This window comes from Morganella sp. EGD-HP17, assembly GCF_000512315.2.
Classification (GTDB): Bacteria; Pseudomonadota; Gammaproteobacteria; order Enterobacterales; family Enterobacteriaceae; genus Morganella; species Morganella morganii.
On the sequence record NZ_AZRH01000015.1, the window covers coordinates 1 to 57,671 of the forward strand.

Sequence of the window (57,671 nt, forward strand, 5' to 3'; positions counted from 1 at the left end):
AATATTCCCAATACCCGCCATGATAGTCATCACAAAACTGCCCCATAGTGGTAAATATGACCACTTCAAAGATAGTCCAGCCTTTGACTCGACCAAAGTGATTGAGCCAAAAATCAAGGCGTTGTTCATCAGGGACTAATGCCATTGTGATAGTGCATTCAGTGGTGTTTGTCATAAATTAAATATCCAATAAAAAGAAATAAAAAAGCGCCAATCCTTAACAGGATTGGCGCTGAGAGTAATAATTAATGGGGTAATGTAAGAAGTTAAAAGAACAGGCTCCACAGGGATTTAGCGACGGATACGATACTGTTTTTAACGGTGTTAACCGTACTTCTTATCAATGGCGGCAAGGGAATGATATCGATTAAGGTATCCACAATATCACTGACACATTGACCAAAATCGTTACGTGCGGTGTTCTCCGCCGATTGCGTCCGGTAAGGGCTGTTCAGTTGCCTAGCTACCCCGCTACTGGCTTGCACCGGTAGCGCCTGTATGAGCTGCTCTGCTAATTCAGTCAGTTGATAGTTTTCGACCGCAGAAACTGTTATCACAGGATGATGCGGTTTAAAGGCGGTTATGACGGCTTGTTGCTTTAATATTAAGTTAGCCTCTTGCTCATGGGATGGCTGGTGGCACAGCTCATCCCACTGACGACAGGGCTCTATTTTGTCGGCTTGGCTCAGCACAAAGAGAAATCGCTTAGATTGGTAACCACATTGCTCCGTGAGAAAGCGATAACACTGTTCATCAGAAGACCATGCCCTATCATCGGCTTTGAGTACCCAGATAATTAAATCCAGTTTTGGCAATAAGTTACGGTAGAGCTGGTGGTATTCTCTATCTCGCTTAAGGCTTTCCCCCACGCCGGGTAAATCCACAAAGGTGAGAGTATGGTTATTCATCGTCATACTGAAGCGCTGAACCTGTCGTGTGCAGCCTGAAACATCACTCACAGGCGATAGTGACGATTGAAATAGTGCGTTGATAAGACTGGATTTACCAGCTCCCGTTTTCCCCATCAAGCCGATGGTAGGGGAGTAACTGATTAGCTGGTTGAGTTGATTAAAAAATTGATTTTTAAATGAAAATGGAAAGGCAGAAATTACCCTCCCTAATTCAGATTGGTGGTTCATATTACTTCCTTGAAAGAATGGTTGTGGCTATTCAAGTTAATAATATATATTTGAGATTATTTTAGATTTTTAACATGGTCATATTCTTCATTAATCAAATCAGTTAGCAGTTCATTTATTTGACATCGTTTATTTTTCACCAAAAAATCGAGCTTTTCTTTAACGGTAATATCAAGATAGCAATTAATCGCTTTCTTATTTGTTCGTTCTCTTCTTAACAGTCGTTGTCGCCAAGCACGATTCAGATTATTTATCAGCATTTTTTTTTCGAAGTGATGGCTATTCCAGAGCTTTAATACGCTGTATATCGCTAAGTATTTTTCCTCTGGGTTTATCGGATTAAAGTATTGGAGTGAGTCAATTCCCATTCGTCCTGCATCGAAATGCTCAGATTTGTGATAATCCACCAGATATTGCCAAGCCCATTCTATCCCTTCAGTTGATGTTTCATTGAGCCATTTAAACGGCTTAACCCCGTCACTGAGCTGGAGCCATTGGCGCTTTAAAAAATCGTTGTACTCCGATTTGGGTGGGTCAAACTCATCAAAATACAGAAAATCCAGGTAGATGACGATGAGGCTGAATCGTTCTTCATGCGAGGTGGGGAAGGTGGTATTGATAATTTGGTGGTTAAAGGCGGTGTCATGAATGTTTTGCAAGACTAAAAAGGGATCACTGCCTAAGTGCAGCAGACCCCAAATTAATGCACAGGCTTCCTTGTCTTTTTTTAGCCACTCAATGAGGGATATTGATAAAATATTCTTATGGTATAGTCGCTCGGCTTTTTCACTTTCTGCTTGCCGTTTTTCGCTCGATTCAATGGCGCTGAAGTAGTGATTGATCTCTTGTTTTAATAGGTTTTTGCTGTGAAAAATATCGGGTAGCTTCTGGGTTAGTTTAGGAAACCCATAATAATTTTGCGATTGTACCATGATAAAGCGAACATAAAATCGCAACATGCGAATGTCTGCATTTTTGTCTATCCAATTAATCACCTTGACCATAATTTCTCCATATAAAACTTAGCTAAAAACTAAGTCACAAAATGAGAGTATATCATAACAGATAAAGAAAAATAAAATGTGATATTACGTCATTCTGAAGATAAATAAAAAATAAAACAAGTGTTAATGAATGCCAACTTGACGCTAAAAATTGCCAATTTATTTGCTTTGTTAGGCAATAGACTGACTAAATTACCGTTATCGCTAGTCTATAAACATCGATTTTGAGGTGATGCGCGCTTGCCGTGTGGAGTCAAAATGGTAGAAAAGTTAAATGTCAGGACGGTTTTTTGGGGAAAAATCAGGGAAGAAAAAGGGCTAATCTCCGAGTAAAAATGGCGGCTAAAATGGACTGAAGGTGTGATAACTCGCGGGTGCTTCTCACTCTTTTTGTGACAATATACGTTGGTATAGTATTATGGGGTATCAACATCCTCATCGACTTAACCCAATAGAACTACTCCTCTCATCGTCACTCGATAGATATCATTCTTGATAGGAAAAATCAGCGTGCTCTATCGGTATCATTCATCAATATTGTTAATCATGACACTGTCACGTTTTGTGATGGGAAAAATGTGAATCGTCTCTTTTTTACAACGAATGCCTTGGGTATGACATTACACAGACTTGAGGATCACACCATGTCCCGTTATACCTACAACGAAGATTATCTTTGCAAGATAGACCGTACTCTCCGCCGTGCACTATCCATCACCCATCGACTCACGGCAATCCGGGTTGATTTACGTTTTCCGGCTTCCGACGTACCACATCGTGAAGACTCTGCGGCTATCACGCGTTTTTTCGGTTCACTCAAAGCCAAAATTCAGGCGGATTTAAAACGCAAAAATAAGGCGTGGAAACGTAATCATACTTGCCCGTTATTCTATGTGTGGGTTCGTGAGTTTGGGGAGATTAATCACAAAAAGCACTATCACGTTTTACTGCTTGTCAATAAGGACGTCTATTGCGGGCTAGGTGATTTCAGGAAAACAGACAATACGCTTTGTGCTCTCGTGCAACAAGCGTGGTGTAGTGCTATTGATGTCGATTACCCTGCTGAGCGCTATTTAGTGCATTTTCCGGATAATGGGTGCGCCTGGTTAGACAGTAACGCGCCTCACAATGACATTGCGGTGGAGAAGCTTAACCAACGTTGTCGTTACTTAGCTAAAACGTACTCGAAAGATTACAGTGATGGTGAGCGTTCTTTTGGGTGTAGTCGCTAATAAAAAACATGAGGGGGATATCTTTTGGAAGAGAGATATCCCTAAACACTTATCGATATCCCTTCTGCCTTTTAACGTTAAAGACAGGAGTTCAATAATGACTACTCAAGCTATTCCCTTACTAGATGACCAATTCGTTGATATGAAGTTTATAACCCGCCTAACCGGTTTGACGGATAAATGGTTTTACAAATTAATCCAAGAGGGGGAGTTTCCCAAACCTATCAAACTGGGGCGTAGCTCTCGCTGGTTAAAGAGTGAAGTGGAGCAATGGCTGCAAGCGCGTCTTGTGGCTTCTCGGTATTAACCCTTTTTGAAGTCAATATATTCAATTTAAACCCGATTTGTTCTACGAATTAATTTATGGAGTACTGAGAGTATGAAAAAGCTGCCCGCTCGCTATCAAGAGTTACTGAGTTATTATCAACGTTGGTTAAATGGGTATACGAAGTTGTCCATTTGCCAGGGGATGTGTCATTCACTCATTCAAAACAGTCACTATTTGATGGTGTCGTACATTCGTTTTTCGAGTCATGAAGCCTGCCAGGTGGCGGTTATTCCTGCTCGTCTCTATCGACTGGTGTATGGTAACGCCTACCCTGACAAACTCACCGAAGAAGAGGATTTAAACCTGAGTTTTCATATTGATGAACGGCTGTTACGCTACCACCCTATGCTGGAAGGGATACTGCTCAGTGAATGTGCGCGTCTTAAACAGCACTCCTTTGCTAACAAGTTAATCAGTTTATTTCAGCAATTTAATGATCCGGAAATACGCCCGAAATTGGTCTGGTTATGTTGGTATGATTTGCTGTTAGGGTCACCATTAGACGATTGGAACCATACACTTAAGTTGAAATCCAAAGAACAACTTGTGGAATGGGTGATTGATAGGCAAGCCGAAAATGGGGGATTAACAACTATTATGGATGAATATGTATTGTTCAGCCGATAAGCACGGCAAAGTAATATGGAGGATCAAAAGGATTAATATCGTTAACGCGTGCTACTCACTGTGTTGATATTCCTTCTCATGACAAACCTCATATCTGATAACGCTATGCTTTCACTTCAGACACTTTTGTAATTGCCTTGCGGATGGCAATCAATCAGGCAAACTGATGCCACTGCTATATGTACAACCGTCCTCAGTAGCTTAAGTCATGCTGTTGTCGAGGGTAATGAATCCACGGACATGAAAATCCTCCTAAGTTGCATAATACCCACCTTTTATCTGTTGTTAACAGGGTACGTATAACTCTATATGTGAGTATTCATATCTATTTAAAATAAATAGATAAAAAATATTGCTGTGTTACTTAACCCTACCTATAATTCAAACTATTTATTTAAGATAAGTTACTTATATTGTTTGATGTGAAAGCGAGTTTTTCGTTGTCTTTGATGGTCTCTGAGGACGGATTTGCTTTGGAATAATTTACCGTTTTACCTTATGAGCCTTGGTTTACGGCTAAGGGCGGTAGCGTACCAAATCGTTAGAAATGCTTTACTTTCACGTTTCATTAAATGCCAAATATCGCCACCGTATTTTTAGGAAAAAAGTCACAACGCCAATTGCCTTTGCTTAAATAAAAGGATCATCGAATGAAAATTTATCGCCCATTATGGAATGAAGGGGCATTGCTCTCCCCACAACAATTTCAACAACAAGCTCAGTGGGAAGCCTTCACAAACCAAGGTGTTTCAGGTTTCTCTTCTCCTTTTACCTGGGGGGTGGAAAAAGTTGAGCTGGATGAATCGCTTTTATCGTCAGGTCGCTTGCAAGTTCACCAATTACGGGTGTGGTTGCCAGATGGGACATTAGTGGATACCCAGGTCAGTGATGTCGCTCCTGAGCCGCGAGAGTTGAATTCAACCGCATTATCACAAACAGACAGTCTTGTGCTGGTTCTGGCTTTACCGCTCCTTCAATCAGGGATTGTAAATGTGCAAAAAAAAGGGGCCTTTTCAGAGCGTGCATTACGGTATCAGGAAGAGTGGGTGAATGTACCGGATGTATTTGGTCAGGATGATGAATCCATGGCGGTTGCCAGATTCAATATTACGGTCCGTTTTCAACATGAAAATAATGATGCGTGGCAAACGTGTCCCATTGCGCGCCTAATTCGTGATGGTCAGGGAGGGTGGATAATAGATAGAAAGTTTATTCCTCCAATGACACAATTTTCAGCCAGTCGAGAGTTACAAGAGCGACTCGCTCTGCTGAATCGGCAAATCCGTTCGCGCTGCCAACGATTGATGGCAATGCGTCGTGAAAGCAATGAGCGTTTAGCCGATTTTGCCGTCGCCGATGTTTCCTTATTTTGGTTGTTAAACGCCTTAAACTCCCATGCTAATGTTCTCATCGGTTATGAACGCTACCCACAACGTCACCCTGAAATCATTTGGGCTGAGTTGACCCGTTTGGCGGGGAGTTTATTAACCTTTTCGTTAGAGCATGACCTTGCGACCATTCCTGCCTATATCCATGACGATCTGGAAAATACGTTCCCACCTTTATTTGATTTGCTCAGTACCTTGTTAGAAACCAGCTTGCCTTCTCGTGTGATTGCGCTTGATATGACGCATCCCGATCCGCAAACCTGGCGAGCTTCATTGCATGACCTCAGGCTTAGAGAGGAAGCCGATTTTTATCTGTCTGTCCGTTCAGATAAAACAGCGTGGGAAATTGCTGAAAAGTTCCCGACGCTGTGTAAAATTGGCGCGCCTGATACCGTTAACACACTTTACAGTAAGGCATTAAATGGTATTCCACTCACACCCGTTGACCGGGTTCCTGCGGCGCTCCCTGTGCGCATGGAAAACCAATACTTTGCGCTGGATATGGAGGCTCCGGAGATGCGTGAAATGTTGGAAGAAGGCGTTTGCATGCTATATGTGCCCTCTTTATTTGGTTTCTTAGAGTTAGAACTGTTTGCGGTATTACGCTCATGAGCCAATACATTGATATTGACAAGCTTATGGCAAAAACCTGGTTGATGGTAACTGAGCTAAAATATGGTCGGTATGACCCGGATTCAGGGGCTCTTTATGATACGTGCTGTCAACAAATTGATGCTGTAAAAAATGCATTGGGCCAAACAAAACTCGCTCCCGAGAATATTGAGCACATTATCTATGCACAATGTGCATTATTGGATAAAACCGCGATGGAACTCTTGGCTCGGGGTGATGAAGAAGGTGACGCATTCTATGCTTGGCGAGTTGCCCCCTTACAAGCTCGCTATTTTTCATCGTTGGATGCAGGGGACGCATTATGGGATCGTATCCGGTCAGTGCTGGGGCAGGCTCACCCAGATTATACTGTACTAACCTGCTTTCACCGCGTCTTGGTACTCGGTTTTAACGTCCATACAGCAACCATGGAACCGCTGAGTCCCGAGCGGAAATCATTGATAGATAAACTTTCTGCACAGATTTCTCTACCTGAATCTGCTTTTCCATTAGTCATCCATCATCAGCAAAAATCTAGTCTGAAATTGATACGCTCTTTCAGCTTCTGGACCGCGTTGTTGCTTATTGGTATTACCGCCATTACTTGGGGCGGTCAAACGTGGCTCAATCAATTGTTGTCAGCAGTGTAATCGCCTCGTCTTTACTTTCACTTCTTGTCCATTTCTGAGGGAATAGAATATGCCTAATTCAGTCATCAATGCATTAACACAAACTGTGAAGAACGCTGTGTCGCATGCCCGTTTTCATTTAACGGTACAAGACTGCACTGATTTTTTAGATGTACTCAGTTTCGAATCTGAAGAAGCCCTCAGTCAACCTTGGCGATATGAAGTGACAGTCACGTGCACCAATGCACATCTGACTCCCGAGCAGATGCTACTGAAGTCGGGCGCATTTACCTATCAAACCCCGTTATTACCTGGTCTTCCTAATCAATCGATACGAACAGTGTATGGGGTTATCAGTAAATTCAAACACCTGAAAACGTCAGCGGATGAAACTCGGTATAGCTTGATATTAGTGCCACGTATTGCCTTACTTCAGTACACCAAATGCAGTGAAGTGTATTTAAATCAATCGGTGACAGAAGTGGTTGAAAAGGTACTGCGCCGTCATGGTTTGGAAGGGGCAGACTTTGAGTTTCAACTTTCCCGTGAATACCCGGTCAGAGAATTGATTACACAGTGGCGGGAAACGGATTTAGTCTTTATTCAACGACTTCTTGCCGAAGTCGGTATTTATTGGCGCATGGAAATGGACACTCAATTAGAATTGGATAAAGTGATTTTCCATGACACACAAGAACACTACCAGTTTGGCATGTCACTCCCTTATCGCCATGAATCAGGTCTGAGTGATAATGGGCAAGACAGTGTCTGGGGATTGCAGGTTTCGCATCAGGTGGTCAGTGAGGGGGTGGCAACCCGTGATTATAACTACCGTCAGGCATTAACGCCTCAGGATAGTACTGAAATTATTTCAGGTTTTGAGGGAGTCACTACAGGGGAAGTGTACCACTACGCAGAGCCTTTCTTGAATGTCGGTGATATTGATACCCCAGAAAGTGGCGCTTTTTTTGCTCAGCTACGCCATGAACGTATTCTTAATGCCCAATCGTGGGTATCAGGGCATTCAACCAGCCCAATGCTAGCACCTGGACAAGTTTTAGAAATGACAGGGGTCTTTCCTCAGTTGGCGAAAGACGGTGTGTTAATCACCCATGTTCGCCATCGGGGCGCTCGGGATTCTAGCCTTCAGGTACAGTTTACCGGGCAACTCTACCGTGAAGCCTTATGTTTCAGACCGCCTTTACTCCCTCGACCTGTCATTGCAGGGACGTTACCCGCACGAGTGGAAAGCAGTGAAAAAGGCGATACCTATGCGTGGCTCGATGAATTCGGACGCTACCGTGTTAAGTTGGATTTTGATAGAGAGTCGTCTGAGGCGGGCTTTGCTTATTTATGGCTACGTTTAGCCAAGCCCTACGCTGGAGATACTTACGGCTGGCATGCTCCATTATTGGATGGGACTGAAGTGTCGGTGCAATTTGACGGTGGTGACCTTGACCGACCCTATATCGCCTATGCACAACATGACTCCGAACATCCTGACCACGTGACGCGAGACAACCATACTCGCAATATCTTACGAACACCGGCCAATAACAAGTTGCGCATGGAAGATAAACGTCAGGAAGAGCATATCAAGCTGGCGACGGAGTATGGCAAAACTCAACTCAATCTAGGTCATTTGGTTAACGCACAACGAGAACAACGCGGAGCAGGGTTTGAGTTGAGGACGGATGAGCATGGCGCTATTCGTGCGGGTAAAGGGTTGTTTATCAGTGCAGATGAACAATCAAAAGCACAAGGGGAAGTGCTGGACATGACCCAAGCGGTGCAGCAAATCCAGCAAGCGAACCAACAGATGCAAACGCTGTCTCAAACAGCGGAAAAAGCCAGTGCACTCGCCGCCGATGTTCAATCACAAATTGACCTCTTAGATTCTCGCTTACAGCAGTTACAATCCGCTGTGTTACTAGCCAGTGCGCCGCAAGGGATCGCATTAACGTCCGGTGAACACCTTCAAATGAGCAGCCAAGGCAATACCATGGTGAATGCAGGGCAGCATCTTGATATGAGTGCCATGCAGAACTTATCGGTCGCCGTTGAAAAAGCATTAGGCCTATTTGCACATAAAGATGAAGTGAAAGTGATTGCGAATCAAGGCGCGATCGAAATCAGTGCGCAACACAATACGATGGATTTCTTTGCCCAGCAGCAAATCACTATCACCAGCAGCGAAGATGAAATTGTGATATCGACACCGCAAACCCTGACCCTTAACGGTGGTGGCTCATACCTAAAGCTGAGTGGGCAAGGTGTTGAACACGGTTCTTCAGGGGATTACATCATCAAAGCTGCAAATTATGTGGTGCCTGGCTCGGGGGCTGATATCGCGTGTGAAACGTTGCAGTTTGATGTGACGGATATTGAAGCGCATAAATTAGTGACGAAGTATCCATTGCATGATTAAAAGGATGACATTAATGAAAGTTTTGACATTATTAATCTGTTTATTTTTTTCTTCTCTTTCGTTGGCTTTAGATAAAGGAAGTGCAACACCTGAAACAACGGTATTGAATTTCTATACTGAGTATCTTTTGGAAAATAATGAAGATATTCAAGCAGAGTTGAAAAAAAATGAAAAAGCGATGTTAATGTATGTATCTCCCAATTTAATCAATGAGCTCAAAAAGGAATATTTGAACGCGGATTATTTTGTTGATGCTCAATCTTTTTGTCCGGATTGGATAAGTAATATCAAAGTTAATAACGTTAAGGTTAATAATAAAAAAGCGACTTTAAGACTTGAGTTAGGGGCTGTACCAAACATTTCTAGATATACCATAGCGTTAAAATACAACAATGAGAAATGGAAGATAACTTCAGTAAAACCCGATAACAATAATAGCCCTTATTGCAATGCGTTGAGGAGCATCAAATGATCAATATGGATGTTACAATAAAAAAAATAAATCAAAATGCTATTGAAATTCAAAAAAGCTTTGCTTTCGGTAAAGGTGAATGTGCTAAGTATGTCAAACTTGCTCTTATCCATGGCGGAGCTTCAATAGAAAACTCAGCAATACGCTCAGCTAAAGACTACGGTCCATGGTTAATTGAAAATGGATTTACACCTGTTCCCGGTGCTCAAGCACAAAAAGAGGGGATTAGTTATTCGATTTTGGGTCAGAAAAAAGGCGATGTTGTTATTATTGAACGACTCAAAAAACCAAATAAACCTGAAAGTATTCATGGGCACATTGCGTTATTTGATGGAAAACATTGGGTTTCTGACTTTGTGCAACAAAGAGGCTTTTATCCAAACCAAGAGTATCGAGATGAGAGTACTCCATTTGTTTTATACCGTTACGCTGGTAATCAACCCGCAGACGAAAAAAAAGAAGAAAAAAGCAGTGCCAAGCTAATTAAAATTGTGTATCCCATCCCTAAGAACGAACGTGGTCAAGAATTCTCAAACCTTGATGAAATAATGGCACATGTGAGCGGGGAATCAACAGGAAATTACTTGCTGGGTCGTAATGGAATGTGGCATAGCGGTATCCATATTACCAATGCGACTACGCCCTGGTGTGCCTTAAGTGGAAGCTCCATCACAGAGAAGGCCGGTTTTCCTATTCCCTATAAAGGGAAGCAGGCTATTCGCTGCATGGCGGATGGTGAAATCATTGCCTACCGAATGAATCAAGATTATTTACCCTTGAATTGGAAAACAGGAAGCTTAAATTTATCCGGTTCATTTGTATTGGTGCGGCACTATATCCAACCAGGTGAAACACAAAAGAGCGGGCTGCATTTTTATACGCTGTATATGCATCTGGCACCGTATTCTGCTTATCAAGTGAATCCCACATGGATTGTGCAAGATAAGCTACCGACTTACGCCCCCGAATGGAAAGCGGTTGCAGGGACTCAGGCCTATAAAGACCAACATAAATTAGATGCGCTCCCGAAAGGCTCTATCATCGCTTGGGATAAAAAGGATAGCCAACGTCAACTCAAGGCGGCGAATGGACGCCAGTATGGGCTGGTGACGATTGAAAAGTTAGCCGGCACATCAAAATTAAACGTCGGAGACCAATGTTGGACTCTGGTGGATAACAATAATATTTTGCCTGAAATAGAGCCGAGTTGGTGGAAACAGTTAGCCAGCCCCGCTAAAGAGATGATGCAATTTGATAAGGTGGTCAGTTTAACGACACCCATAACCATAAAGGCTGGTGAGAGTATCGGCCATATGGGGTTCTATCAAGCCCCTAAAGAGCAGGGCATTGATTCACGTTATCAAGTGCATATTGAGTGTATAAGTGCCGACGATAATTTACCGCAATTTTTGCAGAACCCTGACAAAGTCGGCCACGATAAGCCCCAATATTTAAAATGTTTACCCGGTTTAATGCTATGGAATAAACAAGGTGATGATTTTATAAAAACAGAACGGATTGTTGAGTGGGAAAAAACCTTTAAGCTCAGTGAAATAAAAGTTGAAAAAGATAAAAATAGCAATGAATTTTATTTACTGCCTGAATACTTGGGGGCAATACCTAAAATAGCATTAAGTGAGCTCAACGAAATTAATAAACAAAAAGCACAAGAGTCTACTTTGGGTACTTTAGGTAAGAAAAAAAATGAGCTCGGGGCAATAGGGCATCAAGACCAACTAATTAAAGACAATATCGCCCAATACTCAAAGTTTCTTTCCCAATACGACCTTGCAGAGCTAGGGTTTAACGCATTAGTTGCCAATGCCAATGCATTTGACCACTTAAATGGTTATGTACAACCGCAGGTGGAATTTATCAGTGCAGTTTATGAAAATATTAAAGCGGAGATAACGGGCTCTTCTGTGCCACAAAAAGGGATTATCGCCCATAATTATCAGAGATTAATTAATAAGATTAAATCGGACAAAAAGGAAACCTACTCACCTGAGGAATACCGTCGCGCTTTTCATAACCCAATGTTTTCCCATATCGTGAATAAAACCATTGTTAAACACCCGAGTGATTGGTATTACAAAAAAAGTGACAGTGTTTGGCAAAGTTTTCTAAACATATTGAGTGAAGAAGCGCCTTTATGGCGTTCTTACAGCGAAGAGTTTCTTGATAGTATGGTTTGGATGCAGGATGTGGCCAGCGAAAAATTAGGTCCGAATGTGTGGCATATGCATCCATTGGTGTTTTTGTCTCAATTTTTAATGGGTAGGATTGGATGGGCTAATAGTAAATTTGCGCACTTATTAGCAGCAGTTGAATCAAAAAATGATTACAGTGCTTACAACCAAACGAAGCCGAAATTAAAATCATTTTATAAAACTAATTTAACTAAATTGACAATTTCTGAGTTAATTAAAAAACAAAAAGAAAGAGATATATTTGCTGCTGGGAGATATCAGATAATACCGAATACATTGAATGATGCCATTAAAAAGCTAAAAGTAGATACTTCTTCATTATTTGATGAGGCCATGCAAGATTATATATTTGAAGAGTATTTAATAAAAATAAAGAGACCTTCAATTATTAAGTATTTAGAAGGAGATGGAAATGTGGAAGATGCTATCTATGATTGGGCTAAAGAATTTGCATCCGCAGGTGTTAGAATAGGTAAACCTATAAGTAGGGGAAGAAAAGCTAGATTTGAAGGTGAATCATACTATTCTGGTGATGGGTTAAATAGGGCACATATAATGCCTGATGAAATGGTTAAAGCTCTAGAGGAATCAAAAAATGGTCGCTAAATATGGCTTACTTCTAATATTATTTCTTGCATTTACAACAAGTGCTAATGTTGATTATGAAAATTTTGCAGTAAAAAATGTTTATTCCCAACCTAATCATAAATTAGTAGAACCTTCAAGTGGCAATGAACTCTTAGACTCTATTAGAACTAAAGAGTCTTTTTTGCCCGCTAATTTCTCGGGGCATTATCGAATATATACATTTGGTTGTGGCGGTGGAGCACTTTGTGGTGAGGTTTTGGATATTAGTTCGGGTTTAGTTGTAGCAATGCTTCCTGATGAGTATTTAGTAACGAATCACATCGATGATTTAAAAATAGAATTCAATGTAAATAGCTCTTTAATATATATCGAAGGAAATTTAGCTAATGATAATGAAAAAATAAAATCATATTATTCATTCTCTAATGATGGATTCTCTATAGTTGAGTAAAATCTTGTTTTGTAATTCATAACGCAATTAAGTATAACTAACATCAACACAAACCGATTAACTAAAAAACATGCTAATATAGTGAGTTAGAAGTGTACAAAAAGTAGATTAGGTAGTAGTTACTAGCTATATAAAAAATTAATTGATGCTACTAAGGTTCAAAACTTATTATGAAAATAAAACTCACACTATTAGTCGCTTTGATTATATTTCCCACTAAAATTTTAGCTGATGAGAGTTTATGCCAAAAATTTGATTCTATATCGGATAAAGAAAAAGTTTTAATTGACAGCTCTCAATCTGGTTATAAAATTATTGGTAAGGGAAAAACCTATTTTTATACTGCTCCTGATTTTGACTGTAAAATAAATAAATTATTCTTAATCGAAGGTGATCTTGCGAACGCTTATTTTGACTATAGTGACTTTACTTTTCTAATGTACCTAGATAAAAAAGGTAAAACTATCGAAGGTTGGATAGAGTCAAATCGGTTGACTCCTACAGGAACAGGGCCTTCTGATTAAAAGAGATAACCTATTCTATGAAATTCAATTAGACTTAATAGTGATGAGGACTAATATTACCTGCCTAGTTGAAAATCAGGTGATGATAATTATGAAATTTAAAAAATCCTTTCTTATGATATTGCTACCTTTAAGCGCTTTTGCAAGTAATGAAGTTTTCTTTCAATGTGCCACTAAGACGGAACAATTAACTTAGAGTTAATTGGTAAAGACTTAAAGTTAACAATGAAAAAAACAACTCCATTTTTATTGAATGCTCTTCAAAATTATTGGAGGGGGGTACTCATATAATCATTATTCTCGGTTTAATACAGAGTATTATAGGATTACTTACTCAATTAATAATGTGGATTATGCAATATATAAAAATTACGAAGATGGTCAATATAATAGCGGGTTACAAGTGACAGATTTAAATGTTAATAAAGAATATAATTATGATTGCAATAAAATACATATCGATAAATTAGATGAGTTGTTAAATATTCTAGAATGTGACAAGGGAAGTGCGTTAGGGTGCATGCATTAACTCATTTATATTTAAGAGTGTAATAAATTGAATTGCCAATGCCAAGATTTACGTTAATAAAAATTAAAATCACTTGATGAAAGATAAATTATTCCCAAGGGGTTATTGAAATAAACTAATTAAGTATGAAGATGGAAAATCATTAACTTATCGTTAAAAAATCCATCCAGATTCTTTATATATTAATTTTTCCACCACACGCTTTTGCTGGTAATAATGTTGAAACAAGGTAACTTTAATCAAATAATGCAACATTTTCATCCTATTGCCGACAGTTAGACTAAGGAAAGGAATATGACGGCACTTTAGAATATACCTGTTATTTTCCTAGCCAAACCTTATCACAAGCTTATAACACATAAATAAGCATCGATGATTATCGACATGCTGGACTTAAAAATAAATTATCCACTAAAATCTAAGCTATCTAATCAAGGGTAAATCAAAGGCGATGAAACCTTCGATTATCAATGGATAACTGACAAGGACAAGAAAGTTAAAATAGTTGCGGAAAAAGAAATGGAGTCATCAACCTATTTATTTGAAGAAATGAAGACACAAACGCACTTATTACTTATTGAAGAAATAGGCTATTAACCAGCTGAAATCTTAAAGGACTAAAACCATGCAACAAATTATTCGTAAAGGAGATAAAACCACTCATGGAGGCACCGTGCTAACAGGCTCTGACACCATGAAATTTGGCGGTATCGGTGTGGCACGCAAAGGCGATCAGGTTTCTTGCCCAAAAAAAGGGCACGGTCCTACTACCATCATTGAAGGCAATCCTAACTACCTCGATAACGGTATCCCTGTCGCTTTTCAGGGGCATAAATGCGGTTGTGGCTGTACTTTAATCAGCTCTTTTTCTCCCGCCAAGGTAGGTTGATATGCCGGTTTGGCTCAATACCATTCCGCCTGTTGCCGCGAAAGTGCCTCGTCCTAATTTACGCCGCTGGTTAGTGGCATTGTTGATTATCCTATTTATAGGTTTTGCGCTGACCTTATGGTTTTGGACAAAAGACAGAACGGGGTTTATTTTTTGGTTTACCGCGGTGGGGTTACCTATTTGTGGCTGGGGGCTAGCATTCGGTGCGCGGCGGATGGCGTATAAAATGCAGCAGGTTGCTGCAAGCACGTGGAATAGCGAACGCGAAGCACTGATTAAATCTGAAATCAAACGGGGTCAACGATTTGCCTATTTATTGGACGCTTATATTGAGACTCCAGCGGGGCAAGGTGCAAATCGTAGCCTTGATGCGATCAACAAATCGGTTCCTTTTGTGGCGTTGCAACCTTCTCGTTCAGGCAGCCAGCTTCTTCGTTATGCGCCTTTAGCGGCGTTTGACCAGCCAGACTCGATGTTGATGCTCACCGACTGTCTTAATAACATTGCGGTAAAAATTAAACCGATATTACAAAAAATCCCCGATGATATCCCTTGTTACTGCGTGTTGGAAATCGACCGTGACCTCCAACCACAGGCAGAGCAAATCCTACTGGATACCTTAAAAAAACAAAGCCCACATGTTTTTCGCCTTATATCGGGGCAGAGCTTGGAGGCCATTGATGCATGGTTAGATACCCGTTGGGATGTTCCTTCCCTATTGTTGATTGTATCTATTGGCTATAACTCGAAGCCTGTGGATGATGATGGCGAGGCCATCAGCAGTATTCTACTGAGCAATCGACCATCTCGCGATATCCCTTGTGCAACTCGCTTTCATCGCCCAGAAAAAAGTCACTCTGACAATCTGTCACACTGTTTATCACAAGCCATACTTTGGGGGAATATCTCCTCTGAAACGATAACCGCAGCGTGGGTTGCCGGGCAAGATGTTGACGAAGGCGGGGGATGGAGCCAAGCCTGCGAACAAAACCAGCTGCACTTTAGCATGACTAAGGCCAATAAAATGATTGATCCCATTTTAGGCGGTACAGGGAAAACCGCCCCTTGGATAGCCACGGCCTTGGCCGAGGCCAGTATGAGTCAAGAGAATACGCCCGACGCACAGCTTATTGCAGTTCAACCTCAACGAGAAAATGTCGACATTTGGATAACGGTGATTTCACGCCACACAGAAAGTAAGGAAAGCGTAACGCATGTCTAAGGTGAAAGTAAAAACAGTGATGGGTGCTACCGCCGTCGTGTTGATTTTTTTAGTGATTATTGTGGCTTTCTTATTTTACGCCTTTCCCGAATCGATGGCATCATCACTCGGATTAGGCCCGTATGAGGGCGACCGCATTTTAACCGTGAGCTGTTTGGTGGCTATCTTTGTTTTGCTGTTGGGCTGGATCACGGAGAAGCTATTTGATGTTTCTGGAAAATCTGGCCTGTATGTTCAATGGGGTAAAAATAAACAACAGCAACTATCACAAAATGCCTCTGTGCTTGAGTTCGGTGATGAGCAGGGCGAGGCGGTCATTGATGCCAGAATGGTACAAGAACATCTTCGATTACGCTATGGGCGCTTTTGGCGACGTAAGGTCAAATTATTGCTAGTGCAGGGGCAAGATGCGGAAATTGAACGAGCGACATCGGGATTAAAACAGGAAGGCTGGCAAGAAAAGGGGGGGGTTCTGTTATTTTACGGCGGTGCGCCGGAGCAAAATTTACCCGACGAATACCTTGCCGCCATTCAAGCCGTGAGCCCCACGCGACCATTAGATGGCTGCGTTCTTGTGTTTGACTTAGCATCACTGCCCACGCAAATTGAGCGCGATAACGTTCTGCGCTGCCATCAGCGGCTGTATGCATCTCTGGGCTGGCGTATCCCTGTTTGGTTATGGTTAATTGAAAAGCCGTTGTGGAAAGAAGAAAGCCATTCTATACCGCCAATTGGGGCTATTTTTCAGTCAGGTGCAACGCCGGAACACGCTATTGCGGACTTAACTCGTTTAGCCACACCTTTGCGTGAAGTCGGAATGTCTGCATTATTGCAATCGCCCCAACAAGGTTGGCTATTACGTGTCAGTGAACTGATACAAAAGCAACTGCAATCTCAACTGGGCGGGTTACTCCAACACATCATGAAAGGGCATGCGGCATTACAAGTTCAAGGGGTGATCCTCAGCCCAGAGCAAGCCTTTTCTCACCGGCAATCCAATGCGTTAGGACGCTCACCCGCTTGGCAAACTTTTTTCAATATACCATCAGGTCTGAAAGCGAAGAAATTAGGCTGGAATGCAAGGCAAGCTGCTCAGGTTACCGTCCTAGCCTTATTGTTATTTTGGTGTGCGGGCACAATCACCTCATTCATCGTGAACCAAACCTCTATTCGCCATGCGGAAGAAACGGCACGAATTGCCGCAGATAAACAACTCCCTCTTGGGGAACGTCTGAAAAATCAGTATGAGCTGCAAGAATATTTGGCGCGTCTTCAATACCGTCAAACACACGGAGCACCGTGGTACACTCGTTTTGGGTTAAATCAAGATAGCCAAACTTTAGCAAGGCTCTGGCCGCTATATACACAAAACCATCAGGCGCTAATGAAAGCCGCGACGATGGAGGCGTTAAAAACGCAATTAGCAGCGTATGTCGCATTACCTCCTGCGAGTAGTGCGAGGGAACAAAACACTCAGCAAGCCTACAACGCCTTAAAACTCTATTTGATGCTGGCCTCAACCGATCACGTTGATACCGCTTGGCTAACACAAAATCTCTTAACTATTTGGCCTGAGCGTAGTGGTGTTCCAAAAGCGGAATGGCAGCATTTAGCACCATCCCTGTTTCAGTTCTGGGCAGACAATCTTCCCAAGCATCTTGAATTAGCCCTAAAGCCCGATATGACTTTAGTGAACACCACACGTAAGATTTTGCTAAAACAAATTGGCCAACAAAATGCGGAAGCGGGTCTATACCAAGAAGTCTTAAAACAAGTTGCCAGTAATTGGCCTGATTTAACGTTAATGGATATGGTTGGTGATACTGATGCACAACTGTTATTTAGCACCGATGAAATAGTCCCTGGCGTATTTACCCGTCAAGCGTGGGAAGAGCAAGTCAAAGCCGCCATCGATGAGGTAGTCAATAAACGCCGTAATGAAATCGACTGGGTATTGACCGATAAGACCCAAACGGTGGATAACGAGGTCTCACCTGAAGCATTAAAAGCCCGCCTCACAGAGCGCTACTTCGTGGACTTCGGAAACAGTTGGCTCAATATGATCAACAGTATTCAGTGGCACCAAGCCGATTCATTATCGGAAGTGATTGCGCAGCTAAATGTGTTAGCGGATGTACGTCAATCCCCCTTGGTGGCGTTAATGAACACCTTAGCGTGGCAGGGTAAGACGGGACAAAAATCGGAAGCACTTGCCGATAATCTCGTCGATTCAGCAGTGAAATTGTTAGACAAGAAGAAGCAAGTTAAGCAATTTATTGAACAAAACCAAGCGCCCAAAGGTCCGTTGGATGATGTATTTGGTCCCATTCTAGAAATGATGGAAGGTAAGGACGGGACGGGGAAAAATGGCAATCTCAGTTTCCAATCATGGTTGGCTCGTGTCACCCAAGTCCGTCTGAAATTGCAGCAAGTCAGTAATGCGTCTGATCCGCAAGCGATGGCAAAAATGTTAGCACAAACGGTGTTTCAAGGTAAAACCATCGATTTAACCGATACCTTGGATTACAGCAACTTAGTGGCGGCGAGTTTAGGTCAAGAGTGGAGTAGTTTTGGGCAATCTTTATTTGTACAGCCATTAGAGCAAGCGTGGAGACAAATATTGGCTCCAGCGTCCGATAACCTTAACACCCGTTGGCAAACCACCATTGTGTCTCAATGGAACAAAGCGTTTGCCGGGCGTTACCCGTTCAAAGCGACAGGGAGTGATGCCTCATTGCCGTTACTCGCCCAATTCTTACGCAGTGATTCAGGGCGTATAGATCAATTTATCAAAACCAATCTGGGGGGCATTGTCCATAAAGAAGGCAACCGCTGGGTAGTTGACCCATCCATGAGCCAAGGCTTAACCATCAACCCTGAATTCCTCAAAGCCATTAATCAATTAGCCGACATCTCTGACATTGTGTTTGCGCAAGGGGATGCCAACATTCGTTTTGAATTGATGGCGAGACCTTCCAAAGGCGTCGCTCAAGTTCAGTTGGTTCTTGATGGTCAAAAACTGGATTACTTCAACCAAATGGAAAGTTGGCAAAGTTTTATTTGGCCGGGAGAGAGTTATTATCCGGGCGTGGCGCTCAATTGGCAAAGTGTGCGTTCGGGAATGCAAATTTACGCAAACTATCAAGGCAACTGGGGATGGATGCGCTTATTAGAGCAAGCCGAAGTCACGCAGCTAGACAGTAGCCGTTATCAGTTGGTGTGGCGCACGAAAGAGGGCGAAACATTACGGTTTATTTTACGCAGTGAACTCGACAGCGGCCCACTGGCTTTGTTAAAACTCCAGCAGTTCCGCCTGCCTAACAATATCTTTCTAAATACCCCTGATGTTGTGGATGAGCTTGTTGATCCACGTTGACTTAATTGATGAGGGGCTCGGTTAAGAGCCTCTGCTATTTTCATTTTTTTAATTGGTTTTAGGAAGTCCTAAAATGGATGATTTGACGCTACGCTATTACGAAGCTGAATTACGTTACTTGAAAGAAGCCGGTAAAGAATTTGCCAATGCGCACCCTGATAGAGCGGCCATGCTCAACTTAGATAAACCCGGCGCGAACGACCCCTATGTCGAACGTTTATTTGAGGGTTTTGCCTTTTTGATGGGGCGTTTACGGGAAAAGCTGGATGATGATCTGCCTGAGCTGACAGAAGGACTGGTGAGCTTACTGTGGCCCCATTATTTGCGCACCATCCCGTCACTGTCTATTGTTGAATTTGCGCCCGAGTGGCAACATTTACGCCAAGCTGAATGCCTGCCCGCAGGATTTGGGGTGGTATCAAGACCCATAAGCGCCCAGCGCACGCGTTGCCAATACCGCACTACGCAAGACGTCTTATTACGTCCACTTTCTATTGCCAATGCCCAATTACAGACCGAGCCGAATGGGCGCTCCACCATTCGATTACGTTTTGCCTGCCCTGAAAAAGTCGATTGGTCAAAAACTTATTTAGACAGCCTGCCGATTTTTCTCAGTGCCGATGCGCCTATCAGTTCTGCATTGCACCTCGCGATGACGCGCCAAGTACATGGGATGTACCTTCGCCATGCTGAGACAGGGGAAGAGCGTATTCCCTTTGACGGTTGGTTTAAACCGATGGGTTTTACCGATGATGATAATCTATGGCCGAAAGGGGATACCGCATTTAGTGGGTATCAGTTGTTGCTTGAGTACTTTAGTTTCCGCCATAAATTTATGTTTTTGGCGTTACAAGGGCTGGAGAAAGCGAAGTTTACGGAAACGACGACCTGGTTTGAAATTGATATCTTGCTCAGCGAAACCTGGTCGGCTGACCTACCCTTCGAAACGGAAAACTTCCGGTTGCATTGTGCACCCGTCATCAATCTTTTTTCATTAGAAGGTGACCCGTTAACGGTTAACCCACTGGAAAATGAATACCAGCTACGCCCCCTGCGTTTACAAGACGGTCACACCGAAATCTACAGTGTGGACAGTATTCACGGCTCGATTAAAAATGGTAAACCGAAATACGTGCCGTTTAGCAGCTTTCGTCATCGTGGGGGCATGATGCGCCACGATGCGCCCGAACGCTATTTTCATACCCGTATTAAACGAGGGCCTTCCGGTCTCTACGATACGTGGCTGATTTTAGGCGGCAAAGAGTTTGAACTGGCTCAGCTTTCCGAAAAGCCTGAGCTATTATCCATCCGTTTAACTGGCACTAATGGGCAACTCCCCCGTAAAGCGCTTGAAAGCACGGTGTTAGACAGTGTGTTAAAGGCGGGTAAAGTGCCCGTCACTGTTCGTAATCTTACCGCACCCACCATTCCGTTATATCCCCCGGCAAACGACCGTTTTCACTGGCGGGTGATGAGCCATTTGGGATCTAACTTTTTAAGCATGATGGATAACCCGGAAGTACTTCGCGGCACCTTGGCCCTATATGATTGGACCGATGATGAAATGAATCGTCGCCGACTGGAAGCGATCGTGGGAGTGAAACACACACTCATACGCCGATTCGAACAGGGCTACATGATGCGCGGGGTCGATATTGAAATCACGCTAAACGGCAATAACTTTGCAGGCGAAGGGGATATCAATTTATTTGGAGAGATGCTTCAGCGCTTCTTTTCACTGTATGCGGATATTCACCTGTTTAACCAATTAACCCTTGTTATTCAACCCACAGGAAAGCGTCTGAGATGGAAAGAGAATCACAGTCAACACGTACCCGGCTGATAAAGCATATTGAGCCGACGATTTGGCGTGCGAATTTCTACCGTTTTTGTCAATTACTGGAAAAAGCGTCGCCTCAATCGCCACTATTGGGTACGACTAACGACATTAAAGATGATCCGCTGCGCTTTCGTCCTTGGCCGGGCATGGGCTTTCCGGCGGGTGAGCTACGAACGGTAGAGCAAAGTCCGACTAATCCAGCGCTCCCCTTAACGGTTCGCACCAACTTTTTAGGGTTGTATGGGGTCGATTCGCCGTTACCGACGAGCTATTTGGATGATATCGCACAAGGTGTTGATGGGACAGAAGCCCTAACGGAATTTCTGGATATCTTTAATCATCGTATCACTACCCAGTATTACCGCATTTGGCGTAAATATGCCTATCCCGCGACCTTTGAAGCGGGTGGCACGGATGCCACCTCCCAATGTCTATTAGGATTGATTGGCTTAGGTATACCCGGCAGTGCGGAGAGGATCGCCACGCCGATCTCGCGCTTTTTGGCATTGCTAAGCACAATGCGATTACCCACGCGTAACAGCGAAGGGGTCAAAGCGCTGGTCTTTTTGCTGGCACCCAATACGCAAGCGGTGATCAATGAATACGATATCGTCAACGTCCCGGTGGATGAACGTACTAGTTTAGCGCGCCATCAGCGTGTTTCATTGGCAACACGTGCAACGCTGGGCAAAACCGCCCGCGATACCACCAGTCGCATTCTTATCTCCCTCACCACCCATCACCCGAAAGAGGCACAAGGCTGGTTGCCAGGTGAACATCTGCATACCGACCTTCTGGTGCTATTACGCGTGTATTTAGGCTACCGCAGTGATGCGCGCTTAAAACTGACAGTTCCCGTGAGAGTGCTACCCGAGCCGCGTTTACAAAAAACATCGCGTATTCAGTTAGGCAGAACGGGGTTATTAGGGTTAAAAGACGGAAAACTGAGTGATAACCGCCAATTCCTAACGGTAAATTTAGGTCGTTACCAAGGTATTGAACACGCAGAGCAGCCTGAAGCAGAGCAGGGGGATTATCGTTTTGAATAAGCGTGAACAAATGAGGGATAAAACCAATGAAAGGAAAACCGCATTCGTGAAAAACTGTCGCCAAAAAATCATGATACTTGCTTTATGTGGATTGTTAGCTGGGTGTGGGCTGGCTCAAGCGGTAAAAGAGGGTACTGTCAGCATGAAAGACGCCATCCTTTATAAAAATATTACCACACTACGCTTAGATTTCACCCCGCGTTCAGGACTGAATGCCGATGAAGACCAAACACCGCTCGCCACCATGGTCTGGGTGTATCAACTGAAAGACAAAAAAGCGGTAGAAGGGGCGATGTATCAAACACTGTTAACGCAGTCGGATGAAATATTAAAAAAAGACACACTCAACGCCACATCTATAATGGTAATGCCCCAAGGACAAGTCTCCCTTGATGAGCCACTTGAAAAAGAGACAAAATTTGTCGCGGTACTGGGCATGTTTCGCAATCCCGATTTATCAGAAAACACCTGGCGTCTGGTGATTAACCGCGAAGACTTAGATGCTGATAAGCCACGCGTGATTGAATTGGGTGATGGTTGGTTGAGATTGTTGCCGTTAAAGGACTAATATCATGAGAGAAAAACTCACTGCTTTTCTTGCTCATCAGCCCTATCAACTTGAAATTCAAGATGCGGGGTTTGATATCGACATTCTAAAATTTGAAGGTGTAGAAAAACTTAATACGCCCTCATCATGGCAGATTGAATTTACCTCCGCGTCGGATTCAATCTCACCGGAACAGGTGCTGTTAAAACCGGCGACATTCAATATGGGCACCAATAAGCGGGTATCGGGTGTCATTACTCGTGTGCAATGGTTATCGACCAGTGCTGACCAATCCCACTATGCCGTTTTATTGGAGCCACGTTTAGCATTACTCGGGCATACTCAGCGTAGTGCTATTTACCAAAATACCTCTGTGATTGAAGTGATTGAAAAGGTATTGCAGTTCCACGGTTTTGAAGGGGCAGATTACGAATTTAAACTAGAGCAGCAATACCCCGAACGGGAGCTGATCACTCAGTGGCGTGAAACCGATTTAGCCTTTATCCAACGGCTACTCTCTGAAGTGGGAATTGGCTACCGCCTTGAATATTCGGCAAAGACCGACAATGATAAAGTGCTGTTTTTCGATAGCCAACTCAATTACCAATTCGGTGAACAATTACCGTATCAGCTTCCTTCAGGGCAAAATGATAACGGGCAACTGTCGGTATGGGATGCGCAACTGGCTCACCAAGTGGTGACAGGCAACGTCACGGTGAAAGACTATAACTACCGCACCGCACTTTCACCAATGGAAACGAGCACACCTCATCCGCTAAGTAACACAACACTGGGGAATGAATACCATCATGCACCGCCGTATTTGCAGATGGGTGATGACAACGCGGAAACACTCGATGCTGAAAGTGGTGCGTTTTATCGTCGATTACGGCAAGAGCGTTTTCTCAATCCCTCCGCTGAATTTGAGCTACAAACCAACGCTTTTTACCTGATGACTGGCAGTGTGCTGGATATCGCGAATGTGCCGATTAACAAACTGAAAGACGGCGTATTTATCACGCAAATCACGTATCGTGCAGCCCGTGATGCGTCGTTACGGATGACCTTTAAGGGGATGCCGTACAGTGAACAGTATGCGTACCGTCCGGCTGAAATTCCTCGTCCTAAAATCGCCGGAACCCTACCAGCACGCATTGAAAGCCGTAATGACAACGATATTTACGCATGGCTAGATGAACACGGACGTTATCGCGTTAAGTTAGACTTTGATCGCAATCACAGTGAATCAGGATATGCTTATCTCTGGTTACGGCTAGCCAAACCGTATGCGGGGGATACCTACGGTTTACATGCGCCATTGATTGCCAACACCGAAGTCGCGATAGCCTTTGACGATGGAGACCTAGATAGACCCTATATTGCGTTTGCGTTTCATGATTCAGAGCACCCAGACCACGTTAACCGTGATAACCATACTCGCAATGTGCTGCGTACCCCCGCCAATAATAAATTGCGACTGGAAGATAAGCGGGAAAAAACGCATATCAAGCTGGCGACGGAATACGGTAAAACCCTGCTCAATCAAGGTCATCTCGTCGATGCCCAAGGGAAAATGCGTGGGGCAGGTGCGGAACTGCGTACCGATGAATGGGGTGCAATTCGAGCCGGTAAAGGGCTATTTATCAGCGCCGATGAACAGCCAAAGGCTCAAGGCGATGTGCTGGATATGGACGCTGCACTCAAAGAAATCGCCCATCTTCTACAGCAGCGTGAACAACTGAATCTTGCCGCCAAACAAGCCAAAGCCCTGCAAGCGGATATTGAAAGCCAAAGACAACTGTTACAGGAACGTTTAGAGCCACTGAACCAGAGTCTGTTATTCTCAGCCCCACAAGGAATGACATTCACCAGTGGTGAACATCTACAACTGGCGGCCAGTGAAAATGTTGCCATCAATGCTGACGGCGATATCAGTGTGGGGGTTATCGGCAATATGACGATGTCCACGGGAGATAAGTTGGGGCTGTTTGCACGCACTGGGAAATTGGGGGTGATTGCGGGGGAAGGTCCACTGACGGTTCAAGCGCAAAACAACCGGTTAGATATTTTCAGCGAACAAAAGCAGACCATCACCTCTGCCGCAGACATCAATTTCACGGGCAAAAAGCGCATAATCCTGAACGGTGGCGGTAGTTACCTCAAACTGGAGAACGGTAAAATTGAGTATGGCACTTCGGGGGATTATTTGCGCAAAGTGCCGAAGATGGCGACAGCAGGGCCTAATACCTTACCGATGAAGATGGTACAATTTCCGGCATTGTCTTTGCCGATTTGTATTCCGTGTTTACTTAATGCCATAACAGGCAATGATAACCGTGTAGACCTGAGGAAATTTTAGCCATGGAAAATTTAGTTCAAGCGGCACATCAATCACAGAAAAATATTTACTTGTTAATCGAGGGCGGAACCTTTGCAGGACAGACCATTGAGCCTTTTCAGCAAAAAAATCCCCGTTCGCTGTATTCCCTTTATCAGCACCCTCAGTTAATTGAAGCCAAATGGGTGGGGCCGTGGCTGTATCAGGTGAAAAACAACGCAGATTTAGCCGCTGAAATGGCGCAGTTTCCGCAAGTTATCACCGTGATTTTTTCATCACTGGAACTCAAAGCCTTGGCGATGCAATTAGCATGGGGATGCACCTTGGTAAAACCCAATCTCGAAACGATAGTGAGCCGGTTTTATGTTCATGCAGTGATGCCTGTATTAGCTAGTTGCCAGAAAGAAGATTGGCACTATTACCTATTTTCAGGCACAACCTCGTGGTGGCACCAGACATTGTTGGGCTGGCAACCGACTGATATCGCCACCAAAGCGCAGCCAAAAACCCATGATAAAACGGTGTATTTGGATGAGACGGCTTGGCATCAAATTGATGATGATCCAGAGGTGAAAAGTGTTTTAGCCCAATGGCAACAGATGCCAATGAGCCAGCATTTTCCGCCGTGCATTCAGCGGCAGAAGGTCATACAGGCATTACAGAAAGCGAGTGGGGCAGGTATGCGGAATGGGGCTGACAAAAAACTCTATGCATTGCTTTACCTTGATGGTCAAAAATTGATTTTAACTTCTGATTTTGTGGCCTCCAAATTAGAGCTGATTAACCAAGGCAAGTTCAGTTTGCAACGCGTTCTTTTCGATTATGAAAAAGTAAGATCAGGTAGTTAGTTATGAATATAAAACAGTGCATTCTGAGCATCTATCAATTCTCAGCAAAGTATAGAAAAAGGCTTTTAGCGTTCGTATTGCTTATTTTTTTAGTGTGGGCAAGTTGGCTTACTTGGTTGGTAATATGGGGCTCGCCTCAAGGTGGAGTGTCATTGGTTATTCATACTCAAATAGACAGACCTATACTTGGATTTAGCGTTAATGGTGTGGCAGGAGGAAATGCCTTTGCTTATGACCCCAGTAATATTTATGCAGGGGACGGTGGAAAAACGACCTGCTGTGGTTCAATCAGTGGCGATACTGCTGAGGTTATTTGGACGCTGAGCACAACACGAGCTCAATATGATGCAGGTTTACGAAAAGAAACCAGAAAAACTACAGTTCCTCTTCCCATTAGAAAGCAGGGCGAAAATAATTTGCATGTATTCTTTTTACCGAATGATGAAGTACTTCTTTGGTGGGGAAAGGGACTTATCACGCCGTGGAAACACGGAATATCAAAAGAAGAGTTGGCTTGGGCGTTAGCGCAATAATAAACAATTATTGATGAGGTAAATAGATAATATTCAGCAAGGGAAATACTCCGTAACCCATGCAATAAAAGAATTTCAACGCAAAAATAAGGCAGTTATTTCATGTGGTTTAGTGATCTTAGATTAAATAGAAAAGGCACTTTGATTTTTTTGTTATTGTTGTCAATTTTTGTATTGGAATTAAATTAGCCGATTAATTTTACTTTGTATTTAGGTTAAGTTAATTGTGATTTTAAACAATGATTATTGATAAGGAGAACTTCAATGGATTGGTCATCCCAATTTCGTCGCTTCGACAACGCCTTTAATCGCTTCTATGCCCGAAAGGCTTGGTTGTTATGGCTGATTTTACTTTCCCCAATCTGGGGGAGCGTTGCTATGGCAGCTTTCGGGCCGCCTGCCGGAGGCGTGACACTCATCATTCACAGTAAAATAGATCGTCCAATTTTAGGGTACAGCGTGAACGGAGTAGCAGGTGCAAATGCCTGGGCTCATGACCCTAACAATAAATATGCCGGAGAAAACGGTAAAACGACCTGCTGCGGTCGCATCACAGGAAAGACCGCAGAGGTAATCTGGACGTTAGATGTTACAGGTCCTCAGTATGACGCTGGTATGCGACCAGAGCAGCGGCGTGTCGTGATCCCGATGCCGGAAAGAAAACGGGGAGAGAATGATCTGCATGTCTATTTTTTACCGGGTGACAAAGTCGTCTTGGGATGGAGTGATAATGCATTTTCGCCTTATGACCCGCGCAGCCCCAACTATCGCCCACTGCCTGATATGGAGAAAACCGTAGAATGATAAAAGATTTGGATTATATTTTTGCTGCCGCGGCACGGGCTAATCAGGCTTGTGACTACCGACTCGGTAATTGTTCACGGATATTGCATATAGCCTTCTTTTTTGACGGTGTGGGACGTAATGCAGAACAGGATGCACCGGAAGGACGATTGAGTAATATCGCTCGGTTATTTCGCGCATACCCAACACCAGATGATGATACATCAACTAAAAGTCATCAGGCTCACTATATATCAGGTATAGGTACACCATTTAACGAAACCACTGCTGAAAAAATACAGAGCGTGATGGATAATTCCATCAACACATTCGAAGATGAGCTAAAAAATAAACCCGGTGATCTGGCAAAAGATGCCTTTCAGTCTTCAGTGAGTGGTACGAGTGGAAAAGATGTCCTGACGCAGACAAGAGATAAACTGCTGACCCCGAAAGGGCGTGCTGGCATGCTGAAAGACTCCGCACTGAACAGCGGGAAAAAGGCGGGTATTGAAGCAACACCATGGCTGCGAGATTCTGAATTTATGGCTTACACGCAATTAACCGGCGCAGAGACACGCCTGAACAGTGCAAAAGTGCGCTTTGTGCGGTCATTTGAAGATGCAGTAAAAAGTGGAGAAATTCCTGTAAAGTTGATTTCCGTTTCTGTTTTCGGCTTTGATATGGGCGGAACATTGGCTCGCCAGTTTCTGGATATTCTGCTCGAAGATATCTGTGATAAAAAAAGCAGTGATAATAAAAAAGACGACAGACCAACCTACCGTAACGTTCCGGTTAATATTGTGTTTGCCGGACTGTTTGACTGCTCGCGGGATACACCACTGAGCAGTGATGATGGGTTGGATTATGCCGCGACCGCCGTCAGTTGGCTGCCGGGACCTGTCGCTAAGGTGGCGGGAGCTGTCGGTTCGCTTTTCGGGCGCAAGTACCTTGAGCACATGTCCCCGTTACCGGATGTTGTCAAGCGCTCCCTTCACCTGGTTGCAGCTCATGAACGGCGGAGGTGGCGCTGCATATACCGTACCGGTCGTGACGGCTTTAAACATCAGGAAATCTTGATGCCGGGTTGTAGCGAAGATATCGGTGGTGGTCTGAAACCCGATGAGCAGAAACCGAGTGCTGAACTGTCCCGGGTATCACTGCGAAAAATGTACAGGGAAGCAATGATGTCTGCCGTTCCTTTTTTCGATTTAAAATCATTAAGAGAAAGATCAGCAACAGTAGCATCATACTTTGATATGAGCGACAGCGTGGACAGTCAGTCGGTCGAAGAGTGGGCAGAATATTATCAGATGGCGGTCGGCATGGAAAAGCTGGGCTACGGAGCCATGAACTGGCACCTTGACGGGTACTTTGAGTGGCTGGGAAGACAGTTCTATGAATACAAAAGTGAACTGCGCCGGCTTGAAAAAATGAAGTCTGATATTTTGACAGACCCAGGGTCACAACAAGGATTGCTGGGGATAACACGACAAGCCAAACAGGATTCATTTGATATTGATAATGATATACACCTTCTGAAAAAACACTGGGGATGGCTGTCAGAGGTATCCAGGGCCGCTGATGTTTTGTTAACACAGGAATTTAATTACCCTCCAAAAATATACATGGATTATATCCTCAATCCAGCATTCGATCGGGCGAAAAAATTCAAACTGTACGGAACTTCAGGATACGACGGCAAACCGATGCCGATCGAGCGGTGTGTTGATTCATCGGTACTTTATGCATGGTTTGTGCATGATGTTCAACGGGCAGAGGGTATTAATAATGGGTACTTCTGCATACGGTGGATGGAACCACGCAAACAATAAAACAACACTATTTGAGGGCATATATTGATTCTGATATTTTGATGGTCTCCTTCACGGTGATATTAGGTGTTGTTTATAATAAAGACTATATGATACTGTCATTAATAGTTACTATGAGGAAAGTACGTGAAATTAAACCAAAATCTTGTTCGTTGGATAGTAACCACAATAACGTTTATAATTTTATTGTTTTTGTCATATAATTGGGTTTTTTCTACAGCTAGAATATATTCTAAATATAAGGAAGGTTTCGAAAAACAGTATAAATCTGAAGTTGCTAAAAATATAGATGCAACATTTGATGAGTCATTATTGTCACATCGATTAATCGGGCTGGATCTTAAATATGGTGTAACTGATAAAGTGACCGCAGATAAAGCCATTGTCAATGTGAATGCGTACCTAAGTTCTGTACAAAAACAATGTCGCAATGATAATGTTGATGATAAAGATATCGATCGAAAGAATGCTCAGTTTATTCTCTGTGCCGGAAATCTACTTAGTCATTTTTTTTATTATCGGCCAAGTATTGAAACATCAAATAATTATGCTCTTCATCGTTCTGATTGTGATACAAACACATATTTATTGATCGATGCAACTAGAGGGCTTGGAGTTTCGCCATCAATTGTTCTTTCTCCGGGGCATGCTTTTTATGCTTGGAAAGATCGATTTAATCAATATCATTACTGGGAAACGACAGAAAACAATAATCATGGAAAATTTGCTAATCTAAAAGAAAGCTTTTATGTTAAAAATCCCAATAGGACATACTTCACCCCAATGGGTGAGGATGTAATAGAAGATATTTATCAGGTAATTATTTATAATGTATCGACTACAAAGCCAGATTTAGATGATATTTATCAAAGAAATACTGAGAATATGTTTATTGCTGATAATTATTTTGATGTGAAATCTAGAGCGTATAAATCTAAAGATGATGATTTTAAAATTTCGTCTGACAATGTAGAATATATTCGCTCTTTATTGCAAACAGATATCACGAGTATTGATAAGCGTAATGCCTTGATTAGATACTATCTGAGAAACGATAATTTACCGGAAGCCAATTCAATATTTAATACTATTAATTACGAACAGTGTGGTTCGGACTGTTTTTCACTTGCAGTAGAGATGAAGAAAACGGCTTTTTGGGCTGTTGAGTTTTTATATATCCAACTTGATAAGTTTAATAAAGAAAATGGATATTCGGTAAGTGCATATGATGTATTCTATTTTGTTATTTTGGTGGTTGTATCCTCTTTGATATCTTTAGTTGTTTTATTTTTATTAAAACCGAAAAAAAATTAAATATTCCATGGCCATATTGGTTTATTATTACATTTCTATCATGACTTTTTATGGGCTCGTTTTTATGCTTAATTTTTAATACTGACAGAGTGTAAGTGTTCATGGGCTATTTTGAATGAAATTTATTAAATTGCTCTGTTTTTATATTTACATATCACCTTGATGATTACGTAACAACGTATAACGATTCAGTAATTGTTTAAAATGGGTATCGATACGTTGGTATTCCGATTCAGGTACCACACCTTGTGCTTGCCGCTCTTCCAAGCGGCTGAGTTCTTCCTCAAGGGGTAAACCTTGATTAAAATGCTGGCGGGCAGTAAAAATAATCGTTTTTAGTTCAGAGCCCGTGATGTAGCTGCGAGGTTTACCGTCTAATTTGTCCAATCGTTCACTCAAATGATTAAGCTGTTCCATTCCCTGAGACCACTGCCTCATTTGTGTCGCTGAAATAGCATTGATCTGCATGGCTTGTTGCCATTTATCATTCAATACGCGCACTTCAGGCTGAGTGCCAAATTGGGTTGTCAGGTAATTGACCATATTCCAGCTATATTGCTGTGCCCAAATCGGTGATACCGCGCCCAGTTCGGTAAGATAGCGGTCAATAGCACTCAGTTTTTCATTAGAAAAAGACGTTGGCTGGTTTGGATTGGGTTGTAATTGTTGGTCTAATTGTGAGGCAATATTCGGTGTGAATTCGGGAAGGGTAGGCAATATTTGTGTAATGCGGTTACTCGTACTCCACGGAGCGAATGTGTAAAATATACCCGCACTTGCTATTCCTGTGATAAGTAACCCCATTAAGAAGCCCCTGCCTAGGCCTTGACGATAGGTTGGCGGTGACGTTTTATCCGTAAGCGTTGGCTTTTCTGTATTTGAAGATAAGGTCGCTTTAATACTAATAGGGGTGACTGCTGTCTGTGCGTGAAATGTTGAGGGTGCCGTGTTAGGGAAATGCCGAGGAGGGATGAAACCCGTATCAGGTGTGTCTGTGCTTTCCAGATTTCTCGCCTGCCCGGTTAACCAATCTTGTAATCGCTCAAGTTGTGTTAAGTGTTTTAATTCTAAGGTTTGTAATTGTTTTCCTATTTTTGCCAGCATCGACTCTGCCTGATAGAGCGCGGGTAAGTCTGCATACACAGGTGCCGTACCGCGCAGGCCTGAAATGAGTTGCTGGCTTAATGCGGATAAAATTTCAATACGTGCATGGGTTTGTAACGGCCAAAGCGTTTGCCAATGTTGACTGAGTAAGTATTCTAATAACGACAAACCGTCATTTAGTCCACTCAAGCCATTTTGCTGTTGGCGAATAATCGTAAACCAAGCGGCGGTTTGTAAATCAGCACCATTTTGGTTGAATAACGACAGGCACAGGCCATGGGCTCTTGCCCAATCAATATCGGGGCGGGCAGGATGAAATCGCTTATTCAGTTCCGTTTTTAATGCCACATAATCACTGAATGTCCGAGGGTCGCCCCCGACATTTAACGTTGTTAAATTAACGTTCATATTTATCTCGACACATTAGGCGATGCATGATGTCACATCAGATAGCATCAAATTGTTTTTTTAAATGGTGAAGTAAAATGCGCCCATCCGGAATAAACTCCGTCCCATAGCGAATGAGCCCTTGTTCATGGAGTTCGACGTCCAAAGCATAACGCAAGGTCCCAAAGGCTTCTTGAGGTAACAAAACCAGTGAAAGGGATTTAATTCTGGGCTCGTATTTTAGCAATGAGGCCGACAATACATGGATCATGTTATGCGCAGTGCCAGGAAGCCCTTGGATAAGTTTGCTCATATCCGGTAGGCCATAATCAGGTAAATGAGCAAGGCTACCCGCACGCGAATTGACAATACGACGGATGTTGTCCATGACAGACAAAATGACCTGGTCTTCTTCAGTCAACGACTCGAAGGGGAGCCCTCCCGCGAAATGCCCGGATAACATTTCATATAGTGAGGGCGTACTCATCGGGCTTTATCCCGAAAAGGGTTAATTAAAAGTGTTTGTTTTCCGACCTCAATGTTGTTGACGGAATCTGTTTTTAGGCCTTTTTTAGGAATGACGATGCGCCAGTCATCAGAGGCTAAATCGGGATGGCTAAACAACGCAGTGATGCCGATAAACGCGGTTTCTTCTTCAAAAGGAATATCGAGAATAATCGTTTCCCCAGGGCGCATAAGGATGTTTTTCTGGGTAAGCAGTGTTGCCCCTAAGGCGGTTGTTTTTTCAGTCATAAAGTCGTTGTATTGCGCTTCGTAAAAACGGTCAATGTCCTTCAATTGATAAATACGCAGAACTGTTGAGTGGGGCGTTTCATCGAGTGTACTATTAAGCGCAGTATCTGCATGAAAGACAACATGAACAACACGGACTTTGGGATAAAAAATAGCATTAGCCATGTCCTTTGTTGTGTTCGATATCATGTGATTAATGCTACAACCGGCTAAAAATAAGCAAGTTAAGAATCCGAAAGCAAAAGGACGTATTCGTATTAAAAAACTCTGTATCATTAAAAACCACGTTATTTATCAATGTAGACCATGGATGAATATTTGGGGGCAAGCCCTAAATTAAGCATAGAGTACGAGCGCTCTGACGGGATCTAGCTGCGTTAATTCAGCTAAAAGTGACGTCATTTTTTGTTGTAAGTGCGATTTATTCACATTATTACGTTGAGATTTGTTGCGTAACAGCTGCAACTGACGGGCTTTAATTTCGAATAAATACTGAGGCTCCCAGTCTGCCAATGACATTTGGTTTGCCTGATTGTCTAATTCCTGTAACACATTCAGCGCAAGCTCATGCCGTGAAAATTGTTCAGCCACCCGAGCCATGACCAACTGTTGTAACCATTTTTGCCGTGCTGTGCGTATATCGGGGCGGCTCATCAGCCACGCCAATGCCGTATCTAACCCTTCATTATCCGCCTGCGTAAGTGCTTCGGGTTCCAGCATCAACACCGAATCCTGATCCACTTTAGCTGTGTCCTGCGCCGATAAATCATGTAATCCTGAGATCCCTTCTTCCAAAACATCGTGTTTGATCCATTGACGTGTCACATCGTCAGCAAACGGTGTGCCATCTTCCCAGGCTAAAGCTTCCAAACCCGGCAGACGGATAAGCAATTGCTTTAAGTCTGCTGTGATGATAGATGCCCAACCATCCCAGGGCGCAGGCGATTTAAGAAGCGCCTGATGTAGATACCATTGCACATCAAGCCAAAAATGGTTAACACCTTCAGCAAAAAGTCGGTCTGCTTGTTCAACCAATTCTAGCCAGCTTTGCTGAAGATAAAGTCGTTTGAGTTGTGCGCGGGCTTCGCTTCTCGGTGTGGCTAAACGGGTACAACCGTGCTGATCCTGAGGCGGAACTTGATGAATTGTATCCCAACGAACGGATTTCATTAAGCGATGTCCTGCCAACCAGCCATTTGGTTGATTGCGCAAGTAATTAGCGAGAAGTTTCGCTTGATCAAGGAGGTCACGGCCGGATTGAATGGGCGTCGCGGCCATGGCGGACATGACTGAAGGTGGCTGCGAACCTTGCTTACTATGACTGGACTGAATATTTTGCGGAACGACACTCTGAGCGCCACCCGATTGAGCGAGACGCTTTTCTAATGCTTTCAAGAGTGAAGATAACTGTGGCCGATGCGTCTCATCCCAAGTGTTAAACTCATCGATAATAACCCCGAGTAACGCGGTGATGCGCGAAAATGCGGGCATATCGACTTCCGGGTAGAGTGATAAACTGTCCAGAACACGTTGGCCCGCTAACCATTCGAGTGCAGATTGACGACTTTTAGGCCTCGATGGTAGCAAAGTGTGATGATAGCGCTGAACCAATCCGGCTAATAACCCTAAAGCATCAGCAAAGCCCGATTCACCTTCTTTATGCAATCGGGCCCAGATGTAATAAGTGACAACTCTGACATCTTTGCACACAGAGGTGAGGAGTTTTTCTGCTAACGTGCAAATTAGATCGGTATCTGCACCCGAGAGTTTATTGACCTCTTCGCGCATAATTTCAAAATCGTCATCATACCCGGGATCTTCCCCGGTGGGCTTATCGGGAGAAATGGGTAATAACCAACGCTCCCAGAGCACGATTTGTTCTTCAGCAAGCTGCTGCTCGGCCGAAGAGAGTTCACCTGAAAAGCAGGACGTTCTTAATGCGGCTAATACCGGCATAGCTTAAATTTCCTTCAACACAGAGATCACGTTGTTATTGACAGGCAGATTATTCACGCACAATTTTCATCGGCAAAACTCAGGGTGATCCCGTCTTCTTCGCTATACCCCAACGTCAGGCTTTGCGCTTGCTGGTGATTAGCCTGGCGCATGAGTAATTGTTGGCTCAGTACCGGCAAAATTTGTTGGTTAAGTAGGCTGTCGATATTACGGGCACCGGTGTCGGGTAATAAACAGGCGCTCACGAGCGTGTCATACAGCGCTTCTTCGATAATGCCCTCAAGCTTGTAGTGGGTGTAGAGACGCTTAATGATGCTATCCAGTTTCATTTCAACAATTTGGCGCAGTGCCACAGGGCCTAATGGGCGATAAATTAGGGTTTGGAAACGTGCGAGTAAAGCGGGTTGGAAGTGGTCGCGCAAGGTTGGGCGCAGCAGTTCTTGTAATTTACCGTCGGTAGACTCAGGGAACGCTTCGAGTTGCTGCATCAACAAGTCACTGCCCAAGTTGGCTGTCATTAAAATCACGGTATTGCGAAAATCAATTTCACGGCCTTCGCCATCGCGCATGAAACCACGGTCAAACACTTGATAAAACAAGTTAAGTACATCACGGTGCGCTTTCTCCACTTCATCAAGTAATACGACGCTATAAGGGCGCTTGCGAACGGCTTCCGTTAAAATCCCGCCTTGACCATAACCCACATAGCCTGGAGGCGAGCCTTTTAATTGGCTGACAGTGTGGGCTTCTTGATACTCGGACATGTTGATGGTAACTAAGGATTTTTCGCCACCAAACAGGACATCTGTCAAGGCTAAGGCCGTTTCCGTTTTCCCTACGCCACTTGGACCGACCAGTAAAAATACGCCTTGCGGGCCATTTTCTGAGGCGAGGCCCGTGCGAGCTGCGCGCAGTCGTTGTCCAAGCGCCAATAATGGGCTTTCTTGACCGACTACGCGTTTACCCAGCGAATCTTCTAACTCAAGCAGCTCTGTTTGTTCGTCTTTTAAGAGGCTTGATAAGGGCACGCCTGTCCAGTCGGCGATGACAGTAGCCACCGTTCTGACATCCACATCGGGGGTGATCAGCGGGTCATTTTGCTGAATTTGCTCTAATTGAGCTTGGATATTACTGACATCTTGGGACTGGCGGCGCTGTTCTAAGAGTTCGCTGATAAGGCTTTTTTCTTGTTCAAAACGCTGTTCTAGCTCAGCCAGCTGTATGGCGATTTGGGCATCTTGAGTGACTAATTCGCCCAGCAGGGATTGGTTGGTGATGTTGCCAATGGCTAAGTCATCAAGGATGGCTTGCTGTTCAAGTTCTAATGCATTGCGCTTGGCTTTTAAGCGGGTCAGTTCTTCAGGGAGCGTATCGAGGCTCATGCGGATACGCGCGCTGGCAGTATCGAGCAAATCCACGGCTTTATCCGGGAGTTGACGACCGGTCAAGTAACGGCGAGATAAGGTGACAGCGGCTTTAACCGCATCATCGGTAATGTGAACACCATGATATTTTGCGTAACGCGGTTTTAGCCCCCGCAGCATTAAACAGGCTTTTTCGTCATCAGGTTCATCGACTTTGACGACTTGGAAGCGTCGCTCTAAAGCGGCGTCACGCTCGAAATATTGCTTATATTCAGACCAAGTGGTGGCGGCAATCGTGCGTAATTCACCACGGGCAAGGGCGGGTTTGAGTAAGTTAGCAGCATCAGCGCCACCGGCTTGGTTGCCTGCGCCAATGATAGTATGAGCTTCATCGATAAACAGTAAAATCGGAGTAGGAGATTGTTGTACGGCTTCAAGCACGTTTTTTAAGCGCTGCTCAAATTCACCTTTGACGCCAGCCCCTGCTTGCAGCAGCCCTAAATCTAATGTGCGTAATGATGTTGTTTGCAGGCTGACAGGAACATTACCTTCAACGATACGTAGGGCTAAACCTTCCACTAACGCGGTTTTCCCGACACCCGGTTCGCCCACGAGAATGGGGTTGTTTTTGCGGCGACGAGAAAGAATATCCACCATTTGACGGATTTCGTCATCACGTCCAAAGACTGGGTCAATCGCGCCTTCGCGTGCTTTTTCGGTCACATCCACCGTAAATTTATTCAGCACGGCGAGTAAGGCTTCATTCAGTGTGTTGCCCATTACATTTGAGTTTTTCGTCTTTTCTGCATCGTTAGTGTCAGATGGCGTTTCTTGGGATAAAGACTGATTATGTGCGGCGAGTTGTTGGACATCAGGTCGTTCATCGGATTGGGCGTCAAGCATCGGCCTTAAGCGCTGAAGTTGGGTTGTACTTAATGTCATTAACGGCCACAAATTATCATTCGGTACCAGTGACGGTTGCTGAGTCATGGCAGACAATAAATGCACGCTGCGAATGTGTTCGATGTCTTCATCCAGTGATGCAATCACCCACGCTTGTTGAATGAGGTTAAGTAGCGGTTTCGATAAGGAAGGGCGGGTATGAATAGAGCGTGGTAAGCTGTCGATATCCGTTAATAAGCTTTGCCAAAGGGCCGACATATCCCACTCATAGCGACGAGCTAACACCGTGATATCGCTTTCCCCCATTTCTAATAACTTGAGCAACCAATGTTCAATGGTAATTTCCGCATGCGCTCGTGTCTGGCAGAGTGAAGCCGCTGCTTCTAATGCGCTGGCACAATAAGGGTTTAGGCGACGTAATAGCATGACGGATGAATTGTCCATATTCTCTCTCTTGTATTGGGGGAAACGATTTTTTTAGCAGTGGCAAGGTACGCTACCGCCCTTAACCGTTAACCGAGGTTCATTGGGTATCGGGATAAATTGTGTGTTGTGTGTATCATTGAGGTGCCAGTGAGCACAAAGAAAGAGCAGGCGACAAGCGCCTGCATCATGTTATTAAGCGGTAGCACGTTCATTCCATGAATCGGAATGAATGATGTTGCCGTCTTTATAGGTCCAGGTGATTTTTTCGTAGCGCAGCTCAATCTCTTCGAGATGATTGTGCTTCTCTTTGTTAGGGTCTTTGATGTCGTGCATTTTTGGAGCCACCTTCACGACTTTGACGTTTTCAAGTTTGGTGTTGAAATATTCGACTTCTTGTCCTGCGTCATCAATGCGATACCATTTGAATTCGGCTTCTTTCAAGGTTTGACCAGTGGTTACAGCCTTGTAAAGATAAGGGCTTGACGCATCAATTTCTTTCACGAAAATAAACGGGGTATGAATACGCGTACCCGTTAATTTACCGGTATTGTTATCGGTTGGGATATACAGGTTATGGTCTTGTGCAACCACTTCAATGCTACCTTCACGATCTTGTACATTGACAGAGCCCTTAATATCCGCGCCGCCGTCATCTTTCAGCCATAAATAAACAGGAATTGCCATTGTTACTTCTCCTTTTGGGTCGAATGTGTGTCAACGTCCATCGGTGACACGGTTTGATTATCAGTTCCCTGGCAAGCATTGGCTTGGGGGATAAGTCGTATTTCAACGCGTCGATTCTTCGCCCGGCCTTCAGCGGTTTGATTATCGGCGACAGGGTTATTTTGACCGTTTCCTTGCACGGCAAAACAGGCTGGGTTGATATCACTGGTCTCTATCATCCAATCTCTGACTGATTCAGCGCGTTTTAATGAGAGTGTTTGGTTTAATGCTGGATTTCCGGTGTTATCGGTATAACCGGAGACGACAATCAACCAACCGGGTTTCGCTTTAATATTGAGCAAGGCATCGACTAAAACCTTAGTGGCACCCGCTTTTAGCGTCGATTGTCCCACATCGAATAGCGATAAACTGTCAAGCCTGACCATTTCGGGGGCGTTTTGAACAATGATAGGTGCTGGTGGCGGCGGGGGAGCCCAGCTCTCTAACAGCGTGTGCAAGTAGGGTAACATGCGCCCCCCTTGGTATAGGGCGAGGGAGTAAGAAGTTGGGATCCCTTCACGCTCCCAACGCGCCAATTCTGCTGCATCATCTTGCAATTGCTGATAGGCAGTCTGTTTTGGTGCAAGTGGTGTGTCCGAAAGTAGTGAGAAACGAGCCACATCTTCGCCAATGTGGCGAATGAGTTGTTGATTATGATGATAGCTGCCACAAAGCGCCCCGAGGAGGAATAGACCACTGATTAATCCGATGATACCGAGCTTCCGCTCGTGGTCAGTGAGATTGATATCATAATGTAAGTCGTGCAGCATCATATCCGGCAGGGGAAGCCTGTCAATTATTTGCTGGGAACCCATTAGGGATAACTGTGTTTTATGTTGCACAAATTGTGCCCACACGTTATGTGGTTGGTTATCAATTCCTATCCATTGAATAGCCCACCCGGATGGCGATAATTTAGGTGCTCCGGTTTGCGATGAGGATAGCATCGGAATAAACTCAAAATTTAACCACTGGAGTAAAGTATCGAACCAAAGTGAGCGTTGTAAATGAAGCTTAGCGTCTTTACTGTGTGAATTTAACCAAACAGAAAAAGGCTCTGCGACATGTCCGCCTTCTTCTATATGGAATTCCTGCTGACGATCAGACAGGGTTATCCAGGGAGACGGTTCATTTCCTGTAGTCCACGTTGCATCTGGTAGTGAAACATACAGACTGACCCAAAAGGGTAACCTTTTATTGATTTTAAGTCGGCTTTCACCAATGGCTCTGCGCCAATTCAGGGTTTCCTGAGCCAGTATTTCAGGGCTAGTGATTTGCTCAGGCAATAACGCAAATAATACGGATAACTGGTTTAGCAGGGATGGCGTTGTTCTCGCCATCGACTGAACGATATGAGCAAGGTCGGCGGGGGCATCAACAGGAATATACCAACCTTGTGAGGTTTCCCGTTTTGTTTCATTCTCAGAAAAAAGTGCCCAGGATTGACCACAAACCAAAATGACCGCACCTTGATAGCTATCCGCGGGTAATGCATCAATAAATCGTTGGTCTACGATATTAAATTGTTTTTGTTGTTTATAAAACCTAAAAAGGGAAAGGCCTGTCACGATCACAATTAACACCGTCACAAACCCTGACACGGCGTTACCAAGAGACCAAAACCCCCACAATAGCCACAGAAACAAGCCCGCAGCAAACAGGGTGATCAGGGATTTGATTGACTTTTGCATTACTGTCCTTGCATCATCCATTGTTGCAATAAATGCTCTAAGGAAGTGGATAATCCCCACCATAGGGCGGCTAAAAGAAGAATCCCACCTATCCAACTGATCCAATATAGGCGGCGAGGGCTAACACGAAGCTTAGCTTTCATGACAAGAGGCAGTGCATAAGTGAAGGCTCGATGAGGCAAACACGCATTGAGTTGTGCAATAAGCTGTTCACGTTCAGGGGCATCAATTTGGCGATATTTCCCCACAAATCCCAGAGTCAGTACCCGATGAAAACACACTAAAACAAGTGTGTTAGGTGAAGGCGATGACAGAATACTCTGTAATCGTTCCCAAAATGTGTGTCCTGCATCCAGAGTATTAAAGTATCGCGCTTGAAGTGGTGATTGAAGCCATGCAGATATGCCACTATCTTGAATACGCCGATTCATGACATTTTCATCTAACATGGCACATAACGCATACTGTATGTGCTCAATCGATGTTTGCTCGATGCCTGCTTCACTCAAGGCGTGGACTGTTTGCTCTATTTGATGACATACAGCATGATAAAAGGCCTTTCCATCATGAATTAAACTGCCTTGCTGTAATTGGCAAACCATGAGCTCGATATCCGTCAAGATATTGTTAATGGTTTGTTGTTCTGTATAGAATGACGCCATAAAGAAATACCCTAACTTATTCTTCTGATCCATCAGGTAGCAAGCTACATCTGAGCGTTGCATGCGATTTATTATCGGGTTTGAAAGATTGTTATTACAAACAAGCACAGAGGAGCAGGGGTGCCCCTCTGAGATCTTGGTATCAGTGAATGTACAATTTTTATGATTTTGCTTTAGGCATCTGCGAAACCAACGATAAATCCACATCCATTCCTTCAACCTGGAAGTGAGGAACCGCATAGAGTTTCACTCGGAAGAAACCTGGGTTATCTTCGATGTCCTCAACAACCACTTTCGCATCACGCAGTGGGTGTGAGGCTTGCAAATCATCACCCGGATCGGTCATTTCAGTCACTAAGCCGCGCACCCAATTATTGAGCTCTAACTCAAGTAAACGTCTGTCTTTTGTCGTCCCGATATTTTCACGCTGAATGAGTTTCAGATAATGAGCAATACGCGATAGCAAGAAAATGTAGGGTAAGCGTGAGTTAATACGACTGTTCGCGGTTGCATCTGCCGTGTCATACAGAGCTGGCTTCTGTGCCGAGTTGGCAGAGAAGAAGCAGGAGTAATCGCGGTTTTTATAGTAAGACAGTGGGATGAAGCCAAGATTTGCAAATTCAAATTCACGGGTTTCAGGGATCATCACCTCAGACGGAATTTTCACCTGACTGCCTGTACCTAAATCAAATAAATGAATAGGTAAATCTTTCACAGCACCACCCGCCTGCGGGCCACGAATTTGCACGCACCAACCATTGTTGATAAAGCTTTTGACCATGTTGGCAGCAAAAGCAAAAGTGGCGTTGGTCCACAGGTATTTCTCGTGATCAGGGCCTTTCACTTCTTCCACGTAGTTAAAGCTGCGAACAGGTACCGTATCCGGGCCGTATGGCAAACGGCCTAGCACGCGAGGCATAGTTAAACCAATGTAGCGAGCATCATCCGAATCACGGAAGGCTTTCCATTTGATGTATTCAGCACGGTCAAAGTAGTTACCAATGTCTTTAATGGCGGCCACTTCTTCCATCGTCTCTTTGCCGAAGAACTTCGGCCCAACGGATCCAATAAATGGCATATGCGCGGATGCTGAGACTTTGGAGATGCTACGTAGTAAGGCGATATCTTGCGGGCTACGGTCAAACTCATAGTTAGATATCATCGCTGCAATCGGTTCACCGCCCGGGGTATCATATTCCGCAATATAGGTATGGTGGTAAAGTCCGCTTTGGATGACTTCAGGGCTATCTTCGAAATCTTGACGCAAATCGTCTTTAGCAATATCGAGCAGTTCAATTTTGACGTTTTGACGAAAATCAGTGCGATCAACGAGGAATTTCAATCCACGCCAAGTGGATTCAACTTTTTGGAAGTCTTGGTGGTGCATGACTTCATCCAGTTGTTGGCTGATTTGCTTATCAAGTTCAGCAATATGATGGTCGAGTAGATTTCGGTCTAAACGCTCGACTTTTTGACCGGATGATTTTAAACGATCTAAAAATACTTGAACTGCAATCGTGACGCGTTCGTCAGCCGTTGCATCTGCCAAGGCCGCATTGTCTTGAAATGCATTAATATCACTGATTGAGGCGACAGGGGTTAAATTGATTTTTTCAAACAGGGAAGCATATACACCGTGGGTTGATGTGTCATCAAGCACTGTTGTTGCACCTTGGCTTGATTCATTTTTTATAGACATCAGCATAATCCTTTAATAATCCAAATTAATCTTTCTTCGAGGCTAATTCAGCCAACTCTTCACGAAGCTCATTACTGAGTGCCGGATCTTTCAGAATATTTTCCAGCTCACGACGGAAGGTAGCATTATCAAGCAGGTTGGATTTTAGGTCGCGCAGGAGATTACGCATGGCTAACATGGCACGAAGTTGAGGAATTTGACGAGCCACTTGCTCAGGTTCAAAATCCTTCATAGTTTTAAATGTCAATGCGACGCTCTCTTCGCTGCCGTCTCCTGCAAGGGTATTTTTGACGGTCAGATTAACGGATGGTGCAAATTCAGTGAGCACATTGTCAAAATTATTTTTATTTACGTTGATTTTTTCTCGTTCAGATAGCGGACGATCATCCTGCCCGTGGCTGTAATCGCCGACGGCTAATAGTTTTAGCGGTAACTCTACCTTTTTCTGGGCACCGCCCGTGTGCAGATCTAATTTGATGTTAACCCGTGCTTTGGGGACTTCATTTTGAAAGCTATCCGACATGAGTGAATTTCCTTGAGTTTTAATAAGCACATTAATTTGAGTATTGCTAAATGGTTGTGACTGCATTGCATTCATTTGACTTATGTAGTTATTTTATTTATATCTGTATTGTTAGGATAAATCAACGTTTCTTATGTGTTTTTATGAGGAGATGGAAGGGGCTAATTGTCTAACTTTATTTTTTTTGATAAAAAGCTAACTATATCAATAAGAAAAGTAACTATCTTTCACATTACTTATTCAAATGAACTAAGATGTAATAATTTATTTCAAAACATTAAAATTTAATGCATAAGAATAATTACTCTTTATTGGTGTAATTGGTGCATTTTAAATAGCGCATATTGCCATTAACAGGAATGTATGAGTACTCATGAACAATCATCGTTCTCCTTGGTCCTTGAAGGAAATGCGTTATATAGAACGTCATTACGGACGAAGCAAAACCCGAGACATCGCCAAAAAATTGGGGAGGACACCAACTGCCATTCGATTACAAGCTCAAAAGTTGGGGTGTTACCAATCTAAAAGATCGCGTTGGAGTGAGGGTGAGAAGGAACAAGTTTTTGTTTCATATCGTCGAGGGGAGGGAATTGAATCACTTCAAAAAGTCTTACCGCATCGTTCAAAACAGGCCATTTTTGCCATGGCTGAGAGCTTGGGGCTTTTCAGTCAACGACGTTGGCGTGAATGGGAAGTTGACTTGCTGAGAAAATATTATGGAACAATGGGGACAAAAATTGCAAAGCAACTCAATAACCGAACACAGGATTCCATTAGGCAAAAAGCTCGGTCATTAGGATTGGTGTATACTGGATAAAAGTCTTATGCAAAAGAATAATCCCTGAAGATAAAGATGTGAGCCTCATGTTTATAGGGTCGTTGATATGTTTGTTATCTATCGAGGGCTTTGGGGGGAGTATGTGTTGCTTTTCTTAACGAGTTTTCAAAAGTGCTAAATCAATCACAAAAAGTTGGTAGTCGAAGCTAGGAAGAGGCGATTTGTCATTTTTGCTGGTTAAATGTAGACAAGCCCGTTGTCAAAATTGTTGATATAGTTATGATTATTTTGGGGATTTAGAAATTCTACACAGTAAGAGTGGCTTGTTCCACCATAAAACAATTAACAAGGATATAATATGTCTGCAAAGATATGTTTCTTCCCCGTAGGTAATGGGGATATGACACTTATTCAAACTGAAGATGGTAAAAACATATTAATCGATTGCCGTATCAGGGATGGAGAAGAACATCCAGATGTTCGTTCACAACTTAGAGATAAATTATCTCGTGATAGCGAAGGCCGTCTTTTCGTCAATCTTTTTATTTGGACACACCCTGATTCAGATCATTGCGATGGAGTATCTGATCACTTTCACTTGGGAAAACCTGAAAATTGGAGTGAACAGAGCGATAAAATTTTCATCAATGAAATTTGGTCAAGCCCAATTGTATTTAGACGACATCATGCTCAAAACCATCCATTATGTGATGATGCAATAGCTTTAAATACCGAAGTCAAGAGAAGAGTTAGTCTTTACAAAGAAAAGAGCTACTTAGATGGTGTCGGAAATCAAGTTTTAGTCTTAGGCAAAGACGAAAATGGAAAAACCGATGATATCCCGTTTATTCTTTTAGAATTAGATAACACAACCCGTTATATAAATGGAGAATATTCATCCGTTTTTCAAGCTCGATTATTAGGTCCATCACCGAAGAAAGATCTTGATGAATTAGAAGATAATTTAGGTAAAAATCATTCGAGTGTTATCATAAACTTTGAATTAAAAGGTGATAACAAAACGGCTTATTTTTTAAGTGGAGGTGATGCAGAGGTCGTTTGTTGGGAAGGTGTAAAAGATCGTCTATCTGGTAAGAATGAAATATCATGGTTAGATTATGATATCTTACAAGCACCACATCATTGTTCTTGGCACAGTCTGTCTCACGATAGTCTAAGCCAAAAAGGCGAAGATGCAAAAACTTCTGAAAAAGCCATGGAAGTCTTTAATCGTGCAAAACAAAATGCTTTCATTATATCAAGTTCGAAAACAATAGAAGATGATGAAAATGATCCCCCTGCTTATCGAGCAAAAGAAGAATATGAGAAAATCATAGATGGCAAATACGGGCAATTTTTGTGTGTTTCAGATCACAAAAAAAAGGGGGAAAATGTTCCTTTAGAAATTGAAATTTCCAGTGATAGCATTAAGAAAATAGCCGCATCTACATTAGGTATGGCAGAATCATCTAATGCAGCAGTAAATAGGCAAGGTGGTGGTGGTTATGCCTGATTGTCTTAAAAAAAAGATAGAACAGTTAAATAAAATCCTTGCACCATATGGTGCAAGGAAGTTGTCTAATACTGAATTGTCTATTCTTGATGAAAAATATGCTTGTGCTTGGAATATACCTACAGAGTTAATGTTCAATAACGATTTTGTTGTATTGCAAATCAGGTATAAAAATTTAACGCAGTATGATATCCCTGAAATATTTGTATCATCTCCAGTAATAAGCGTGTGCCAATTACCTCATATAGAAAAAAATGGTAAACTATGCGTTTGGCCAGATACCTATATTATTGATTTTAGTAATGATTTATATATAATTGAATTATTGACGGATGCCTATTTAATGTTGGAAAAAGGCATTAAAGGTGATCTTAGAGATGATTTTATTGATGAGTTTCAGAATTACTGGATTTATTTTTGCAATAAAATAGATCGTGTTATTAGCTTATGTGATTTGAGCATAACAAATACAAGGTTAGTGTACGGTTATAAAGCAAAAACAATAGGATGGGTATATTCTGATGATAATCAAAAATTAATTAATTGGTTGGATAATCAGAATCTACTGTCCTCCAGCTCAGATAAGGCTAATACAAGAGACAAACGTATACGCCAGAGGCAGCTTTCCAGAATAGTACCTACTCCATTAATTTTTTTTAAAACGGCATGGTATCCAGAGCTATATCCAAAAACAATAAGAGATTTATTCAATTTAATCAATGAGTATCATGATGACCCTGATATTATTTATGAATTTATTTTCAAATCAATAGCAAATATATTCAATACCCATCCAATTATTTTAATTGCGTTTCCTACTCCCTCGGGAATGAATATCATAGGTATTCGAATTTCTAAGAATGTAGGTGACCTTCATACAGATAGGTATGATAAAAGAGTTATAGAGAAAGGCAGGTTCCGTATTAATGCATTGTTAGATGGTTATATCGATTATATTGATGGTTGTATTTTAAAAAATAGAATTGGTGAATTAAAATCACAAAATATTATAGTTGAACGTAATGATAACTCATGGATAATGGGTAGAGATCATAATCCTACTTATAAAAAAATATCTGAGCATACAGTAGCAATAATAGGATGTGGCTCAGTCGGTTCATCTATATCAAGGCTACTAATACAATCAGGTATTAAAAATTTAATGCTATGGGATGATGACTTTATGAAAAGTGAAAACACTTCACGACATCTCCTGGGATTCGAGTCTGTTAATAAAAACAAAGCGTCTGCTCTTGCATCAAAACTTTGTTCTGAATTTCCGAATACCCATATAGAGTATTTTAAAGAAGAATGGTCAGAAAACGCTGAGTCAAGTGCAAGAATTGCTGACGCTGACATTATACTAAGCTGCACAGCAAATTGGAATATCGAGCAACAATTGTTAAGTAAACAATCTCAGTGTAATTTAGGTGTTCTTGTTTTTGCTTTTGTTGAAGCCCATGCAATAGCTGGACATGTAATAGTCAATCAAATAGATTCTGGTGCTTTTAATGCTTGGCATTACACACAAGGCGAAAAAATAGGCGCATTGAGATATCCTGCCACATATTGGAAAGAAAATACAAAAAAAAGTATTGCTGCTTGTGCCGGCGAATTTCAGCCTTATGGAGCAATACCTTTGGCAAACTTACATTCACTTGCTGCAAGAACAATAATCGACTTAATATTAGATAGATCCCCTAACCGTTCCTTTGCCTATAGCTATCTTGGTAGAGAAAATGAACTGATGGAGCTTGGTGGTCAATGGAATAATAGTTGGATAAATCAATTTGGTAATCCAAATAAAGGTGATTACATTATTTCTTTGATTTATGAAAATTCAAATTGGATGATTCATGATGCATAAATTTTATTGTGATGATTTGGATTTTTATATATGCATCAGTGAGGATGTTATAGACGAATTATTCTCTTATAGACAAAAAAACTGCTTAAGTAAAGAATCTGGCGGAATGTTATTTACAAATAAACTTGATAATGTGGGAGTGGAAATAAAAATAATTACCACTCCTTGCTCATTTGATATAAGGAAAAGAAATTTTTTCAAATTAGATGAAAAAAAAGCAAAACAAGAAATATTAATTCAATTTGAAAATGGTTTTCATTATTTAGGTGACTGGCATACACACAATGAATCTATCGCAACTCCATCGCCTACTGATATCAATAGCATTCATGAATTGTTTACCAAATCTAAACATAGCAGACCCTTTTTTATGATTTTAATCATCCCTAACCAAATTATAATATCAAATTGTTTTTTGGCCGCGGCAGATGGAGAAAAAATATACCGCTTTATATATCAAAATCAACCAAAAACGATTTAAAAAATACGATAAGTTAAGGTGGGTTTATATGTTTATAATTAAAGATTTTTCCGTTGAAAACGGGGGTGTGTGTTATATAAATCATGATAATGATAATTTCACAATCATCAATTGCAACATTAATATTGAATAATGATATACAGTTAAAAAAGACTACAATAATTTTTGCAGCGTATCTCGGTATTTAAATTATGATGTGGGATATCAAAAAAATAACCCACAACAGAGCGGGTGATATTACAAGAAAGAGTATTGATGATAACGTTCATTTTTACGTATCGAATGCAGGCTATGAAAAGAGTTTTTGGTTAATGAAGACGTTTATGACGAATCTCTCGGGTACTATATCGGTTCACTTATAGTAGAAAAGAATATACTTTATAGATTCACATTTAAGATGCTATATTAATATTTGTTATTTCCTATAAGAGCTGAATACTAACTATCAGCACTGACTGCTACTGCACTTGTTACCATTCTATTGCCATAATGTCTTGCAATTATTGAGAAAATAAGTGTCATTATGAAAAGAAAAGTAAGCATAATCCATTTTATATATAAGCCATCAATTGCAATTAATTTCAATAGACTAGCACATAAAAACATAATTAAGGTTGCGCTACATAAATCTCTAAATAAAAGAAAATTTTTATGTGCATCAATTACCTGGGCAGTTGATTCATTTTTTTTATAAATATTTTTATACCAAAAGGAATTCCTGTCCTGCTCAGGAATAGGATGCAGAAAAAGCTCAGGCCATTTCTTTTGCAAATCATCCATGTTCAGGCGTTCATCTTTACGACAAAGCGTAATCACTCTATTTCCTGGTAATATTCGTTTAACCCGCCAAAAGACAAGAACATGTTTGAAGTTTTGAGGTATAATATTAACTAATAACAACGATATGACTGATACTCCTCCAGATATACCGAGCCCTACATAAATATTCTTGATATTAACATATCCTTTAATTCCTAACTGAATTAAAAATATAACAACACATAGTGCAGTTATAACTGCATATATCGTGGTTTTATTCGATTCTTTTAAATTTTTAGTTTCACTCATTAAATCACCTTTTCATGATATGCGATATCATTGGAAGGCAATTATAGCTAATAATTGTATAGATCTCTATCAGAAAATTGTGTGTTAGCTAGCCCTTGTTTTTCTCCTTTCAGTCGAAAAAAATACTTAGACACAACTTAAAAAAACTAAACTATATCAGTGTGATACTTCGGCCCTATATGTATATTGCAGTATGGGATCTGGCGATGGTGTTTGAGCACAATAACGAATGACATTCACACAGTGCATTAGGTTACCGTTCACTGCGGGAATATAGGGGCAAATACATTTGATTGCGTCACAGAGTTCAATTACAGGCAAATAATACTTAAATGTAAAATACTACTCGTCGTTTTATTCTGCTTCTAATAGTGCATTTGTCACCACAGTAAGATAAGCGCCTGTTTAATAGTTTGAATTAAATAAAAATAATATCAGAATAGCCATCTTTATGGATATCCGTAAAGATAGCTTAAAATAGAGTTTAGTTTGATTAACGTTCTAGCTTATGGATGTCATTGTGATACCGCTGCATCATTTCACTTATTCCCTTTAAGGGATGAAAGCTGCTTGATTCTCATTCTGTTGTCCTATCTATCCACCCGTATGATAAATATATCTTCCACTGTGAAAAATTCCCCCTTGTTCAAGACAAACATCACGACCATAGCGTTCATAATCAAAGTAGTGTGATAAGTGACCAAGTTGTGCTAAATCATAACAACCACTTTCTTCTATCCAGTAATGACCTAAATCATATTCATTATTGACCCCCGCTAATTGCTGGAAAGAATCTAAATTATCCGCTAAATGAATTAAATCATGGATTGAACTCGTTGAAGAACCGATTTCAATTGCCGCCTGATAAAGGTCAGTTTCATCAGGCGATAACATGGCTAATTGCGTGGCTAACTCGTTCAACTCATCTAAAAGACTGTATTCTGAAATGTAGGAAGAAAGGCCATCAATTGAGGATTCATAGTCCGTCAAGAAATACTCTTCATACTGAATACCATCAATACCAATCCGCACTAAACAGTGTTCTATTTCTTTTGAGGTTGCTGGAAGCTCAAGCCATTCACCAACCAGTTCACCTTCGTTATATTTTCCTAAGTTCGTAATAAAAACAGAAATCATCCCCGATTTTAGGCATGGGGAAGCCGTCGCTGTTATGCGCATATTCATGTCCTATTATTGATGTATTGTGATTTAATTAATGGCGATATTTTGATAAAAGGAGCTATTTCCTTTTAGAATACGATATTGATATAAAATCCCCATCAGCTGAAAACAGACAATCTGCTTTAAAAATGATTAATGACGTTTTAGAGCAGGATAATGAGTTGCCTTACAGTCCCGATAACATGTTATGCTTTCTATCATGATTTCATTTTGGGCGGGTTAAAACGAAAAAAGCCCCTGTCCAATAAACTAGGGTCAGTTCATCAGGACAGAGGCTCTTGCTTTGGTGGAATATGGGTTACAAACTAAAATGCATGATAATAAAACTGTGATCATGATTACGTTTTTAGGCATAAGCTATTTCGAAATCACTTTATTTTGGCTTTCCAAAGAATCCATGTAGTCGGCATACTACCGCATTATTTGACTTCTCGTATTGCGAATGGATCTCCTATATGACATGGTTAAAGTCTTAGTGATTCATTGGATTATTAAACTTGGCAAAGTCGAATGGCGAAATCGTTTGTTCCCGATTAGCATCCAAATAATCTGCCCACCACTGTACCATCAGCCGCCTTTCCTCAATATGTTCTGCTTTATGAATATAAGCAGCTCTTACTGAGTTACGTTCTTGATGACTCATTTGCCTTTCTACTGCATCTTTCGACCATAAACCTGATTCAACTAATGAACTACACGCCATTGCTCTGAAACCATGACCACAAATTTCAGTTTTGGTATCATAATCCATGACACGTAAGGCTTTATTGATTGTATTTTCACTCATGGGTTTAAAGGGATTATGAGCGCCCGTTAGGATCAATTCATGCTCACCTGTCCATGCCCTAATCTCTTTCAGTATAGTGATAGCTTGTTGGCTAAGAGGTACTAAATGTGGTGTACGCATTTTGGCTCCTCGATGCGAAAATTTAACACCGGGAATGGCTTTTCGCTCCGCAGGAATAGTCCACAACGCTTTGTCAAAATCAATTTCAGACCAACGCGCATAGCGAAGTTCACTTGACCGAATAAACACTAATAAATTTAACATCACGGCTAGGCGAGTGACGGGTTGCCCTTTATAAGCATCGATACGGGCAATGAGTTCAGGTAGACGGTCAAGGTTAAGAGCTGGACGATGTTGGCGTTGTACAGTCGTTACAGCCCCTGCGGTATCAATGGCAGGGTTATAACCAATAATACCGGATTGCACCGCATAACGCATAACAGCAGCGATACGTTGCTGTAAACGCGCAGCTATCTCATAAATCTCTTTACTTTCTGCTGCACGGATAGGAATAAGCAGGTCAGGGGTTTTGAGGGTAGTGATATCGCGTAATCCAATATAAGGAAAGACATGCGACTCCAAACTCTTTAAAACCTTTTCACTGTGTGATTCAGACCATTTTTTATTGCTGGCATGCCATTGTCTTGCGATGGTTTCAAAAGAGAGATTAGCATCAGAAGCTGCTTTAGCCACACGTTTTTGTTCGCACGGGTCAATACCGTCAGCAATCAATTTTCTTGCTTCATCACGTTTTAAACGCGCCTCTGATAAAGAGACATCAGGGTATAAACCCAATGCTAAGGTTTTCTCTTTACCTAAGTGGCGATAGCGTAATCGCCAGTACTTAGAACCATTAGTGTGAACCAATAAGTGCAGACCTGCACCATCGGTTAATTTATAGGATTTCACATCGGGTTTAGCCGCCCGAATTTTAGCGTCAGTCAATGCCATAGTGAGCTTCCTGAGAGATAAAGTGGGTACAAAATTCTATCGAACTAGTGTATACCCGCAATTGTACCCACACAATGGGGTTGATGTGGGTAGAATCGAGTAGAATTCAGTTGAGTTGAAACTTTGGGAGAGTGTTGATTTTAGCGGGCTTTACAAACAAAAACAGACGTCGGTTGACGTCTGTTGATAATAAGGTGGTGCCCGGACTCGGAATCGAACCAAGGACACGGGGATTTTCAATCCCCTGCTCTACCGACTGAGCTATCCGGGCAACGGGGCGCATTAAACCGTATTCCGTGGTTTGCGTCAATGCCTTTCTGTCAAAAAACCATAAAAAAAGTGTGAGTGTGCTCTTTTTATGCAGAATGCGGACGCAATTTATGCATGTGGTGAATAAATCAGCTGAGTGCGCCGTTTTTACGGCAACGGGCGATAGTCAGCACATCTTCTGCCAGCCGCCGGGCGGTGGCGATATCATCGGTACTGCGGGATATCAGCAGTTTGCTCAGGCATCCTTCCAGAATCAGTTCCAGCTGACGGGCCACCATATCGCAATCATCAATATCCAGCTCTCTGAGCAGCTCTGTGGTAAATGCAAAGGCACTTTGTTTCTGCTGGCGGGATAACTGATGGATAGGGTGATCCGCATCAGGAAAGGCGCTGCTGGCCGCAATAAACAGACATCCCGGAAAACGGTTTTCGCGGACACGTTCCGCCAGTGCCGTGTAACGGGCAAGCAGTTTATCTTCACAGGACAGCGACTCATCCAGCAGAATGCGGCGCTGCCAGATGTCAATCTGATTACCGTGGTAACGCAGGCAGTCGTAGAGCAGGTCATTACGGGTCGGCCAGAAAATCCGCAGGCGTTCGGGATCAATGTCCAGGTTATCGTTGAGGGTGGCTTCAGACATCAGAAGGCCGTGGTTTTCCAGCAGACTCAGTGCCTGATTGAGGACGTCTTCACGTTGCACAGCAGGTTCTCCCTGATAAAGGCATATGATCCAGAATAACGTGAGTGCTGATGAAAGGCGAGAGACGCAGGTAAATAAAATCCGCCCCGGAGGGCGGATTTATCAGTGCAGGGAATTACAGAACGACACTGCCGATCAGGAAGCCGAAGCAGACCGACAGTGCGACACCAATGGTGCCCGGGATAAAGAACGGGTGGTTGAAGACCAGTTTGCCGATACGGGTGGTACCGGTGTCATCCATCTGAACCGCCGCGACCAGGGTCGGGTAGGTCGGCAGGATAAACAGACCGGAAACCGCAGAGAAAGAGGCAATGGCAGTCAGTGGTGTAACACCCAGCGCCAGTGCCATCGGCATCAGCGCTTTGGCGGTGGCGGCCTGTGAATAGAGCAGGGCAGAACAGAAGAAGAAAATAACCGCCAGCAGCCACGGATGCTGCGTGATTAAATCACCGGCAGTCAGTTTGATCCACTCCAGATTTGCCTGAACGAAGGTATCGCCCAGCCACGCCACACCCAGGATACAGATACAGGCGCTCATCCCGGCTTTAAAGGTACTGGAGTTCAGGATGATATCCGTCTCTACCTTGCATATCAGGGTAATAAGTGTCGCGACACTGAGCATGATAATCAGAATGGCGTTGGTGGTGGACATAATCGGTTCAGACAGCAGCCCGACACTCTTACTGTTGACAACCGCAAAGACCACAACGGACAGGACACCGAGCAGGAACAGGAGAACAGACAGTTTGGCAGCTGGTTTGATGGCAGCTTTTTCACTGCGGTTCAGTTCCACCACGCCTTCAGCAAGACGTTTCTTAAAGACCGGGTCATTGGCGAGTTTGTCATCAAACAGCCAGGACACAATAAAGGACATCAGGATGATCGCGACAAAGGTGGATGGCAGCAGGATCATCAGCAGATGCAGGTAACTGACGCCCATCGGCTCCATGACCGATGACATATACACCACCGCCGCTGAAATCGGTGATGCGGTGATCCCTATCTGCGCGGCCACAACGGCGGTGGAAAGCGGACGGGAAGGTTTAATCCCCTGTTCTTTGGCAACTTCGGTGATCACCGGCAGGGTTGCCAGTGAAATATTACCGGTTCCGGCAAACAGTGTCAGAAAATAGGTGACGATCGGGGCGAGGATGGTGATATAGCGCGGATTGCGGCGCAGCAGTTTTTCAGTCTGCTGAACCAGATAATCCAGCCCGCCCGCGACCTGCATGGCAGAGATTGCAGCGATAACAGCCATTATAATGGAGATAACGTCGAACGGGATGCTGCCCGGTTTCACGCCGATGGCGGCGAGGGCGAGAACCCCCAGTCCGCCGGCAAAACCGATACCTATCCCTCCGAGGCGCGCCCCGAGATAAATGGCCAGCAGTACGATAATAAATTCGATGGCTAGCATAAGTGCTCCTGTAAAATCCCGTAGAAAAATGTTAAATTTTTGTAGTAGGGTAATAAAAAAGCACGTTACCTTGCGATGACGTGCTTTTGTGTTCTATGTATTTCTTATTATTATATTAGTCATCAAAGCGTTTTGCTTTATAGGCCGGATTCTTTAAGTTCTCAATTGAGAAAATATCATCCAGCTCAGCTTCTGTCAGAAGACCGCGCTCCAGAACCACTTCGCGCACACTCTTGCCGGTTTCCGCACAAATCTTACCGACGATATCCCCGTTATGGTGACCGATGAACGGGTTCAGGTAAGTCACGATACCGATAGAGTTGAACACATACGCTTCACAAATTTCTTTGTTGGCGGTAATACCGGAAACGCATTTCTCACCCAGGTTGCGGCAGGCGTTGCTCAGCAGAGAAATAGATTCAAACATCGCCTGGCCGATAGCCGGTTCCATCACGTTCAGCTGTAACTGACCTGCTTCGGCAGCCATGGTGACGCAGACGTCGTTACCGATGACTTTGAAACACGCCTGGTTTACCACTTCCGGAATCACCGGGTTCACTTTTGCCGGCATGATAGAAGAACCCGCCTGCATTTCCGGCAGATTGATCTCTTTGAGACCCGCACGCGGACCGGAGGAGAGCAGACGCAGGTCATTACAGATTTTGGAGAGCTTCATGGCCAGGCGTTTCAGCGCACTGTGCAGCATCACGTAAGCACCGCAGTCAGATGTTGCTTCGATCAGGTCTTCTGCCGGTACACACGGCAGGCCGGTCACTTCCGCCAGTTTTTCCACCGCCAGTTTCTGATAGCCCGGTGCGGTGTTCAGCCCGGTACCAATCGCGGTGGCGCCGAGGTTAACTTCCAGCACCAGCTGAGCGGTGTGATGCAGGTTTCTGATCTCTTCTTTCATCAGGATGGCAAAGGCGTGGAATTCCTGGCCTAATGTCATCGGAACGGCATCCTGTAACTGGGTACGGCCCATTTTCAGGATATCTTTGAATTCATCGGATTTGGCATCAAAGGTGCCTTTCAGATACTCAACAGATTTAATCAGCTGGGTAATTGAATTGTAGACAGCGATACGGAAGCCGGTCGGGTAAGCGTCGTTGGTGGACTGGGCTTTGTTCAGGTGATCATTCGGGTTGAGGAACTCATATTCCCCTTTTTTATGGCCCATCAGTTCCAGGCCGATATTTGCCAGTACTTCGTTTGTGTTCATATTCAGTGAAGTACCGGCACCACCCTGGAAAACATCCACAGGGAACTGATCCATACATTTACCGTGGATCAGGACTTCATCGCAGGCTTTGATGATGGTATCCGCAATCGCACGCGGAATAGTGTGCAGTTCTTTATTCGCCATGGCAGCGGCTTTTTTCACCATCACCATGCCACGGATAAATTCCGGGACATCATTGATTGTACGGTCGCTGATATAGAAATTTTCGATAGCCCGCAGTGTATGGACACCATAATACACATCGTCCGGTACTTCGCGTTTACCCAGCAGGTCTTCTTCGATACGAAAATTATTTGACATGAGAACCTTCTTTGATTGAATGGTTGTCTTACTTAATAGTAAAGACAGCAATTATATTATTTTGTCCGATATTAATAGAGAGTATCACTTAGTTTATTGCATTCTCAGTGATGATATTCTGTATTTGCGTTGAATCCTTTTAGCCAGATCACTTATTAACTGAAATGTTTGCACTATTATCACTCTTATGTGCGATAAATCACAAATATCATGTGCGATTCCGGCACATGCCGCGCTTGAAAACGTCTGAAATGACCCCATCATTATGAACATCCATGACTAAAAATCGAATTTACAGCGCGTCTCTTAGAAGTAGTTCACAAAGGCTGACAAAGGGGCGGTTTTTTACATCACAGTGCACCACATAAGGAAGACGTTATGCGTTGGTTACCCCTTATCCTCATTTGTCTGCTGATCTATATTGAGGCGGTCATTTTTGTTCACGTGGCATCCGCCATCGGTGTGTTTATGACACTGGTGCTGGTGGTGCTGACATCCTGTCTCGGCGTATCTCTGGTGCGCAATCAGGGAATGCGTAATCTGAGTCTGATTCAGCAGAAAATTCAGGCGGGTGAGAGCCCTGCGGCAGAGATGATCAAAAGCGTCTCTCTGGTGCTGGCCGGGATCCTGCTGGTCCTGCCGGGCTTTTTCACCGATTTCTTAGGGTTGCTGCTGTTGCTGCCGCCGGTACAGAAATTGCTGGTGTCCCGTGTGCTGCCGTTTATCCGCGTGTATCAGCCGCGGACGAACCCGTTCGCCGGTAACGCGGCAAACCGGGGGAATGTGTACGAAGGGGAATTTGAGCGCCGTGGTGATACATCATCACAGCGGCTCAACCAGTCACCGGCGTCGCACAATGATGATAATCCGCAGGATAAACCCTGATATCTGAACAGTTTGGACAGAGACCGTGAAATTTCGTATTTTTTTCATCTCTGCCCCCTTGAACTTGTCCGGAACTGACCCCATCTGCTCAAACATGGCAATGGTATTAGTATCCGGCCTGAACCTTTAATCCACGTTATTTGATACGGATTTTTTTACAGGAGATCTATCAATGAAAATTCGTCCTTTGCACGACCGTGTTATTGTTAAGCGTAAAGAAGTTGAAGCGAAATCAGCGGGCGGGATCGTCCTGACCGGTACAGCGGCAGGTAAATCGACCCGTGGTGAAGTGCTGGCAGTAGGTAACGGTCGCATCCTGGAAAACGGCGAAATGAAACCACTCGACGTTAAAGTCGGTGATATCGTGATTTTCAATGATGGTTACGGCGTAAAAGCTGAAAAAATTGATAATGAAGAAGTGCTGATTATGTCTGAAAGCGACATCCTGGCGATTGTCGAAGCATAATTACACCGTACTGGTTGTACTCAGATCTTCTTAAACCATAAAAGCATTCGAAGGAATAGAAATAATGGCAGCTAAAGACGTAAAATTCGGTAACGACGCCCGTGTTAAAATGCTCCGTGGTGTCAATGTTCTGGCAGACGCAGTAAAAGTCACTTTAGGTCCGAAAGGCCGTAACGTTGTGTTAGACAAATCATTCGGCGCACCGGTTATCACTAAAGATGGTGTGTCTGTTGCGCGTGAAATCGAGCTGGACGACAAGTTCGAAAACATGGGCGCACAGATGGTGAAAGAAGTTGCCTCCAAAGCGAATGACGCTGCGGGCGACGGTACCACCACTGCAACCGTACTGGCTCAGTCTATCATCACTGAAGGCCTGAAAGCCGTTGCTGCGGGCATGAACCCGATGGATCTGAAACGCGGTATCGATAAAGCCGTTGTTGCAGCCGTTGAAGAACTGAAAAAACTGTCTGCACCATGCTCTGATACCACTGCAATCGCGCAGGTAGGTACTATCTCTGCAAACTCCGATGAAACCGTCGGTAAACTGATTGCGGAAGCGATGGATAAAGTCGGTAAAGAAGGCGTTATCACTGTCGAAGAAGGCACCGGCCTGGAAGACGAACTGGATGTTGTTGAAGGTATGCAGTTCGACCGCGGTTACCTCTCCCCGTATTTCATCAACAAACCGGAAACCGGTTCTGTTGAGTTAGAAAACCCGTACATCCTGCTGGTCGACAAAAAAATCTCCAACATCCGTGAACTGCTGCCGGTTCTGGAAGGCGTTGCCAAAGCAAGCAAACCGCTGATGATCATCGCAGAAGATGTTGAAGGTGAAGCAC

At 43.1% G+C, this 57,671-nt stretch carries 47 protein-coding genes, 1 tRNA gene and 1 pseudogene (1 of these 49 running past the window's edge); 29 read left to right on the forward strand and 20 right to left on the reverse strand.

Features of this window, described 5'->3' with window-relative positions; translation table 11 throughout:
• From X965_RS19800 to X965_RS14960, 3 genes and pseudogenes are all read right to left on the reverse strand, one after another.
• Positions 1-175, reverse strand: a pseudogene (locus X965_RS19800) (antirestriction protein); the annotation flags it as partial.
• A 91-nt stretch (positions 176-266) separates the two neighbouring features.
• Positions 267-1,139: a GTPase family protein gene (locus X965_RS14955; RefSeq protein WP_036418654.1), complete on the reverse strand. Its 873-nt coding sequence runs from the start codon at positions 1,137-1,139 to the stop codon at positions 267-269.
• A 56-nt stretch (positions 1,140-1,195) separates the two neighbouring features.
• A complete protein-coding gene (locus X965_RS14960; RefSeq protein ID WP_036418655.1) occupies positions 1,196-2,143 on the reverse strand; it encodes a hypothetical protein in 948 nt (315 codons plus the stop codon).
• 644 nt (positions 2,144-2,787) lie between these two features.
• Here X965_RS14960 and X965_RS14965 point away from each other — a divergent pair.
• The 22 genes from X965_RS14965 (at position 2,788) to X965_RS15070 (ending at position 30,732) form a co-directional block, all read left to right on the forward strand.
• A complete protein-coding gene (locus X965_RS14965; RefSeq protein WP_036418657.1) occupies positions 2,788-3,375 on the forward strand; it encodes an inovirus Gp2 family protein in 588 nt (195 codons plus the stop codon).
• A gap of 97 nt (positions 3,376-3,472) precedes the next feature.
• Positions 3,473-3,682 (forward strand): AlpA family transcriptional regulator, encoded by a 210-nt coding sequence (locus X965_RS14970; protein WP_036418660.1) that lies wholly within the window; start codon positions 3,473-3,475, stop codon positions 3,680-3,682.
• A gap of 72 nt (positions 3,683-3,754) precedes the next feature.
• On the forward strand, positions 3,755-4,330 hold the full coding sequence (locus X965_RS14975) for a hypothetical protein (RefSeq protein WP_036418662.1): 576 nt from the start codon (positions 3,755-3,757) through the stop codon (positions 4,328-4,330).
• 650 nt (positions 4,331-4,980) lie between these two features.
• Positions 4,981-6,330: a type VI secretion system baseplate subunit TssK gene (gene tssK / locus X965_RS14980; RefSeq protein WP_036418664.1), complete on the forward strand. Its 1,350-nt coding sequence runs from the start codon at positions 4,981-4,983 to the stop codon at positions 6,328-6,330.
• Positions 6,327-6,980 (forward strand): type VI secretion system protein TssL, short form, encoded by a 654-nt coding sequence (gene tssL, locus X965_RS14985; protein WP_036418666.1) that lies wholly within the window; start codon positions 6,327-6,329, stop codon positions 6,978-6,980. Before tssK ends, tssL (X965_RS14985) begins: the two co-directional genes overlap by 4 nt.
• A gap of 49 nt (positions 6,981-7,029) precedes the next feature.
• The gene (locus tag X965_RS14990) at positions 7,030-9,387 is read left to right on the forward strand and encodes a type VI secretion system Vgr family protein (RefSeq protein ID WP_036418669.1); all 2,358 of its coding nucleotides are present in this window, start codon (positions 7,030-7,032) and stop codon (positions 9,385-9,387) included.
• Positions 9,388-9,400: 13 nt separating this feature from the next.
• Complete coding sequence (locus X965_RS14995; protein WP_036418671.1) at positions 9,401-9,859, forward strand: DUF3828 domain-containing protein; 459 nt, start codon at positions 9,401-9,403, stop codon at positions 9,857-9,859.
• On the forward strand, positions 9,856-12,675 hold the full coding sequence (locus X965_RS19675; protein ID WP_051997340.1) for a hypothetical protein: 2,820 nt from the start codon (positions 9,856-9,858) through the stop codon (positions 12,673-12,675). Before X965_RS14995 ends, X965_RS19675 begins: the two co-directional genes overlap by 4 nt.
• On the forward strand, positions 12,665-13,108 hold the full coding sequence (locus X965_RS15005) for a hypothetical protein (protein WP_051997341.1): 444 nt from the start codon (positions 12,665-12,667) through the stop codon (positions 13,106-13,108). The genes X965_RS19675 and X965_RS15005 overlap by 11 nt, the downstream gene beginning before the upstream one ends.
• 170 nt (positions 13,109-13,278) lie before the next feature.
• Positions 13,279-13,632 (forward strand): hypothetical protein, encoded by a 354-nt coding sequence (locus X965_RS15010; RefSeq protein ID WP_051997342.1) that lies wholly within the window; start codon positions 13,279-13,281, stop codon positions 13,630-13,632.
• A gap of 1,154 nt (positions 13,633-14,786) precedes the next feature.
• Complete coding sequence (locus X965_RS15015; RefSeq protein WP_006662537.1) at positions 14,787-15,050, forward strand: PAAR domain-containing protein; 264 nt, start codon at positions 14,787-14,789, stop codon at positions 15,048-15,050.
• 1 nt (position 15,051) lies between these two features.
• Complete coding sequence (locus X965_RS15020) at positions 15,052-16,272, forward strand: membrane protein (RefSeq protein ID WP_036418675.1); 1,221 nt, start codon at positions 15,052-15,054, stop codon at positions 16,270-16,272.
• A complete protein-coding gene (locus X965_RS15025) occupies positions 16,265-19,648 on the forward strand; it encodes an ImcF-related family protein (protein WP_036418678.1) in 3,384 nt (1,127 codons plus the stop codon). The genes X965_RS15020 and X965_RS15025 overlap by 8 nt, the downstream gene beginning before the upstream one ends.
• A gap of 73 nt (positions 19,649-19,721) precedes the next feature.
• Positions 19,722-21,491, forward strand: a complete 1,770-nt coding sequence (tssF, locus tag X965_RS15030; protein WP_036418680.1) for a type VI secretion system baseplate subunit TssF — start codon at positions 19,722-19,724, stop codon at positions 21,489-21,491.
• The gene (tssG, locus tag X965_RS15035; protein ID WP_036418682.1) at positions 21,455-22,537 is read left to right on the forward strand and encodes a type VI secretion system baseplate subunit TssG; all 1,083 of its coding nucleotides are present in this window, start codon (positions 21,455-21,457) and stop codon (positions 22,535-22,537) included. Before tssF ends, tssG begins: the two co-directional genes overlap by 37 nt.
• Before the next feature lie 70 nt (positions 22,538-22,607).
• Entirely contained in the window at positions 22,608-23,105 is a 498-nt protein-coding gene (gene tssJ, locus X965_RS15040; RefSeq protein ID WP_036418763.1) for a type VI secretion system lipoprotein TssJ, read from the forward strand.
• 4 nt (positions 23,106-23,109) lie between these two features.
• Positions 23,110-25,443, forward strand: coding sequence for a type VI secretion system Vgr family protein (locus tag X965_RS15045; RefSeq protein ID WP_036418684.1), 2,334 nt, complete (start codon positions 23,110-23,112; stop codon positions 25,441-25,443).
• Positions 25,444-25,445: 2 nt separating this feature from the next.
• The gene (locus X965_RS15050) at positions 25,446-26,270 is read left to right on the forward strand and encodes a DUF4123 domain-containing protein (protein WP_036418687.1); all 825 of its coding nucleotides are present in this window, start codon (positions 25,446-25,448) and stop codon (positions 26,268-26,270) included.
• Positions 26,271-26,272: 2 nt separating this feature from the next.
• Positions 26,273-26,803 carry a DUF3304 domain-containing protein gene (locus X965_RS15055; RefSeq protein WP_036418689.1) on the forward strand — a complete coding sequence of 177 codons (531 nt, stop codon included), beginning with the start codon at positions 26,273-26,275 and terminating at the stop codon, positions 26,801-26,803.
• A gap of 264 nt (positions 26,804-27,067) precedes the next feature.
• Entirely contained in the window at positions 27,068-27,607 is a 540-nt protein-coding gene (locus X965_RS15060) for a DUF3304 domain-containing protein (RefSeq protein WP_036418690.1), read from the forward strand.
• Positions 27,604-29,418: a phospholipase effector Tle1 domain-containing protein gene (locus X965_RS15065; RefSeq protein WP_036418693.1), complete on the forward strand. Its 1,815-nt coding sequence runs from the start codon at positions 27,604-27,606 to the stop codon at positions 29,416-29,418. Before X965_RS15060 ends, X965_RS15065 begins: the two co-directional genes overlap by 4 nt.
• A gap of 126 nt (positions 29,419-29,544) precedes the next feature.
• On the forward strand, positions 29,545-30,732 hold the full coding sequence (locus X965_RS15070; RefSeq protein WP_051997344.1) for a hypothetical protein: 1,188 nt from the start codon (positions 29,545-29,547) through the stop codon (positions 30,730-30,732).
• 147 nt (positions 30,733-30,879) lie between these two features.
• On the opposite strand, the gene X965_RS15075 is transcribed toward X965_RS15070, so the two are convergent.
• From X965_RS15075 to tssB, 10 genes are all read right to left on the reverse strand, one after another.
• Positions 30,880-32,244 carry a VasL domain-containing protein gene (locus X965_RS15075; RefSeq protein WP_036418695.1) on the reverse strand — a complete coding sequence of 455 codons (1,365 nt, stop codon included), beginning with the start codon at positions 32,242-32,244 and terminating at the stop codon, positions 30,880-30,882.
• A 37-nt stretch (positions 32,245-32,281) separates the two neighbouring features.
• Positions 32,282-32,710 carry a type VI secretion system baseplate subunit TssE gene (gene tssE, locus X965_RS15080; protein WP_036418698.1) on the reverse strand — a complete coding sequence of 143 codons (429 nt, stop codon included), beginning with the start codon at positions 32,708-32,710 and terminating at the stop codon, positions 32,282-32,284.
• A complete protein-coding gene (tssJ, locus tag X965_RS15085) occupies positions 32,707-33,252 on the reverse strand; it encodes a type VI secretion system lipoprotein TssJ (protein WP_072144583.1) in 546 nt (181 codons plus the stop codon). Before tssJ (X965_RS15085) ends, tssE begins: the two co-directional genes overlap by 4 nt.
• Before the next feature lie 60 nt (positions 33,253-33,312).
• Complete coding sequence (gene tssA / locus X965_RS15090; protein WP_036418700.1) at positions 33,313-34,932, reverse strand: type VI secretion system protein TssA; 1,620 nt, start codon at positions 34,930-34,932, stop codon at positions 33,313-33,315.
• A 53-nt stretch (positions 34,933-34,985) separates the two neighbouring features.
• Positions 34,986-37,643, reverse strand: coding sequence for a type VI secretion system ATPase TssH (gene tssH / locus X965_RS15095; RefSeq protein WP_036418703.1), 2,658 nt, complete (start codon positions 37,641-37,643; stop codon positions 34,986-34,988).
• Positions 37,644-37,817: 174 nt separating this feature from the next.
• Complete coding sequence (locus X965_RS15100) at positions 37,818-38,309, reverse strand: Hcp family type VI secretion system effector (protein WP_004912469.1); 492 nt, start codon at positions 38,307-38,309, stop codon at positions 37,818-37,820.
• A 2-nt stretch (positions 38,310-38,311) separates the two neighbouring features.
• Positions 38,312-40,039, reverse strand: coding sequence for an OmpA family protein (locus X965_RS15105; protein WP_036418707.1), 1,728 nt, complete (start codon positions 40,037-40,039; stop codon positions 38,312-38,314).
• Positions 40,039-40,701 (reverse strand): type VI secretion system protein TssL, short form, encoded by a 663-nt coding sequence (gene tssL / locus X965_RS15110; RefSeq protein WP_036418769.1) that lies wholly within the window; start codon positions 40,699-40,701, stop codon positions 40,039-40,041. Before tssL (X965_RS15110) ends, X965_RS15105 begins: the two co-directional genes overlap by 1 nt.
• 160 nt (positions 40,702-40,861) lie before the next feature.
• Positions 40,862-42,406 carry a type VI secretion system contractile sheath large subunit gene (tssC, locus tag X965_RS15115; RefSeq protein WP_036418710.1) on the reverse strand — a complete coding sequence of 515 codons (1,545 nt, stop codon included), beginning with the start codon at positions 42,404-42,406 and terminating at the stop codon, positions 40,862-40,864.
• A gap of 19 nt (positions 42,407-42,425) precedes the next feature.
• The gene (tssB, locus tag X965_RS15120) at positions 42,426-42,923 is read right to left on the reverse strand and encodes a type VI secretion system contractile sheath small subunit (RefSeq protein ID WP_036418713.1); all 498 of its coding nucleotides are present in this window, start codon (positions 42,921-42,923) and stop codon (positions 42,426-42,428) included.
• Positions 42,924-43,296: 373 nt separating this feature from the next.
• On the opposite strand from tssB, the gene X965_RS15125 reads away from it, so the two are divergent.
• The 4 genes from X965_RS15125 to X965_RS15140 all read left to right on the forward strand — a co-directional run bounded on the left by X965_RS15125 (position 43,297) and on the right by X965_RS15140 (position 47,565).
• Positions 43,297-43,743, forward strand: a complete 447-nt coding sequence (locus X965_RS15125) for a hypothetical protein (protein ID WP_051997346.1) — start codon at positions 43,297-43,299, stop codon at positions 43,741-43,743.
• Positions 43,744-44,062: 319 nt separating this feature from the next.
• Entirely contained in the window at positions 44,063-45,217 is a 1,155-nt protein-coding gene (locus X965_RS15130; protein WP_036418715.1) for a hypothetical protein, read from the forward strand.
• Complete coding sequence (locus X965_RS15135; RefSeq protein ID WP_036418717.1) at positions 45,210-47,084, forward strand: ThiF family adenylyltransferase; 1,875 nt, start codon at positions 45,210-45,212, stop codon at positions 47,082-47,084. Before X965_RS15130 ends, X965_RS15135 begins: the two co-directional genes overlap by 8 nt.
• Positions 47,074-47,565 carry a Mov34/MPN/PAD-1 family protein gene (locus X965_RS15140; protein WP_253280780.1) on the forward strand — a complete coding sequence of 164 codons (492 nt, stop codon included), beginning with the start codon at positions 47,074-47,076 and terminating at the stop codon, positions 47,563-47,565. Before X965_RS15135 ends, X965_RS15140 begins: the two co-directional genes overlap by 11 nt.
• A 438-nt stretch (positions 47,566-48,003) precedes the next feature.
• On the opposite strand, the gene X965_RS15145 is transcribed toward X965_RS15140, so the two are convergent.
• The 7 genes from X965_RS15145 to aspA all read right to left on the reverse strand — a co-directional run bounded on the left by X965_RS15145 (position 48,004) and on the right by aspA (position 55,481).
• The gene (locus X965_RS15145; protein WP_036418722.1) at positions 48,004-48,633 is read right to left on the reverse strand and encodes a hypothetical protein; all 630 of its coding nucleotides are present in this window, start codon (positions 48,631-48,633) and stop codon (positions 48,004-48,006) included.
• A 594-nt stretch (positions 48,634-49,227) separates the two neighbouring features.
• On the reverse strand, positions 49,228-49,812 hold the full coding sequence (locus tag X965_RS15150) for an antirestriction protein ArdA (RefSeq protein ID WP_051997348.1): 585 nt from the start codon (positions 49,810-49,812) through the stop codon (positions 49,228-49,230).
• A gap of 475 nt (positions 49,813-50,287) precedes the next feature.
• Complete coding sequence (locus tag X965_RS15155) at positions 50,288-51,553, reverse strand: integrase arm-type DNA-binding domain-containing protein (protein WP_036418725.1); 1,266 nt, start codon at positions 51,551-51,553, stop codon at positions 50,288-50,290.
• A gap of 195 nt (positions 51,554-51,748) precedes the next feature.
• A tRNA-Phe gene (locus X965_RS15160) sits at positions 51,749-51,824 on the reverse strand.
• Positions 51,825-51,951: 127 nt separating this feature from the next.
• Positions 51,952-52,524: a transcriptional regulator gene (locus tag X965_RS15165; RefSeq protein ID WP_004240606.1), complete on the reverse strand. Its 573-nt coding sequence runs from the start codon at positions 52,522-52,524 to the stop codon at positions 51,952-51,954.
• A gap of 115 nt (positions 52,525-52,639) precedes the next feature.
• Positions 52,640-53,941 carry an anaerobic C4-dicarboxylate transporter gene (locus X965_RS15170; protein ID WP_004234961.1) on the reverse strand — a complete coding sequence of 434 codons (1,302 nt, stop codon included), beginning with the start codon at positions 53,939-53,941 and terminating at the stop codon, positions 52,640-52,642.
• 115 nt (positions 53,942-54,056) lie between these two features.
• Positions 54,057-55,481 carry an aspartate ammonia-lyase gene (gene aspA, locus X965_RS15175; RefSeq protein WP_036418728.1) on the reverse strand — a complete coding sequence of 475 codons (1,425 nt, stop codon included), beginning with the start codon at positions 55,479-55,481 and terminating at the stop codon, positions 54,057-54,059.
• A 378-nt stretch (positions 55,482-55,859) separates the two neighbouring features.
• Between aspA and X965_RS15180 the strand changes: the two genes are divergently transcribed.
• The 3 genes from X965_RS15180 to groL form a co-directional block, all read left to right on the forward strand.
• Positions 55,860-56,366 (forward strand): FxsA family protein, encoded by a 507-nt coding sequence (locus X965_RS15180; protein ID WP_036418730.1) that lies wholly within the window; start codon positions 55,860-55,862, stop codon positions 56,364-56,366.
• Between the two features lie 172 nt (positions 56,367-56,538).
• Positions 56,539-56,832, forward strand: a complete 294-nt coding sequence (locus tag X965_RS15185) for a co-chaperone GroES (protein WP_004240601.1) — start codon at positions 56,539-56,541, stop codon at positions 56,830-56,832.
• 64 nt (positions 56,833-56,896) lie between these two features.
• Positions 56,897-57,671 carry the 5' portion of a chaperonin GroEL gene (gene groL / locus X965_RS15190; RefSeq protein WP_004234968.1) on the forward strand. 872 nt of this gene lie beyond the right edge of the window, so only the first 775 of its 1,647 coding nucleotides appear in the window; its start codon is at positions 56,897-56,899; the stop codon falls past the right edge of the window.

Coding starts and splice junctions, on each gene's coding strand:
- tssJ (WP_036418763.1), top strand. CDS start 22,608: ATGATACTTGCTTTATGTGGATTGTTAGCTGGGTGTGGGCTGGCTCAA.
- X965_RS15125 (WP_051997346.1), top strand. CDS start 43,297: ATGAACAATCATCGTTCTCCTTGGTCCTTGAAGGAAATGCGTTATATA.
- X965_RS14970 (WP_036418660.1), top strand. CDS start 3,473: ATGACTACTCAAGCTATTCCCTTACTAGATGACCAATTCGTTGATATG.
- X965_RS15045 (WP_036418684.1), top strand. CDS start 23,110: ATGAGAGAAAAACTCACTGCTTTTCTTGCTCATCAGCCCTATCAACTT.
- X965_RS15010 (WP_051997342.1), top strand. CDS start 13,279: ATGAAAATAAAACTCACACTATTAGTCGCTTTGATTATATTTCCCACT.
- X965_RS14990 (WP_036418669.1), top strand. CDS start 7,030: ATGCCTAATTCAGTCATCAATGCATTAACACAAACTGTGAAGAACGCT.
- X965_RS14965 (WP_036418657.1), top strand. CDS start 2,788: ATGTCCCGTTATACCTACAACGAAGATTATCTTTGCAAGATAGACCGT.
- X965_RS19675 (WP_051997340.1), top strand. CDS start 9,856: ATGATCAATATGGATGTTACAATAAAAAAAATAAATCAAAATGCTATT.
- X965_RS15180 (WP_036418730.1), top strand. CDS start 55,860: ATGCGTTGGTTACCCCTTATCCTCATTTGTCTGCTGATCTATATTGAG.
- X965_RS15015 (WP_006662537.1), top strand. CDS start 14,787: ATGCAACAAATTATTCGTAAAGGAGATAAAACCACTCATGGAGGCACC.
- X965_RS14955 (WP_036418654.1), bottom strand. CDS start 1,139: ATGAACCACCAATCTGAATTAGGGAGGGTAATTTCTGCCTTTCCATTT.
- X965_RS15130 (WP_036418715.1), top strand. CDS start 44,063: ATGTCTGCAAAGATATGTTTCTTCCCCGTAGGTAATGGGGATATGACA.
- tssJ (WP_072144583.1), bottom strand. CDS start 33,252: ATGATACAGAGTTTTTTAATACGAATACGTCCTTTTGCTTTCGGATTC.
- X965_RS15055 (WP_036418689.1), top strand. CDS start 26,273: ATGAATATAAAACAGTGCATTCTGAGCATCTATCAATTCTCAGCAAAG.
- tssK (WP_036418664.1), top strand. CDS start 4,981: ATGAAAATTTATCGCCCATTATGGAATGAAGGGGCATTGCTCTCCCCA.
- X965_RS15020 (WP_036418675.1), top strand. CDS start 15,052: ATGCCGGTTTGGCTCAATACCATTCCGCCTGTTGCCGCGAAAGTGCCT.
- X965_RS15140 (WP_253280780.1), top strand. CDS start 47,074: ATGATGCATAAATTTTATTGTGATGATTTGGATTTTTATATATGCATC.
- X965_RS15145 (WP_036418722.1), bottom strand. CDS start 48,633: ATGAGTGAAACTAAAAATTTAAAAGAATCGAATAAAACCACGATATAT.
- tssL (WP_036418666.1), top strand. CDS start 6,327: ATGAGCCAATACATTGATATTGACAAGCTTATGGCAAAAACCTGGTTG.
- tssG (WP_036418682.1), top strand. CDS start 21,455: ATGGAAAGAGAATCACAGTCAACACGTACCCGGCTGATAAAGCATATT.
- X965_RS15155 (WP_036418725.1), bottom strand. CDS start 51,553: ATGGCATTGACTGACGCTAAAATTCGGGCGGCTAAACCCGATGTGAAA.
- X965_RS15005 (WP_051997341.1), top strand. CDS start 12,665: ATGGTCGCTAAATATGGCTTACTTCTAATATTATTTCTTGCATTTACA.
- X965_RS15135 (WP_036418717.1), top strand. CDS start 45,210: ATGCCTGATTGTCTTAAAAAAAAGATAGAACAGTTAAATAAAATCCTT.
- tssL (WP_036418769.1), bottom strand. CDS start 40,701: ATGGCGTCATTCTATACAGAACAACAAACCATTAACAATATCTTGACG.
- X965_RS15065 (WP_036418693.1), top strand. CDS start 27,604: ATGATAAAAGATTTGGATTATATTTTTGCTGCCGCGGCACGGGCTAAT.
- X965_RS15170 (WP_004234961.1), bottom strand. CDS start 53,941: ATGCTAGCCATCGAATTTATTATCGTACTGCTGGCCATTTATCTCGGG.
- aspA (WP_036418728.1), bottom strand. CDS start 55,481: ATGTCAAATAATTTTCGTATCGAAGAAGACCTGCTGGGTAAACGCGAA.
- X965_RS15185 (WP_004240601.1), top strand. CDS start 56,539: ATGAAAATTCGTCCTTTGCACGACCGTGTTATTGTTAAGCGTAAAGAA.
- X965_RS14960 (WP_036418655.1), bottom strand. CDS start 2,143: ATGGTCAAGGTGATTAATTGGATAGACAAAAATGCAGACATTCGCATG.
- tssA (WP_036418700.1), bottom strand. CDS start 34,932: ATGCCGGTATTAGCCGCATTAAGAACGTCCTGCTTTTCAGGTGAACTC.
- tssE (WP_036418698.1), bottom strand. CDS start 32,710: ATGAGTACGCCCTCACTATATGAAATGTTATCCGGGCATTTCGCGGGA.
- X965_RS15075 (WP_036418695.1), bottom strand. CDS start 32,244: ATGAACGTTAATTTAACAACGTTAAATGTCGGGGGCGACCCTCGGACA.
- tssC (WP_036418710.1), bottom strand. CDS start 42,406: ATGCTGATGTCTATAAAAAATGAATCAAGCCAAGGTGCAACAACAGTG.
- X965_RS15060 (WP_036418690.1), top strand. CDS start 27,068: ATGGATTGGTCATCCCAATTTCGTCGCTTCGACAACGCCTTTAATCGC.
- X965_RS15100 (WP_004912469.1), bottom strand. CDS start 38,309: ATGGCAATTCCTGTTTATTTATGGCTGAAAGATGACGGCGGCGCGGAT.
- tssF (WP_036418680.1), top strand. CDS start 19,722: ATGGATGATTTGACGCTACGCTATTACGAAGCTGAATTACGTTACTTG.
- X965_RS14975 (WP_036418662.1), top strand. CDS start 3,755: ATGAAAAAGCTGCCCGCTCGCTATCAAGAGTTACTGAGTTATTATCAA.
- X965_RS15150 (WP_051997348.1), bottom strand. CDS start 49,812: ATGCGCATAACAGCGACGGCTTCCCCATGCCTAAAATCGGGGATGATT.
- X965_RS15105 (WP_036418707.1), bottom strand. CDS start 40,039: ATGCAAAAGTCAATCAAATCCCTGATCACCCTGTTTGCTGCGGGCTTG.
- tssB (WP_036418713.1), bottom strand. CDS start 42,923: ATGTCGGATAGCTTTCAAAATGAAGTCCCCAAAGCACGGGTTAACATC.
- X965_RS15025 (WP_036418678.1), top strand. CDS start 16,265: ATGTCTAAGGTGAAAGTAAAAACAGTGATGGGTGCTACCGCCGTCGTG.
- X965_RS14995 (WP_036418671.1), top strand. CDS start 9,401: ATGAAAGTTTTGACATTATTAATCTGTTTATTTTTTTCTTCTCTTTCG.
- X965_RS15050 (WP_036418687.1), top strand. CDS start 25,446: ATGGAAAATTTAGTTCAAGCGGCACATCAATCACAGAAAAATATTTAC.
- tssH (WP_036418703.1), bottom strand. CDS start 37,643: ATGGACAATTCATCCGTCATGCTATTACGTCGCCTAAACCCTTATTGT.